Below are 43,564 nucleotides of genomic sequence, written 5' to 3'. Positions count from 1 at the left end.
TCACTTTAAAGAAAGCTACAAATAGTTACCCCCAAGAAATTGCGGGTGAGCCCCCATCAGCCTGTAACAGACTTTAAGCTGTATAAAAAAAACGAGCTAATTCTTTTTATAGAACCACTCGCCACTGCATCAGAAAAGCCAAAAGGCTTTTCCATAATACCTCAAATTTCCTGAAAACCAATCTTCTTTTTACCTAAAAACCTCTTACCTATTGTTATCCTTTTACCTTCTATTAAAAACTTATCCTATTGAACTAAACTAAAAAACTTTTAATACCTTAAATTATCTAATCTAATACCTTTTTAATATTTTCTTTATACCTTTTATAAACTAACAGCAATTTCTCAACTGCTTTGCAAAGGTACGAATATTTTTCGTGTGCGCAAACGGTTTTGTATTTTATAACACTTCCACAGGTTATAAATCTTTCACATCATTCAATGTAACTAACTTATTTACAATAGCATAAATAGTTAAACCAGCAGCACTATGTATTTGCAATTTTTTGCTAATATTCCTCCGGTGTGTGATAACAGTATGAATCGACAAGAACAGCTTTTCCGCTATCTCCTTATTCGTCATCCCCTTCACCACACAGATGACGATTTCTTTTTCCCGCTGACTAAGCGTATCCTGATTATCCACCTCTTCTTCTTCAGAAGCCACATTCAATAAACCGGCAATTTTCTTAGAAAGAATATCCAAATCATCGAATATTGAAATAGACTCATCATACTTACCCAATAGTGAAGCATCTACAAAAGAAGTGACCAGGGCTATTATACGTATCCTTTTACCAGATATTTCCTCCCGGAATTTAGCAACATCAAAATAATCGCCAAAAGCAGGATTGACAATCAGCATCTCGGGACATTGCGTTCGGACACAATCGTGTAATGCTTCAACAGACAACAATTCTATCGGTTGCACTTTTACGTTGGGAAGACGCTTCAACGCAGCAGTCAACCCACCACGAATAATTACAGAAGTTTCTGCAATAGCAATTCGAACGACCTCATTATTTTTCATTTTCCCTCATCCTCCTTTCCAAATTCAGAATAGCAGGAACAAAAATATAATCCTCCACTTTGCAATGAGATTCCAATCCGGCTTCGCAAGCATATATATCAAAAAGAGCCGCATTCAGAAGATTCTCATTTGCCTTGGCGGGACAATATTTTATAATGATATTTTTTAGTTCTGTCAACTTCTCCCCTACCTGATCGTGATGTTTGGAAAAGGTGCTGATCTGGTAGTTTTTGGGAGCATTTCCCTTTATCAATGAATCGACATACTTAAAGACGGTTTTCTCTTCATAATCCATGTGCTTACGCACTTCCCGTGTATATTCGTCAAAGAACTTGAGAATAAGAAAAGCCACGTCGTCCTGCGAACAGTCGATTGCCTCGATCAGTTTACGACGAATAGCCGGAAGAGAAAAATCAAGAAAATAAATATGCGCCTGCCGCAGATAATCAATCAATGCAGGTATGGAAATATCATCCTTATCCCCATTGAGCCGGGAAAAGCCTTCGGTCATAAAGTTGACTACAATCAGAAAGGTCCGGCAGTCCACTCCATTTAACTCACAAACTTCTTTGACTGTTTTGTCACCAAATCCCAACGAAAGTCCAAAACGGCTCATCACTTGCAACAAAGAATAATTATCGCTGATGAGATCGATCATCTTATCAGTTGACTTGTATTTCTGTAAATTATCCATCATACCTATGTATATTAGAGATTGCAAAGAAACGGAATATTTTGCTGAAATACAATCATCATTTATAGGTATTTTATGCCCTCATTCGTTAGCAAATACTAATTATATGCTACTATTTTGTGGCACAACTTTAGGCAAGCTAGTCTTTTTTTAGTAATTTTGTCGCTATCTATTTGTAATTAGTAACTCGTAATTTTATATTTAATAAAATGGCAAACGAACTCGAACTGAAATACGGCTGCAACCCTAATCAAAAGCCTGCCCGTATCTTCATGAAAGAAGGAGAACTCCCCATCGAAGTATTGAATGGACGTCCCGGTTATATCAATCTGCTGGATGCGTTCAACAGTTGGCAATTAGTGAAAGAACTAAAAGAAGCTACCGGACTGCCGGCTGCCGCGTCTTTTAAACATGTCAGCCCTGCGGGTGCTGCCGTTGCGGTAGAAATGAGCGACACGCTGAAAAAGATTTATTTCGTAGATGACATGAAGCTGTCCCCATTGGCCACAGCATACGCACGTGCACGTGGCGCAGACCGTATGTCATCTTACGGAGATTTCATCGCATTGTCCGACACTTGCGACGAAGAAACAGCACGTATTATCAACCGTGAAGTGTCCGACGGCGTAATTGCCCCCGACTACACAACCGAAGCGCTGGAAATTCTGAAGAATAAAAGAAAAGGGACTTACAATGTAATAAAGATAGATCCCGCATACCGTCCGGCCCCTATCGAACACAAAGATGTATTCGGAGTAACTTTCGAACAAGGAAGAAATGAATTAAAAATTGATGAGAGTCTTTTGAAAGAGATGCCTACGCAAAACAAAGAAATCCCTGCTGATGCAAAACGTGACTTAATCATTGCCTTAATCACTTTAAAATATACGCAATCCAATTCGGTATGTTATGCCAAAGACGGACAGGCGATCGGTATTGGTGCAGGTCAACAGTCACGTATCCACTGCACGCGTCTGGCAGGAAACAAAGCGGATATCTGGTATTTACGCCAACATCCGAAAGTGATGAACTTGCCATGGATTGAGAAAATCCGTCGTGCAGATCGTGACAACACAATTGACGTTTACATCTCGGAGGATTATGACGATGTATTGGCAGACGGTGTTTGGCAACAGTTCTTCACAGAAAAGCCGGAAGTGCTGACACGTGAAGAAAAACGGGCATGGCTGGATACAATGACAGGCGTAGCTTTAGGATCAGACGCATTCTTCCCATTCGGAGATAATATAGAACGCGCACATAAGAGTGGCGTCAGCTACATTGCACAACCGGGTGGCTCCGTACGTGATGACCATGTGATTGAAACTTGCGACAAATACAATATGGCAATGGCATTTACAGGCATCCGCTTGTTCCACCATTAAAAAATATCGACTTTTTTTATTCCATACATCCCCATTTATAATGAGAAGGAAACAAATCTTCCATTATAAATGGGGATTTCCTATTTCTTCAAGACCCTCTATCTTTGCAACGTTACATTAAAAACGAATCAAAGATGAATAAAATTGGTGTATTTTATGGTTCCACAACCGGAACAACAGAAGACCTTGCCCACCGAATTGCAGAAAAATTAGATGTACCCTCGGCACATGTATTTGATGTTTCCAAACTAACAGAGGCATTAGTCAATGAATATGACGTATTGGTGCTCGGCTCTTCTACCTGGGGAGCAGGCGAACTTCAGGACGACTGGTATGATGGAGTAAAAGTTTTAAAAAAATGCGATTTATCTCATAAGTCTGTAGCCCTGTTCGGTTGCGGCGACTCTGACTCGTATAGCGACACTTTCTGTGACGCAATAGGTATTCTTTATGAAGACTTGAAAGATACCCATTGTAAATTCTGTGGAGCAACAGACACTGCAGGCTACACATTCGACTCTTCTATCGCTGTTGTAGACGGCAAGTTTGTAGGGCTTCCGCTTGACGAAGTCAATGAAGACAATAAGACAGACGAACGTATCAGCGCATGGGTTGAACAAGTGAAACAAGAAATCAGCTAATTTTACCTTAACATAAAAAGAATACTTTGCATCATGGCAACTGAAAGAATCATCCCCGGCGAAATCCGGATTTTTCTTAATCACATTTATGAGTTTAAGAAAGGCGTACGCAACATGGTACTTTATACAATGAGTAAAGAGCACGAAGAATTTGCCATCCGCCGATTGAAAAATCAAAAGATCAGTTATATGATACAGGAAGTAGGCACCAATAAAATCAACCTGTTCTTTGGAAAGCCTGAATGTATGGAAGCCATGCGGCATATCATCATTCGCCCCTTAAATCAACTGACAGCCGAAGAAGACTTTATTTTGGGGGCCATGCTGGGATATGACCTCTGCCAGCAGTGCAAACGGTATTGCAGCAAAAAAGAAGGTATAAAGATGGCAGTTTAAGCAATAACCTTAGCATAAGTTTAGCTTTGTTTGTATGTAGTTTGTCTTGAGTCGGATCGTTTCTGAAAAGAGCAATTTCCTGATGGTAGATATATCCAAAAAGACTGGTTGTGAAGGAAACGATTCACTCAAATACAAACAAAAGCGATGATGAAATAAACAAGAAGGACAACTCTACACATTAACAACAGGCAAAGGTATATATCAGTAAAAATTACCACACTAATATATACCTTTGTCTTTTTTATTCTCTCAATACTTATCTTTCTTTTACTCTTTAGTCTCAAATTACCTACATATACTGAATTTAAGAAATAACTATGCCTAGTATTAGGTATTGCCACATTTTTTAACCTCATCTAACTTTGCAACCGATAAAATTATTAAAAAGATGAGAAAAATAACCGCAATCGTTATTCTATGTCTCCTGCCTTCTCTTTCAAATTCAGCACAGGAGACAAAAGAAATTTCCAAAAATAGTAATTCTTCTTCTACAGAAGATTATACTAAATTCCGTTTTGGTGGATATGGTGAAATGGTCGCTAATTTTAAAGATTATGGCATCAACCGTTTCTATGGAGGAAACGATGGTAATCCAAAGAAAAACAGGAATACCATTTCAATCCCCCGTTTCGTTTTAGCTTTTGATTATAAGTTTAATTCCAAATGGATACTCGGTGCAGAGATTGAGTTTGAATCCGGTGGAACAGGTACAGCTTTCGAATTAGAAAACACCGAAAACGGTGAATACGAAACCGAAGTTGAAAAAGGAGGAGAAGTGGCTATTGAGCAATTTCACATCACACGTTTGATTCATCGCTCCCTCAACGTGCGTACCGGACATATTATTGTTCCGGTAGGACTGACCAACGCACACCATGAACCGATCAATTTCTTCGGAACTTCACGTCCGGAGGGTGAAACCACCCTTCTGCCCTCTACCTGGCATGAAAATGGTTTGGAAATCTTTGGTTCCTTTGGAAAAGGTTATGCCAGTTTTGACTACCAAGCTATGGTTGTAGCAGGTCTGAACCCTAACGGATTCGATCGCAATACATGGGTAGGCAGTGGTAAACAGGGAATTTTTGAAGAAGATAATTTCACTTCTCCCGCATATGTATTCCGCTTGGACTATAAAGGAGTTCCCGGCTTACGTGTAGGTGCCTCATTCTATTATTGCGCAGATGCAGGAGCCAATTCCGACAAGGAACAGACTTATTCAAGCTATGGAAAAATTCCGGTAAGAATCTTCACCGCAGATGCACAATATCGCAATAAATATGTAACGGCACGTGGTAATATTTTATATGGAAATTTAGGAAACTCTTTGGGAGTGAGCCAAGCAAATGTCAAGTTATCCAATAAATCACCGTACAGTCGTCTGGCACCGGTAGCTAAGAATGCTGTAAGCTATGCAGCAGAAGCCGGTATCAATATCCGCTCAGTCTTCGGAGGCAATAAAAAGATTCCGGTTATCTATCCATTTGCCCGCTATGAATACTACAATCCACAAGAAAAAGGAGAAAAAGGGCAAACGATGGAAAAACGCTGCCAAGTAAGTATGTGGACAGCGGGATTAAATTGGTATGCGTTGCCAAACTTAGTGATAAAAGCTGACTATGCCACCCGTCAGATTGGTACCAACAAAGTTTTTGGCGTTTCAAAAGCATATAACAGTGAAAACGAATTTTCCATTGGAATAGCCTATATAGGATGGTTTATCAAGAAATAACAAATAATCAATTATTTAATTTTTATATGATGAAAACAAAATTCTTTTATGTTGCAGCCCTCATATGGGGATTAGCATTTACAACTACTTCTTGTAGCAGTGACGATGACAACCCGACAGTAGATCCTGCTAACATCGATTACACTTCTGAAAACGCATCAAGCTGGCATAACTACATGAGAAATGTAGCAGCACTTTTAAAAACAGATGCAACCAATCTTTATAACGCATGGAACTCAAGTTATAAAGGAGGCGACAGTTATGCTTCTCTCTTTAAGGCTCATAACGGTTCTCCTTATGCAAGTGCATTGAGCTGTGTAGAAGAAATCGTAGATAAATGCGCGGAAATTGCCAACGAAGTCGGTACCGCCAAGATTGGTGATCCGTACAACTTATACAAAGCGGGAAATACAGAAGAAGCATTGTACGCTGTGGAATCCTGGTACAGCTGGCATTCACGTGATGATTATACAAACAACATTTACTCCATCCGGAATGCGTATTACGGTTCTTTAGACGGCAGTATAAATGCTAACTCTTTATCAACTGTAGTCGCCGGTGTTAATCCATCCTTAGATACTAATGTAAAGAATGCCATTCAAAAAGCGGCAAAAGCCATTCAGGATATTCCGCAACCTTTCCGTAATCATATACCCAGTAATGAAACAGTAGCAGCAATGGATGCTTGTGCCGAACTGGAAAGTATATTGAAGAATGACTTAAAATCTTATATTGCCAATAATGCCAACAACATCAATACCGACGCCGTACTGAATCCTGTGGTAATGCAATATGTAGATGCAGTAGTAGTACCTACCTATAAAAGCTTGAAAGAAAAGAACGATGCTCTCTACAATGCAGTAATAGCTCTTGCAGACAACCCGTCAAATAGCGCTTTCGATAAAGCCTGTGAAGCTTGGATCACCGCACGTGAGCCATGGGAAAAGAGCGAAGCCTTCTTGTTCGGTCCGGTAGACGAGATGGGACTTGATCCTAACATGGACAGCTGGCCTTTAGACCAGAATGCCATCGTGCAAATTCTGAATTCTCAAAGCTGGAGTGATCTTGAATGGAATGAAAATGATGATGAAGCCGCTGTTGAGTCGGCACAGAATGTACGCGGTTTCCACACATTAGAATTCCTTCTCTACAAAAACGGTGAACCACGTAAAGTACAATAAAGACTTATCTTAGCTAAGATATTATTGAGAAGTAAAGGTTGGAAGTCAATCATCCACCTTTACTTCTTTGGTATGTTTAAAACATATTATTGAAATAAAGTCAATAAACAATGAATCACTTTCTAAAATATTCATTCTCTATTTTTTGCCTGTTGGCATGCTCAGCCTGTGATGACGACGGAATTGGCGTATTGGATATCGAAATCCCGGAAGGCTATGCCCTGTCAGCCGGAACATCAACCATTTTCTTGAGTTCATCCGTTGCTTATGATACGCCTGCAGATTGGATAACAGGAGCATATGACGTACGCTTCACCCGAGGCGACAGGCTATATGACGATGTACGTACAAGCAACAACGGGCATGGTGGCGGTCTCGGACCTGTTTATGCCGGTTACTCGTGCGGCAGCTGCCACCGGAATGCAGGGCGCACTAAACCCTCTTTATGGACAGAGGGCGGATCGGGCAGCTATGGTTTCTCCTCCATGCTGGTTTACATATCCCGTAAGAACGGAGCTTTCTTTCAGGATTATGGCCGTGTGCTTCATGACCAGGCAATCTACGGAGTACAACCGGAAGGCAAACTATCCGTAGAATACACTTACGAAACATTTTCTTTCCCTGATGGAGAAGCCTACACGCTTTGCAAACCGCAGTATAGCATATCCGAATGGTATGCCGAAGAGATCAAACCGGAAGATTTGTTTTGCACCGTACGTATTCCATTACGTCACGTAGGTATGGGACAGATGATGGCATTAGATCCCATTGAAATTGAAGCACTCGCAGCAAAAAGCAATTATCCCGAATATGGAATCAGCGGACGATGTAATTACATCACCGAACGGGGAGTAAGATGTCTGGGATTGTCCGGCAACAAAGCCCAACATGCCGATTTAACGGTAGAGTTAGGATTCTCCAGTGATATGGGTGTTACCAACAGCCGCTATCCGGAAGAAATCTGCGAAGGACAAACGCAAGTCAACCAAGGCAGCATGATGGGACTTTCTTATGACCAGTTGGATGTCAGCACAGAAGAGATGGAAAATGTAGATCTCTATATGCAGAGTCTCGGCGTACCCGCCCGGCGTAATATAAACGATCCGCAAGTAATCAAAGGGGAACAAAACTTTTATAAAGCCAAATGTCATCTTTGTCATGTGACGACCCTGCATACCAAACCACGCGGTACTGTGTTATTAAACAATACCCAACTCCCGTGGCTGGGCGGTCAGACCATTCACCCTTATTCCGATTATCTGTTACACGACATGGGTTCGGAAATTATGGGAGTCGGCCTGAATGACAACTACGTAAGCGGCCTGGCACGTGGAAACGAATGGCGCACTACCCCTCTTTGGGGAATTGGCCTGCAAGAAAAGGTCAACGGGCATACTTATTTCCTACATGACGGCCGTGCCCGCAATCTGACAGAAGCTATCATGTGGCATGGCGGAGAAGGAGAAGCATCGAAGAACTTATTTAAAAACATGAGTAAAGAAGACCGCGATGCGCTGATCGCATTTTTAAATTCACTTTAAACTAAAAGTAGTATATACAAAGCAATTATGAAGAAATTTATAATCATTGCCATGCTGACTGCCATCATGCCTTTGGCTGCAATGGCGCAACATGAAGAAGATACAGAAAATGGTGTAGTATCATTGGCTGGAAGAGAAGGATTCACGATCGAAACCAAGAAGGGAGATTTCGTATTCAAACCCTATCTGCTCGTACAAACCAGTGCAAACTTCAATTGGTACGACGATGAAGGACTAGATAAGGCATATAATCAGGATAACATAGCCAACTCCGGTTTTTCCGTTCCTTACGCTGTACTCGGGTTCACCGGAAAGGCTTTCGATAAAGTATCTTTCAACCTTTCCATCAATGCGGCAGCCAGCGGAGGCGCATTACTTCAACAGGCATGGTTTGATGTTCAGCTGAAAAAGCAATTTGCCATCCGGGTCGGTAAATTCAAGACTCCGTTCTCACATGCCTATCTGACAACACTGGGAGAAACATTGTTACCCAATTTACCAGTATCACTCACTGCTCCCGTTATCCTCCCCTACTCCTTGAATGCGGTAACACCTAACATTGGCACCGGATTCGATTTAGGGGTAGAGATTCACGGTTTAGTGGCTGACAAATTCGGGTATGAAATCGGTCTATTCAATGGTACGGGCGCTTCTGTCAACACCGCGACAAAGACATTCAGCGATGACTGGCACATTCCGTCTTTACTGTATGCCGGACGTTTCACTTATATGCCGAAGGGAGTGATGCCTGCCACACAGGGAAATCCGAACAGGCTGAATGAAGACAAAATTATGTTTGGTATTTCTACTTCTATTAATGTAGAAAGTGAAAATGAAAGTACCAATGATTATCGTGCGGGATTAGAGTTTGCAATGCTAAAAAACAAACTTTATCTGGGTGCTGAAGTTTATTATATGAATGTAGGTTTTACAAAAAGACAAAAGATTTCCGAGTCATATAATTACCTGGGCGGTTATGTACAAGGTGGTTATTTTATAGCTCCCCGCCTGCAGGCAGCCGCACGTTATGATTTCTTCAATCGTAACGGAATGGACACCAATGGTTTCCTGAATATGCCAGCCGTAGGCATGAACTATTTCTTCAAAAACTGCAACTTGAAGTTACAAGCTATGTACCAGTATATTGCCCGCAAAGGTCATGACACCCAACTCGATCGGGATAACGATGATTTAGGTTTGGCAGTACATTCGGCCAGTATTCTACTTCAATATACATTCTAAATAGCACAAGAAAGGATTTGTTTATGAAAAAATACATTCTTTTCGGTGGCTGTCTACTGTTATTGGCATATATCACGTCATGTGATGACGGACGTATTTATGAAAAAACAGAGACCCTGTCAGAAGAAGGACGCACATTGAGAATGAGCGGAAGAATCAGTGGTATCAATAAATGGCCCGATGGTTATAGTGTTGTAGTGGCAGGCTTCAGTGATGAGAGCGAGTATGCCGTTGTCACAAAAACAATTCCGGCGGTCGAAAATGATGAGATTCAGGTAACCATGACAGGAGTCAGTGACAAAGTAACCACTATTGAGTTATGCGTTATTAATAGATTAAGAAAACGAGTAATCAGCTTTCGGTCAATGGACGATCTTACGGCAGTTGACGACACTATTCTTATGGATGTGGGAACTGTGGATGCAGGTATGTATCATGGCATTCAGGAAAAAGTATTTAATACTACATGTGCCCACTGTCATGGTGGAGGTAGTTCGGCAGCAGGCAACCTGTATCTGACAGAGGGCAAAAGCTATGAGGCACTCGTCAACCATCCGTCAAAGAAAGTAGACGGTATGTTACTTGTCAAGCCAGGCAGTGCACAAGAAAGTGTATTGCATACATTATTGAATACCACTATTAGTTCAACTTGGGGATACGATCACTCTAAAGAAATACTGTCATCCCCTATTTTGACCCTTATTGACGATTGGATCAATAACGGCGCACAAGAATAAATAGTTATTATACAATTGATATGAACAACAAAAAACAACAGAATATTCAGTCTGAAAAGACACTAACAGAGATTTTTAAATACAATGCAGGAGGAGAAGCTTCAGAGTATCACATCATCATTCATTCTACTAAACCGGAAGATACATACGAAGAACAACTGAATGCAGTATTAAACACTTACGACTATTTACTTACCCAAGAACTGAAAGGAGCAGTCGCCATCCTCAAACGCTATTTCTTAAGTGACGCCGCCAATCAGGCAGATACACTATTGGCATTGACAACTGAAGGTTCGGGCTGCACACTTTCCATTGTGGAACAGCCCCCGCTGGACGGAACCAAGATTGCCTTATGGGTCTATCTGTTGACTGACGTACAGACGCAAGTCCTGCATAACGGGCTTTTCGAGGTGAAGCACAGTGCCTACCGCCACTTTTGGGGTGGTAGCGCATTCAATCGTGCCGCCAATTCGGAATACCAGACCCGCCTGTTATTGAACGACTATGTGATGCAACTCATGGAGCAAGGTTGCAGACTGGCGGACAATTGTATCCGCACATGGTTCTTTGTACAAAATGTAGACGTGAATTATGCCGGAGTAGTGAAAGCGCGTAATGAAGTTTTCGTTACCCAAAACCTGACAGAAAAAACACATTACATTTCCAGCACCGGTATCGGCGGTCGCCATGCCGATCCGAAAGTACTGGTACAAATGGATACTTATGCCGTAGCAGGATTACAACCGGAACAGATTCATTTTCTCTATGCACCTACCCACCTGAATCCGACTTATGAATATGGAGTAAGTTTTGAACGTGGCACGTATGTAGATTATGGCGACCGCCGCCAGATATTTATTTCGGGTACGGCAAGCATCAACAACAAAGGCGAAGTGGTATATCCCGGCAACATTCGCAAACAGACAGAACGGATGTGGGAAAATGTGGAAACCCTGCTAAAAGAAGCAGAATGCACTTTTGAAAATTTGGGACAAATGATTGTATATTTGCGTGATATAGCCGACTATGCAGTCGTTAAAGCAATGTATGACCAACGTTTCCCACACACTCCCAAAGTATTTGTTCATGCTCCGGTATGTCGCCCCGGATGGTTGATTGAGATGGAATGTATGGGAGTGAAAGAATGTAAGAACAAGGGGTACGCTCCATTTTAAATCATAAAAGATTATACCGTTGAAAAGGTTACTTATTATCTTATATATCTGTCTGGTGGGACTACTCGCTGCAGCTACTTTTGTAGAGCAAGCGTATGGGACAGATTTTGTAGAGAGAAATATATATCATACATGCTGGTTTTGTTGTTTGTGGGGAGTTATTGCCGCAATTGCACTTGTTGCTCTCATCCGACGTGCTTTATGGCGACGGTTCCCCATATTGTTGTTTCATGGCTCCCTCCTCGTTATCCTGGTGGGGGCCATGATTACGTTTACCGGCAGTAAAAAAGGATACGTACATTTACTGCCGGGAGTGACGGCAGGTAGTTTTCAGGAGTCGGAAAGCGGAAGAGAAGCAGACCTGCCATTCACAATACAGCTGGATAGTTTTCGTATAGCATACTATCCCGGAACTGAAGCTCCGGCAGACTACATCAGTTATATCACCTACTCTCTTCCCGGACAAAAAGATGTTCTGTCACACGAACAGATTTCAATGAACCGTATATTTACATTACAAGGTTTCCGTTTCTATCAGTCATCTTTCGATGATGATGGAAAAGGGAGTTGGCTGACTGTCAATTATGACCCGTGGGGTACGGGAGTTACGTATGCAGGATATGTTCTGCTCGGTATCTCCATGATCTGGTTATTATTTTCCCGCTATGGCGATTTCCGACGCCTGCTAAGTCACCCGCTACTGAAAAAAGGAGGTGTATTTCTATTGTTCCTCTTCTGTCTTGCAGGTAGTATGCAAGCACAAAAAAAACTTCTCCCGGCACTGAAACGGGTACAAGCAGACAGTTTGGCACAAGAACAGGTCATTTATCACGACCGAGTAGTACCATTCAATACATTGGCGCGCGATTTCATTCAGAAATTGACAGGCAAAGCTTCATATAAAGGTTTGACGCCTGAACAGGTAATTGGTGGCTGGCTACTCTATCCGGAAGTATGGAGAAATGAACCATTGATATACATCAAAAATACAGAGTTGCAGCATTTGCTAAACTTACAGACACCTTACGCCCGATTAACCGATTTATTTGACGGTCCGGTCTACCGTCTTCAGAAAACCTGGCAACAAGAACAGGGAAAAGGTAGCAAACTCGCCAAAGCCATCCAAGAAACGGACGAAAAAGTGGGATTGATCCTGATGCTGGAAAAAGGAACATTCATTCAGCCATTACCCACTGATGGCAGCGTGCAACCACTCTCCGAACTGGAAATAAAAGCCGAACTACTCTACAACCGGATTCCGTTCAGCAAGATTCTTTTTATGATTAATCTATCATTGGGAGTATTGTCTTTCCTGCTTCTGCTTCAGTACAGCCTGCGAAGAAGGGTACTCTCACCGAAAGCCAAAGCGATTACCCGCACAGCAGGAGCGTTCTTTTCTGTTGCGCTCTATCTTGCTTTCATATTCCATTTAGCAGGATATTGCCTACGTTGGTATATTGGCGGACGCATTCCACTTAGCAACGGTTACGAAACCATGCAGTTTATGGCACTCTGCATCCTCTTGGTAGCCTGCCTGCTCCATCGAAGATTCTCATTCGTACTTCCATTCGGATTCTTGCTCTCCGGCTTTGCGTTGTTAGTCTCTTATCTGGGACAAATGAATCCGCAGATAACGCCATTAATGCCGGTGCTCGTCTCTCCGTGGTTAAGCATTCATGTTTCATTGATTATGATGTCTTATGCCCTATTGGCATTTATCATGCTAAACGGAATACTGGCATTATGTCTCCGAAAAAAAGAGCCGGAAAACAATGTCTCTGAAAATGACGACAGACAAGATAACCGGATAGAACAGTTGACGCTAGTCAGCCGTTTGCTACTCTATCCTGCGACGTTCTTTTTAGGGGCAGGCATCTTTTTGGGAGCAGTCTGGGCAAACGTTTCCTGGGGAAGATACTGGGCGTGGGACCCGAAAGAAGTATGGGCGCTGATTACCTTCCTTGTATATGGAGCAGCCTTCCATTCACAAAGCCTGCGCATTTTCCGCAAGCCTTTATTTTTCCATATTTATATGATTCTTGCTTTCCTTACAGTCTTAATGACTTATTTCGGAGTGAATTATGTTCTTGGCGGGATGCATAGTTATGCAAACTCCTGAACCACCATACATAAGAATCGGCCGAAGTGATTCACCCGCATTTCTTTTATTTGGTTGTTAAGTTGAAAAAACATTAATGTATTCATTTTGGAATATGAATAGATGATGTATTCTAAAAGAGGTAAAGAGGGTGCACTTCACAAAAGGATACCCTCTTTTACCCATCCAGTTTCACACACGTGCGTGCACCTCATGTTTCAACCACGCACCCGGCAGCATTTCTTTTTCACCTTTTTCATTCACCAGTTCCATCTGCAATACACCTCCGTTACAATCGAAGTAACGAACCTCTATCGGATGCAATCCGGCTTTCAATGCCTTCTGCACAATAATCTCTACCGATGAGTGTGCACCGTCATTATCTCCCAGCAATTCACCGTCAAGCGTCAATGTACTACCGTCATCCGATAGAAGGGCAAATGTATAGATACCATCGGCAGGAACTTCCAGATAGCCGGTCAACACCAGACCGATATTTCCTTTCACCTCTTCGGGGATAGATACCGATTCCACCACATACTCCCCTTTGACAGGAGCTGCTTCAATATCCGCACAAAGATTACCACGAAAATCGTGCCATACTGCTTTCAAGCCGGACTGCAAAGCAGCCGGAGCAGTCACCGCCTCCGCATAAGGAGCCTTTACATACTTGGTACGCACCACATCCGATGGAGAACCATCCGGACGGAAAGTACGGAAAGCAAAATCGGTAGTCTCCTCCACTTCCAAAGCACCGTCATAAAGAGCTGATTCCTTGGTAGGCATACTTCCATCTGTCGTATAGCGTATTTCAGTGCCGGGCAACGGGCAAGTCAAGTCAACTGCTGTTTCATCAATAAATGCATTCACTTTATAGAATCCCTGCAAATCGGGCACACGATAATTTACCCTCATCACATCCATCCGTTTAAACTGCGGAACAAGCTGACGATAAAACTCTTCGAGACTTGGTTTAGCAGCCGGCTCTGCCCAAGCTATTTCGCTCAATGCAATCATGCGGGGAACAATCAGATATTCAATGCGTTTCATAGTCGGAATCCATTCAGCCCAGAGATTAGCCTGTACACCCCAGATGTATTTCTTCTCTTCCGGTGATAACCGTTCATCCGCACACGGATCATACGCCAGTATTTTCTTTACTGAATTCTGATCCTGCGCATAATCAAAATAGAAATGTTCATTCGGACAAGCAATCACTTTCTGCTTTTGTGCGGTCGCCGTAGGCAACGCGTCTTTCGCCCAACTTCTCCACCATGTAATAGCAGCATCGGAAGATAATCCGTCGGTTACCACTTCATCCCAACCAATAAGTTTCTTTCCGTTGGCAAGGAAGAATTTCTCCATGTCACGTACAAACCATGCCTGAAGCTCTTCTACTGAACCCAGTTTTTCCGTACGAATACGTTTCTGACAGAGAGGACATTTCTTCCAGTTGGCTTTCTCCACTTCATCACCACCCATGTGCACATATTCATAAGGGAAAAGCTCGAAAATTTCTTTGAACACATTCCTACAAAACTCCAGCGTTGTATCTTTACCCGGACAGATAGGAGAAGAGAATGTTTCCCCCCACCCGATTAATCCGTCGCACGCCAATTCCGGATATTGACCGATAGCCGCCAGGAAATGTCCCGGCATATCAATCTCGGGAATGACATCAATTCCTCTTTGTGCAGCATAGGCTACAATTTCTTTGATATCATCGTGAGTATAATAGCCTCCATACAGCGTATCTCCTTCCACAATGCGTATCTTATCTTCCGGAATCAGGAAATCGGTATTATCTTCCTCTTTCGCACGTGCCATACAGGTACGATCCTGCGTATTGAATTTACGCCAGGCCCCTTTTTCCGTAAGCAACGGGTACTTCTCGATCTCTATACGCCAACCTTGGTCGTCGGACAGGTGCCAGTGGAATTTATTGAGTTTATACAAAGACATCAGATCCAGTACATGCTTCACCTCATCTTTATTCCAGAAATGACGGGAAGCATCCAGCATAAATCCACGCCATTCAAAACGGGGGGCATCTTCTATTTGCACGGCAGGAATCGAATAAGTTTGTTTTTCTCCCTGTACTTCTATCGTTGCAGGAAGCAACTGGCGAATAGTAGTAATCGCAGAAATAAAGCCCGAATAGTCAGTTGCCTCTACCCGAACAGACTCCGGTGTAGACTCAAGTTTATAAGAGCCGGGCTTTCCACCGGTATCTTTCAACTGGAAATACATATCTACCTGATTCTGATCGGTAGTGACTTCAACAGAAGACGATATGACATTCCGAAGAATCTCCTGCAGATACCCGACAGCCGGAAACAAGGACTGATCGGAAACCCCAATCTTCATTCCATCTTTTAAAACAAACGAGCCAGACTGCTCGGTCAGACTAACGGGGGTAGGTAGGATTGCAATCTCTTGCTTGACGGTGGGCGTACAAGAAGAAAAAACACAAGCTGATACAATGAGTAAAGAACTACTTAGTTTTTTGAACATGCGGTTAACTATTTAATAAATGATTTGTCCTGTCTTTAATTGACCATCTATATATAATACAACTAAAACATAGAAACTACTAAAAGCCCGGAAAAAGTTTTTTTTGCGACTTGACGTCACAGACTCCTATAAATGTTTATCTTTGCTAGCCAATCTCAATCAAACAATTAATTATAAAGAGTCACTTCAATGTCAAGAGAGAACATCTTAATCAAAACCTCATGGATTAGCACCATTGGCAATGCAATCCTGTCCGCATCAAAAATCTTCATCGGTTTATGGGCCGGTAGTTTGGCGGTAGTAGGCGACGGTATCGACTCGGCAACCGACGTCGTTATCTCTATCGTTATGATTTTTACGGCACGCCTCATCAACCGTCCTCCTTCAAAGAAATATGTATTTGGTTATGAGAAAGCGGAAGGCATCGCGACAAAGATTCTGTCACTGGTGATATTTTATGCCGGTATGCAAATGCTGATATCTTCCATTCAAAGCATCTTTTCAGATGAAGTGAAAGAGATACCATCGGCTATCGCTATCTATGTGACTATATTCTCTATTGTCGGCAAACTGATGCTGGCTTCGTACCAGTACAAACAGGGAAAGAAAATAGACAGTTCCATGCTGACGGCGAATGCGATAAATATGCGTAATGATGTTGTCATCTCGGCCGGAGTTTTATTAGGGTTGATTTTTACTTTTATATTCAAATTGCCGATACTCGATTCGATAACGGGATTGATAATCAGCCTCTTTATCATCAAGTCGTCCATTGGTATTTTTCTCGACTCGAATGTGGAGCTTATGGATGGCGTGAAGGATGTCAATGTGTATAATAAGATATTCGAAGCTGTCGAGAAAGTGCCGGGAGCAAGTAATCCGCACCGGGTCAGGTCGAGAATGATAGGAAACCGGTATATCATTACGCTCGATATAGAGGTGAATCCGCAGATAACGATTACACAAGCGCATGAGATTGCCGGGGCGGTGGAGAAAAGTATTGAAAGTTCGATAGATAATGTCTATGATATTTTGGTGCATGTGGAACCTGCCGGGGAGTGTCAGACGGATGAGAAATTCGGGGTAGACAAGGATATGGTGTGACACGTGAAAATCTTCGGCAACAAAGAAAGCTATTCCGCTTCTTTTTCTTAACTTTGCGTTCATCGTTCACATTTTAATAAAAATTTGATATGGAAGAAGGAACATTCAGGCGCTATCCTATCGGGATACAGGATTTTGAAGATTTGCGCAATAATAATTACATATATGTTGATAAGACTGCACTGATTTATCAACTCGTCAATACAAATAAGATTTATTTCCTGAGTCGTCCCCGTCGTTTCGGAAAGAGCCTGCTCATCTCTACGCTCGAAGCCTATTTTCTGGGAAAGAAAGAACTTTTCAACGGACTGGACATGGAGCAGTTGGAGAAAGACTGGACAGTGTATCCGGTGCTACATATCGACTTTAGCGGCAGTAAATATATGGAAGCAGAGTCACTTCGCGCATCTATCAATGTTCAGCTGTTACTTTGGGAAAACATCTACGGACGTCAGGAAGGCGAAGACACATTTAGTTTACGTCTGGAAGGTATCATTCGCCGCGCTTATGAGCAAACCGGGCAGCAGGTTGTCGTATTAGTGGACGAATATGATGCCCCGATGCTGGACAGTAACAATAACCATGAGTTGCAGCATGAGATTCGTGGTATCATGCGCGACTTCTTCAGCCCCTTAAAAAAGTCAGGTAAATATCTTCGCTTCCTCTTCCTGACGGGCATCAGCAAATTCAGCCAGATGAGCATATTCAGCGAACTTAACAATCTTCAGAACGTCAGCATGAGCGACAATTACAGCACTATCTGCGGTATCACCGAACAGGAACTGCTGACGCAGATGAAAATTGATGTCGAACAGATGGCACAAGCCAACGATGAAACGTATGAAGAGGCGTGTGCCCACTTGAAGAAGCAATATGACGGATATCATTTCAGTAAATCCTGTGTGGATGTGTACAATCCTTTCAGCCTGATTAATGCTTTTGCTCAAAAGAGTTATGAGAACTACTGGTTTTCTACCGGTACCCCTACCTTTCTGATAGAACTCCTGCAACAAATGAACTTTGACATCCGGCTGCTCGACCGTATGGACGCCAAGCCGGAAGACTTCGACAAGGCTACGGATTGTCTCACCGACCCTATTCCGGTGCTCTACCAAAGCGGTTATCTCACAATCAAGTCGTACGATGCTTTCTTTCGTACCTATACATTAGGCTACCCGAACGAGGAAGTAAGAATCGGCTTTATCGAGTCGCTCATCCCTTCTTATCTTTACCAACCTACGCGCGAAAGCAACTTTTATGTAGTGTCCTTTGTGCGTGATTTAATGAAGGGAAACCTTGAATCTTGCCTTGAACGCACCCGGTCTTTCTTCGCCTCTATTCCGAACGACCTAAACAACAAAGAGGAAAAACATTATCAAACTATATTCTATCTTCTGTTCCGCTTGATGGGACAATATGTGGATACCGAAGTCAAAAGCGCTGTCGGACGGGCGGACGTGGTTATCAAAATGCAGGATGCTATTTATATACTTGAATTTAAAATGAACGGCACCGCAGAAGAGGCTTTAGCGCAGATTAACAGCAAAGGGTATGCGATTCCTTATGAGGCAGACCACCGGAAAGTGGTGAAGGTCGGCATCAACTTCGACAGTACCACGAGAACGATTGGAGACTGGAAAATCGAAACGGATTAACAGCGTACGCCACTTGCTTGAAGTAGACAAGGATATGATGTGACACATGAAAAAGGCAGCAGTTGCTCTCGTCTGTGAGTAACTGCTGCCTTTTTGCGTGTTCTGTGCTGTCGTAGCCGGGAAATTAGGGTGTATTGCCACAGCTTGCTGTGGTGCGTTTCCCTAACTTGTTGTGGCATGCTCCCCTTGCCTGCTGTGGCATGCTTCCCTAGCCTGCTGCGGCACGTCTCCCCAGCCTACTGCGGCACACATCCCTTTCCGCCGTTCCGGTTTTACGTATTCAATAGGCTGTTGCTTTGATACGCAGCTTGATGGCATTTTCGGCTGTATCCAGTACCAGTTCGCAGTTTTCAGAGGTTACAGAACTACCGGTGACGTCCATTTCCAATGAGGTGATTTTCTCAAGATCGAGTTGGGTTAAGGTGTATCCGTCTCCTTTCACCACCGTGAATCCACCTTCGGGAAAATGGGATGGCCGCATCTTCCATTGAGCCACAAACGTCAGTTTGTCCTTGTCAAGGGTGATTTTCTCTACCGGTGTAGAGTTGTCTTTGTCGTCGCCGCCGCAGGCGGTTACCAACGTTGCTGCCACAAGGCAGAGGAAAAAGATTCTTAGTTGTTTCATGCGTCTTTCTGTTTTCTTTAAAAGGGTAAATTATGAAAGGCTGCCGCCTTTTTTGTTTGCCATGAGGGCGGATGCGCTGTCTGCAGCCGGACTGTCCGCCCTCATTCGTGACCTGCTTCTTTATGCAGCCGGGTCGGGGGCTTCACCTCCTCCGGGGATTTCAGGGTCGGGCGCTTCGCCGCCGCCACCGCCGCCACCCGCGTTTTCGTCACCCAGCAGAATCGGGAAACGGTAAGAGCGTGGCGTTTTCAATGCCTTGTTGCTTCCGCTATATTGTGTCGTGATGCTTAGCGCATAGAGCTTTCCGGCTTCTATGGCAGGTAGCATGATGGTGAGTTGTGACGGTGCGTTGTGAACGATGACGGACACTTTCAACGGGACGGCTCCCTCTTCGTCTTTGGTGAGATAGATGCCTACCGAAGGGTCGTCACCGAGGATTTTAATGTTGCTTCCGCTGATAACGGCAGGACCGCCGGAAGTGATGACCTGGCTGATACTCTTCGTCACGGAGTCGGTGATGGAGTTGATGACCGGCCCCGTCTGTGCCAGCCCGTTGCAGATTACTTTTACGGCTTTGAGCTGGTCGCGCAGCAGTTGTCCCGGTGTGTAGGACACACCGAGCGAGTGCTTCGTGGCGTCAAACTGGGCGTTCTCCCCGAGGAACGAACCGCGTACGGTGACAATGTACTGTCCCACACCGTCTACCACGCTCTTCCCTTCGGCGATGGCTTCCACCTTCTTCTGGTCGGCAAGGTCGAGGATGTTCTCGATGGTCTCCTGCCGGTACTCGGTACGCTCCTTGATGATGCGTGCTGCGATTTCTTTGTTGTGCAGACTGCCTGTGATGCGTGCGCGTCCGGTGTAGTCGCCTTTTTGCTCGGTCATGATGTTGTCGTAAAGGTCAACATTGAGCGTGATTTTTTCGTTTGTTGCCATGATAATGATTGTTTTAAGGAAAGTGAATATCTATTTATTGGTTACGTTCTGTGCTGTTTGTCATTTCGCACGCATCTTGATAGCATTACCGTCCAGATAAAGTTCGAAAAGACTGTCATAATATGTCATGCCCCCAGTAGTATTAGTCATCAGATGGAACTTCATAAGATCACTGTCAGTCAAGGTGTAGCTGTCGGTTCCCTTAACAACGGTTTCGGCTCCTGGCCGGACAGTGGAACGACTCAACACGTAATCATATAGATCTAATTTAAAATCAGAATCCGCCGGAAGTTCGTTTTCAACCGTAACGGTGGGGATGGTCACTTGATTGCCATTAATCGCAGCTTGCAGACAGAGGCTCCGTTCACTCATATACGTTCCCTCCTCCCTTGCTTTTATTTTTCCGCCTTTCAGTTGCAGTATTCCTGTAGGGGCAACAAGCACTTCCTGCCCCTTTATGCTTTTGGAGATTTCAGCATCGCCTTCCATAATGAGCGTGGCATTATCACCGACAGAGATACCAATTAGCTGGTCATTATCATTCCCATCGCCGGAATATAGTTCGAAGCCGTTACCCAGCGTTAGTTTGCAAGACGCCCTAACAAATATGCAGGCGATATTAGTTGAATAGGTATCAGCATTTCCATAAATGTCGAGGTTGGTCAGCTTCAATGACGCGCCGTTTATAAGCTTAAAAAGGCTTTTGTCGCTAGCGGTACGGGAAATATAATAATTTCCGTCGATAGGATTATTTTCGCCGTCGATAGCAATGTGTTTGCCGTCTATTGAAAAGGCAAAATGCTCTGCATCCGCAGCAGCCTCAATATTTTCACCGAGGATGATTTGTGTTGGTGCATCCGCAGTGCCGTCTGCCGTTTCAATAGCGGTTTTCAGTTCGGCTGCGGTAGTGACAAGCGTCTTGTTGCTGCTGACCGTCACAAGGCAGGTGGCGGACTTTTCGCGTGCGGTGGCGGTGATGGTGGCTGTTCCTTCAGCTACGGCGGTCACCAGTCCGTCTTTACTTACGGTGGCTACGGAAGTTTTGTCACTGCTCCATACTACGGATTCGGCAGTCACCCGGTCGGGGACAATGGTGGGAACCAGCGTTTCGGTCGCTCCCGATTTCAGGGTCAGAGTCTCATGATTGAGGGTGATGCTCTCTACGGGCACAGAGTTGTCGTCATTGTTGTCGTCGCCACAGGCGGTTGCCAACGTTGCTGCCATAAGGCAGAGGAAAAAGATTCTTAGTTGTTTCATACGTCTTTTGTCTTTCTAAAAGGGTGAATAAATCGTGTTCTCTTTTCGGACAAAAGTAATATGCAACAACGAAAAGGTATAGCCAAAATCCTGCATTGTATAGCCAAAATCCTGCAAATCTTGCAGGATTGCCGGAAATTCCATTGTTCGGAGAAACTTCTACCTATGCATTGATGGAAACAACAGCATTTGATGATAAAAGAGTATCGCCTTCTCCTTTAAAGTACAGACTTTTGTCGGCGGAACTCGGTAGGAGTCATTTTTACCAATTCGCGGAAATTGCGGTTGAAGGTGCGCATTGCCTTGAAGCCCGACGCTCCGGCAATGTCTTCAATTGTGTGGTTCGCGTAGTCCGGAAGCAGGAGCAAGTCCATGGCATGACGGATGCGCAGGCGGAGAAGATAATTTTGCAAGGTCAGTCCTGTGGCACGCCCCACAGCGGCGGAGAGATTACGCTCGTTTGTGCCAAGAGCTTTAATCAGGTCGTCACGCTTGAAGTTGTAGTCGAGGTACGGTTGTTCTTTCTGCAGATAGGCTTCGAGCTCTTCAAACAAGTGGTTGCTATCGCCGGATTGCAGGTAACAGATGAGGTCGCCCATATCGGCTTCGAGCGGTGGTTGGGGCAGTTTCCCATCCTGTTCAACGATAAAACGGCGTAGCATCTCGTAAGTGTAATGATAGTTAGTGTACAGCCATGCAAAAGCAGGATAGAAAACCACGATAAGGAAACTGAAACTAAACTCGGGTATCGGTCCCGGACAGACAAGTAAAACCCATGCGCCAATGCCGATACTCAACGCATAAAGGAAAGCGCGCATCGTCCACCGGAGTTCCAGTTTGGAGATACACTCTCCGGTCAATTCTTTTAAATGCGTGATGTAGTGGCGTTTTTTACGGAAAAAGAGGCGGATGTAAACGAACAGTTGTACGGTATAGGTGACACCGAACAAGGTCCGCACTGCCAACGGGAGATTGTGAACGACACACGCACGCCATTCTGCCAAAGAATATACACAGACGTCCGCTTCAATGCAGCAACTCACCACATACAGCAGAATGAAAACGAGCGAAGGCACCGCATGCTTCATCACATTGGCAAAAGTGACGTACCTGCTGTCGAACAGCAATATCAACATAAACGTGAACATCAACGCCTGCGAAGAAGCAAGCACCAACACCAATATTGAGAATAAGTCCAACGACCGGTATACGCCGAACCCGTCAACCAGCAACTCCGCCAAATGACCGGCAGCGATAATGAAAGAAGCAGCGATGAAGAAATGGCATGCACGCCTGTATTTGGGATTAATGGCGTGCGCCATCTGCTTGAAGCAGACAAGACCGAAAGATACAGACAGACATATTCCGATAATAATGCCGTTTGTTAGTGTGTGTAAAGCCGGTATATCCATTGCTTAGCATTTATTTTCCCGACAAAGTTAATGAATCTTGACGAGAAACCGACTAGTTACACCCTGTAAAATTCGACAAGTCTGCAAAATCTGTTTAAACCGGTTAATAGCTAATCTTCACTCCGGCAAAGAAACTTCTCGGCAGAGAAGGCCCGTAAATATAGCCCGAATCCCGGTTAGCTCCTCTGTCAAAGTCCTTCTGATAAGACTCAAAGAGGTTCTGAACGCCTCCGTTTAGTTGCAAATCGACTGTTTTGTATAGCTTGAAGTCGTAAGCCAGTTTCACTCCCAAATCGAAGAAACGGGGTGTACGGATGGCTTCCGCCTTTCGTTCGGGCATTGCGCCCAGTTCGGCATTCTCGGCGGTGATGTCCATGCGTTGTACTGACATTCTTCCGGTATAAGTTCCTGACAGGGCGATGGATAGAGGTTTTACAGGAGTGTAAGTGGCTGTGAAGTAACCGTATGTATCGGGAGTACGGAAAATCTTCTTTTCTGCCGGTGCGTCGTCATGCCATTTATGAGGTTCATCGTATCGGCTGCGTTGCAAAGTGAGTCCCGCTTGTATTTGCAGGATGGAAAGATAAGCCACTTTGCCCTCCAGCGTTAGCCCCATCACTTTCGCGCCGGGACCGTTACTGCGTGGTTTTACCAATATCCCATCGCCACGGTCATAAGGTTCGCCCAACACGAAGACATCTGTCAGTCTTGTATAAAAGCCCTCGATCAAGAAATTCGTCTGGAATACTCCGAAACGGTGATACATATCTGCGGACGCACTGAAACTTTGGGATTTCTCTTCTTTCAAGTTCTTCGCACGCTCAATCATTGCCACTGTTCCGCCCACATTTTCAATATGCATATCTTCATCAAAAGCCTGCGGAGCACGGAATCCGGATGAATAGCTCAAACGCAGGTTTATATTCTGTGTCGGGTTGAAACGCAAGTTGGCACGGGGGCTAAAGATGACATTATCTACCATGTTATGCTTATCCAGACGACCACCGATCAGAATGCCCCAACGGTCGTTCTTCCACTCGTTCTGCAGAAAAGCACTGTAAATATTTACCGTCTGATCCGTGTGGCGGTCATATCCCCACATATTATCTTTCAGACGATCACGGTTATATTCAAGTCCTGCCGTGAGGTCAGAAGGCATAAAAAAACACTTATCAAACGTATGTACATACTGCGCGCCGCCCATAGCGGTTAAATCCGTTGTTTTTCCATAGGCTTTCAGAGGATCGTTACCCGGTCCGTAATAACTGTCCCGATCTGTATTGGCGGCTGACGCAAAGATACTTAGACGGTTCTTTTCATCTGGCGAGAAATAATCGAACTTCAAACTTCCACCATCAATCGAATGTTGCAACTGCTCTGCAATATGGGCTTCGTGAGGAGGACGGTCCAACATATCCCCTCCCCGACGGAATTCCTGCATGTGGTGATATTCGAAGGTTAGTTTGGAGTAAGTGCTTGTTTTCAGATAAGAGCGGAAGCCCACTGTCTGATTCTTCAATTTAGGTAGTTCGGTGAATCCGTCTCCGTCATAATCATATCCGGACCGGTGACGGTTCTGACCAAAGATATACAGTCCGGCACGATGATCGTCCGTCACTAATGAAGCATTCAGGGAGGTATTGTTATCGAATGAGGAGCCGCCCCCTAAAGCAGTAAGGGTGTGCGACAGCTGGCCGGAATTGCGCAAAGGCTCTTTGGTGATTATATTGATGGTTCCTGCAATGGCCGAAGAGCCGAACAAGGCGGAACCTCCCCCACGCATCACTTCTACGCGTTCAATCATGCTGGCGGGAATCTGTTCCAGGCCATACACTCCGGAAAGGGCACTGAATACGGGACGGGAATCTATCAAAATCTGCGTATACGGTCCGTCCAGTCCATTGATGCGGACTTGCTGGAAGCCACAATTCTGGCAGTTTGTCTCTACACGTACACCGGGCTGAAAGTTCAACCCTTGCGATAAAGTGGAAGAGTTAGTCGTTTCAAATAGTTTCAGATCGACGACATTTACCAAAGTAGGAGCCAAACGGCGCGTCGTTTCACTGCGGTTGGCGGAAACCACTACCCCATCCAAAGCAATCGCGTCCTCTTCTATTTCAAAATCCTCTTCCAGTGTCTTTCCTTTTTTCAGAGTCACGTTGCGGGTCACGGTCTTGTAGCCGACCGAGCTAACCTCCAGTATAAAGTTACCTTCCGGCAAATTCTTCAAAAAATAATGTCCGGTAGCGTCGGTCACGGTTCCTATCGTTGTTCCTTTCAGTGCAATGGTGATGTAAGGAAGGTGCTCTTTCGTTTTCTTATCCAGTACATGGCCAACGATATTGGCATCTGACTTACGTAATTCGGGATGATTAGGATATTCATGAGCTTGTCCTTCGAGGGCAGGCAACAATGTGCAGCACAAGCAGACAAGCGAAAAGATGTAATTCTTCATTTTTCGTTTGTTATTCGTTTTCGATAAGTATTTACATGGATAGACAGATAATGCCCGTACCTCATGCAAGGTACGGTATCATCATTTAAAGAATAGAGAAACGAATAACCGGGGGTGCCCTAAGTCCCACTACCCCATGATACGGACAGTGATAGTGAGTGTGTTGCGAACGTCCGGGCAACAAGCATAATAAGAAAGGAATAAAAAGGGAAAGAGCAAAAACAACAGCCGCACCGTCTGCCGTTAAGTGAGACAGACAATGAATCAGCTGTAGTTCGACTGTAGAATGTTCATGTGCCGCCCCTTTCTTAAACGGGTGTGAATGGACGATTGTCACGCCATTGACCACATGCACGTGGGCAAAGAATGTAAAGCTTACCAGATACGATACAAACAGTATCGGCAAGAAGTAGCGTGTAATATTCAATAACAATCGTTTCACCTCATTTTTTCTTTGAGGCGGCAAAGATACGAACTATTTATTTAACAATCAATTATTATATAAAATTCTGTTAATATACAGCCGAGGCTATTACTTGAATAAACAGAATCAAGAATACCATGGCAATCGGATAAACAGTTGCGTAAGCTACGCTCGGAATATTGCTATCCACCATCGAGTCGGCGGCAGCGAGTCCCGGAGTACTTGTCATTCCTCCTGTAATAGTTCCCAGCAAATCGAGCAGACTGATTTTAAATACGAAATGTCCGACAATGGCTGCAACAAGCATCGGCACCAATGTGATGGCGGCTCCTACTCCGAACATCAATAATCCGCTTTCCTGGAAGGTAGCTACCAGATTCTTACCGGCAGAAGTTCCCACTTCGGCAAGGAAAAGAAGCAGACCTAACTGGCGCAACAACTGGTTGGCAGGTCCGGACATAGACCAGATAATGGGTCCAGTCTTACCTATCGCACTCAACACAAGAGCTACCATCAAAACTCCCCCGGTCAGTCCTGGTGAGAATGACAGGGTATCAGAGAAAGAGATATTTATTTTGCCGAACAACACGCCCAACACAACCCCCATTGCAATGGGGAAAAAGTCCGTATCGGATAGTTTCTTCGCATTGTTTCCCAACAGGCGGGCTACTCCTTTAAGTCCCTCTTTCTCACCGACTACCATCAGTTTATCACCAAACTTCAAGGCTAAATCGGGAGACGGAGATAAATCAATACCGCTTCGACGAACACGAGTCACTGTACAACCAAAGTTTTTCTGTAAGTTCAAATCACCCAGTTGTTTGTTTATCATGTCTTTTTTAGTCAACAACAAAGATTCTATTTCCTGCGTTTTATCCAAAGGCAGTTCACCTTCTTCTCTCTTGCCTACCAACACAGCCAGTTGATCCAGTGATTCTTCGCTACCTACGGCTTGTATGTAGTCTCCTTCATGCAACACCGTATGGGCTGTGGGAATCGAGATTTCATCATCATGCTTCAGACGTGAAATGACAGCACCCGTCATACCGCGCGCATTAATTTGCATCAGGCTGCGATCGAATACATTCGCATTAGTGACGCGATAAATGCAAGTTGTCAATTCAGGGAATTGTCCGCGACGTTCTATCTCCAGACGACGGGCTTCTTTATCTAAATCTACCCGCATAATTTTAGGCAACAGCTTGACAAACAGAATCACGCCGATCACTCCAAACGGATATGCGATACCGTAAGCAATGGATGCCAGAGGAGAATTGGTACTGTCGATGGCAACGGCCAAACCCGGCGTACTGGTTAGCGCTCCGGCGATCAGACCGACAACACTCGGTGTATCGATATCAAATGCATATTTCAGCCCGACTGCGGTAAGGCAGGCGGAACAAATAATAAGCATAGTGATGAGAATAAGCGTCTTTCCTTTGCTACGGAAAGAGTCGAAGAATCCGGGCCCTGCCTGAATACCGATGGTAAAAATGAAGAGCACCAAGCCGAAGTTTCCTAATTCTTTAGGAATGATAACACCAAAATGCCCGAAAAGAAGGGCAATGAAAATAACTGCCGACACATCGAGAGATAACCCCTTAATTTTAATTCTTCCCAGCATAAATCCCAATGCGACAATCAGGAAAAGGGAAAAATAAGAGGAATGCAATAAGTCAGTAAACATAAAAAATAAAGGTTAGTTAGTTTAAGGGCGCGAAGGTACGGATTTTATTTAATCCTCACAACATTCCTTGCAGCAAGTAGTCCTTTCGTCTTCAAACTCCAAAGTGGCATGATGAATACCTGCCTCTTCAAGTGCTTCCTTTATATGCTGTTTCACTTCTTCCAACTGTGTGATATTGTCAATAACAATATGGGCAGTCAAAGCGGTTTCCGTTGTGCTTAACGCCCAGATATGCAGGTGATGGCAATTCTCCACGCCGGGTTGTTCCATGATAAGTTGCTGTATCTTTTGAGCGTCTATCCCCACCGGTACTCCATCCAACGACAACCGAAGGCTATCGTGAAGCAATCCCCAAGTAGAGACAATAATGACAACAGCAATGCCAAGCCCGATAATCGGGTCAATAATGCTCCATCCTGTATAGGTGATAATAATGCCGGAAACAACTACACCGACAGACACCAATGCATCTGCTGCCATGTGCAGGTAAGCTCCTTTCACATTCAGATCCTTATCTTTATCTTTCATAAAGAGCCAGGCAGTAAGCGCATTGATGACCACTCCCACCCCGGCTGTCCATGCGATGGCAGAACCATCTACGGAAACCGGGTGGAACAATTTATCTACACTCTCGGCAATAATAATGCCCACGGCAACCAATAATATAACTGCATTTAATAAAGAGACAAGAATCGTACTCTTCTTATATCCATACGTGTAGCGGCTATTGGGATGAACTTTCTGCAACCGGAAAGCCAACATGGCAAGCACCAGACTGGCTACATCACCCAAGTTATGCCCGGCATCAGAAAGCAATCCCAGAGAATTATAATAAAACCCTACTCCGAATTCTACGATAACAAAAGCAATATTCAGAGTAATGCCTATGATAAAAGCCTTATTGAGCGATGTCAACTGATGATTATGTTCGTGGTGATGATGAGGTTCCATATTATATATTATTATATCTACTACCTTAAAAACATCTTATCGGGAGATTAGTTCATCCCCATTCCACTTTCAGCAATAGTAACGGCTCCCCTCCCCCAAAAAACAAGCCACCGAAATGAATGAATCATCCCGATGGCTTATCCCCTTTAAACACCTTTAAACAAAATGAAAATATGCCTCATATACTAACTAAACTAACTAACCCTCGAGGCATATTTTAAAGAGGCTGTCGCATCAACCTCTTTTTATTATAGACAGCTTTCGCTCTCTAATCTTATTTACGAGCCTCGGCAATATAACCGAGCGCTTCTTCACATTTTGCAGTTACATAAGCCCAGTCTTCTGCTGCCACTTTATCTTTCGGGAACAACTTAGAGCCCATACCTACGCAGAATACACCAGCTTTGATCCATGCAGTCAGGTTTTCTTTAGTAGGTTCTACCCCACCTGTTACCATCAGCTTAGACCATGGCATCGGAGCCATCAAGCCTTTCACGAAGTTAGTTCCGTAAACATCACCCGGGAATACTTTGCAAAGATCGCAACCTACTTCCTGCGCAAAACCTACTTCTGATACAGAACCGCATCCCGGAGTATAAGCTACCGAACGACGGTTACATACCTTAGCAATTTCAGGATTAAACAACGGACCTACTACGAAGTTAGCACCCAGCTGCAAGTACATAGCAGCAGTAGCCGGATCAACGATAGAACCGATACCGATTGCCATTTCAGGACATTCTTTTGCTGCGAACTTAACGATTTCAGCAAATACTTCCTGTGCAAAGTCACCACGGTTTGTGAATTCAAAAGCACGAACACCACCGTCATAACAAGCCTTTACTACTTTCTTTGCAACTTCTGCATCTTTGTGATAGAATACAGGAACCATTCCTGTAGAGCCGATCTTATTCAATACGGCTATTTTATCGAATTTTGCCATCTTAATTTCTTATTTTAAATGAATTGATTTTTCAAACTCTCAACTCTCCATTCTCAACTCTCAACTTATTTACCTCTGTACGCGACCGCTTGCGTCACCACCAGCCAATGCTTCTACTTCTTCTATAGAAACAAGGTTGAAGTCACCATTGATAGTATGTTTCAATGCAGATGCAGCAACAGCGAATTCAAGAGCAGCACCCTGATTAGGTTTAGTCATCAAACCATGGATGATACCGCCGGAGAAAGAGTCACCACCACCTACACGGTCGATAATCGGATCGATATCATAACGTTTTGAAGTATAGAATTCTTCTCCGTTGTAGATCATAGCTTTCCAACCGTTGTGAGTAGCAGAGAAAGATTCGCGCAAAGTAGAAACTACATATTTGAATCCGAATTCTTTCATCATTTGCTGGAAGATACCCTTGTAGCCTTCAGCATCTGTGTGGCCAGCCTCAACGTCAGCATCCGGTTTGAAGCCCAAGCAAAGTTCTGCATCTTCTTCGTTACCGATACATACGTCTACAAACTGCATCAACGGTTTCATGATAGACTGTGCTTTTTCTTTCGTCCACAGTTTCTTACGGAAGTTCAAGTCAACAGAAACAGTTACGCCGTGACGTTTTGCAGCTTCACAAGCCAGACGAGTCAACTCGGCAGCCTTGTCAGAAATAGCCGGAGTGATACCAGACCAGTGGAACCAGTCAGCACCTTCCATGATAGCATCAAAGTCGAAATCAGCAGCGTCAGCTTCAGCAATAGCAGAGTGAGCACGGTCATAAATAACTTTGCTAGGACGCATAGAAGCACCTGTTTCCAAGTAGTAGATACCTACACGGTCGCCACCACGGGCAATAAAGTCTGTCTTTACGCCATATTTACGCAATGCGTTAACAGCAGACTGTCCAATTTCGTGTTTCGGTAATTTAGTTACGAAATAGGCGTCATGTCCGTAGTTGGCACAGCTCACTGCAACGTTAGCTTCTCCACCACCATATACTACATCAAAAGAGTCAGATTGAACAAAACGAGTATTACCCGGAGTTGATAATCTAAGCATGATTTCGCCTAATGTAACGACTTTCTTTCCCATAATCTTATGTTTTAAATTCTAAGTTATTAATATTATGAACTTTCAATTTATCATTCCAGCCCTATTTTAGGGGTTAACACACTGATAACATGACTATTAATCTATAAAAAGACTAACACCACATACCTTTCGTGTGCGGGCACAAAGATACAACAATTTTCGTAATTACAAAAATTGTTATATATTTGTATCGAAAATATTAAGATTATTATTGTGTGCGAGCACAAAAACCTATATAAATAAAGGTTATCGTATGAATAAATTGCCCGAAAGGATCAGAATCAAAGACATCGCCCGTCTGGCAGATGTATCAGTGGGAACAGTAGACCGCGTTATTCATGGACGTAGCGGAGTGTCGGAAGCCAGCAAGAAACGCGTAGAAGAAATTCTGAAGCAGCTTGACTACCAGCCCAACATGTACGCCAGCGCTTTGGCTTCTAATAAGAAGTATACGTTTATCTGTCTGCTGCCGGAGCATCTGGAAGGCGAATACTGGACAGCGGTAGAAACCGGTATCCACGAAGCTATTGCCACCTATTCGGATTTCAATACTTCGGTGAAAATCAACTATTACGATCCGTACGACTACCATTCATTCGAGAATGCCAGCGAAGCCATTCTGGCTTTACAGCCGGACGGAGTGATGGTAGCTCCTACCGCTCCGCAGTATACGAAAGGTTTCACCGATCAGTTGCAGGCATTGGATATACCTTATATATATATAGACTCCAATATCAAAGACGTTCCTCCCCTCGCCTTCTTTGGTCAGAACTCACGCCAAAGCGGATACTTCGCTGCCAGAATGATGATGTTACTGGCACGGGATGAAAAGGAAATCGTTATTTTCCGCAAGATACATGAAGGAATTGTAGGTTCTAACCAGCAAGAGAACAGAGAAATCGGTTTCAGGCAGTACATGAAAGAGCATCATCCGTCTTGTACTATACTGGAGCTCGACTTGCATGCCGAACGCAACGACGAAGACAATGAGATGCTGGATGAATTCTTCCGTACCTACCCGACAGTGAAGAACGGAATCACATTCAACTCTAAAGCCTATATCGTCGGCGAATACCTGCAAAGTCGCGGAAAGAAAGATTTCAATCTGATAGGTTATGACCTTCTGGAACGGAATGTCACCTGCCTGAAAGAAGGAAGCATCTCTTTCCTCATTGCCCAGCAACCGGAACTGCAAGGCGCCAATGGCATCAAAGCTCTTTGCGATCACCTTATTTTCAAGAAAGAAGTGACCTGCATCAACTATATGCCCATCGACTTGTTAACGGTAGAAACAATAGACTATTACCATAGCAAATAACAACAAAGTACAACTTTACAAGTACATTACATGGAAACAAAGTATTTAAGAATTAATCCTGCCGACAACGTTGCCGTTGCCATTGTTAACCTCCCGGCAGGAGAGCATCTTTCTGTAGATGGCATTGAAATTACATTGAACGAAGACATTCCTGCCGGACATAAATTCGCATTGAAGAATTTTGCTGAAGGCGAAAATGTAATCAAGTACGGTTATCCTATCGGACATGCACGAATGGCAAAGAAACAGGGTGACTGGATGAACGAAACGAACATCAAAACCAACCTCGCCGGATTGTTGGATTACACTTACAACCCGATTCAGGTTTCTTTGGATATTCCTCATAAAGATCTTACATTCAAAGGTTATCGTCGCAAAAACGGTGATGTAGGGGTAAGAAACGAAATATGGATTATCCCGACAGTAGGTTGCGTAAACGGTATCATCGGTCAACTGGCTGAAGGACTGCGTCGCGAAACCGAAGGTAAGGGAGTGGATGCCATTGTCGCTTTCCCACACAACTACGGTTGCTCACAACTTGGTGACGACCACGAAAATACGAAAAAGATTCTTCGTGACATGGTGCTTCACCCCAATGCAGGTGCTGTATTGGTAGTAGGCTTGGGATGCGAAAATAACCAGCCGGACGTGTTCCGTGAGTTTCTGGGCGAGTTTGATGAAGACCGCGTGAAGTTCATGGTTACTCAAAAGGTAGGTGACGAGTATGAAGAAGGAATGGAAATCCTGCGTGATTTATATGCAAAGGCTTCTAAAGACGAACGCACCGATGTTCCTCTGTCCGAATTGCGTGTGGGATTGAAATGCGGTGGCTCCGATGGTTTCTCCGGCATTACGGCAAACCCGCTATTGGGTATGTTCTCCGATTTCCTGATTGCACAGGGAGGTACAAGCGTATTGACCGAAGTACCGGAAATGTTCGGTGCAGAAACCATCCTGATGAACCGTTGCAAAAACGAGGAACTGTTTGAACAGACCGTCCATCTGATTAATGACTTCAAAGAATACTTCCTGTCACACGGAGAGCCTGTCGGCGAAAATCCTTCTCCGGGAAACAAAGCCGGCGGTATCTCTACTCTGGAAGAAAAAGCATTGGGATGTACCCAAAAGTGCGGAAAGAGCTATGTATCCGGCGTGATGCCTTACGGTGAACGTTTACAGAAAAAAGGTCTTAATCTGCTTTCTGCTCCGGGCAATGACCTGGTTGCAGCCACCACCCTTGCTGCAAGCGGATGTCACATGGTACTTTTCACCACCGGACGTGGTACTCCTTTCGGTACTTTTGTTCCAACCATGAAGATTTCCACCAACTCGACGCTGGCTAAAAACAAACCGGGATGGATTGACTTCAATGCTGGTGTGATTGTAGAAAACGAACCGATGGAAAAGACTTGTGAACGCTTCATTGATTATATTATCAAAGTGGCAAGCGGTGAATTTGTAAACAACGAAAAGAAAGGTTATCGCGAAATTGCTATTTTTAAAACAGGCGTAACCTTGTAAATTGTTTTTTTGATACAAGAACTTATACGAAGTTAAAAGACACATCGTTAACACCATAGAATTGCTATCCCCTACTCAACAAGAAGTTGAACGGGACAGCAATTCTTTTTTTGTATAATACCATATCAAAGCCTGATCATACCATTGAACTCTTTATTATCAAAATATTCAAGCAAAAAGTTTGTTCATCTGAAATCTTTTATCTTACTTTGCACTACAAAGTACTTTTTTATATGAATAAAGATAAAGCATTAGAATCGGTAAATGAGATAAAAGAGTTGATGGAAAAGTCCTCAAAGTTTATCTCTCTAAGTGGTCTCGCTGCAATCATGGCGGGCATTTACGCATTAGTTGGCGCATATATCGCCACACAAGTTATTACACCGGGCACTCATTTAATTGTTGCCCTTGAATTGATGGCTATAATAGCCTCGCTCGTATTGGTAGCTGCTGCGGTCACTGCTTGCATCCTGTCCTATTACAAATCCAAGAAGACAGGGCAAAAATTTTTCAGCCGCCTCACTTACCGGGCATTGTGGAATTTCTCTCTTCCGATGCTGACCGGAGGTGTTTTATGTATTTCCATCCTTATGCACGAGTATTATGACATCCTGGCTTCTGTCATGCTTCTATTTTATGGGCTGGCACTGGTCAACGTTTCCAAGTTTACTTATTCCAGCATCGTATGGTTAGGTTATGCTTTCATCTGTTTGGGCGTCGTAGACTGTTTTTGGGAAGGTCATTCATTATTGTTTTGGACCATCGGTTTCGGCGGTTTCCATATCCTCTATGGTATATTGTTCTATTTACACTACGAAAGAAAGAGATCATAAATGATAGAAGCATTCCAATATATTAATAAAGCATTCGAAAGCAAGGTCCGACTGGGCATCATGGCTATTCTGATGGTAAATGAGGAAGCTGATTTCAATTTTCTGAAAGAGCAGCTCTCTCTGACCGACGGCAATCTTGCCAGCCATACCCGTGCCCTGGAAGAACTGGGATATATCGTATGCAACAAAAGTTTTGTCGGACGAAAGCCACGGACTGTTTTTCAGGCAACCCCGCAAGGCAGAGAAGCTTTCAAATCGCATATTGAAGCCTTAGAGAAATTTCTAAAATCAAAATAAATAATTCATCAAAACACTACTGGCTTATGGACGCTTTCAATGAAAATTTAAATGAGCAACAGGCGCAGCAACCTATGGGATGCCTCCACCGTTTCTCCAAAACAATCAAGGTTGTCATCATCGGATTATTAATCCTTCTCCTGATGATCCCCATGTTTATGATTGAGAATCTTATTTCCGAACGGGGACGAACCCAGGAAGAAGCTATCGACGAGGTAAGCGAAAAATGGAGTCTTGCACAGACCATCACTGGCCCTTACCTGAATCTCCAGTATCCGGTTGTCACTGAAAACAACGGTGAGAAGAAGGTTTCCATCAAAGACCTGATACTTTTTCCTGACGAGCTTATGGTCAATGGACAACTGAAGACTGAAATCCTGAAAAGAAGTATCTATGAGGTCAATGTATATCAATCGGAACTGACATTGAAAGGTTCATTCAGTTCGGAAGAATTGAAAAAGAGCAGAATAGACATGGACCAGTTGCAGTTTGACAGGGCAGCTATTTGCTTGAACCTGACCGATATGCGGGGTATCAGCGAACAAATCAGCATCACCTTGGGAGATTCTGTTTATATATTCGAACCGGGTATGGACAACAGAGGAATAGCTAACACCGGAGTTCATGCGATCGCTAATTTGTCGGAGTTGAAGCAGAACAAAAAACTGCCATACGAAATAAAAATCAAACTGAAAGGTTCACAGTCACTCAACTTTATTCCATTGGGTAAAACAACCCGTGTAGATCTGAAAGCCAACTGGAATACACCGAGCTTTACCGGAAACTATCTGCCTAACAACCGGAATATTACGGAGAAGGAATTTTCCGCACAATGGCAAGTTTTAAACTTGAACCGGAATTACTCACAAGTGATGGTTGACTTCAACACCTCAAATATCAAGGATATTGAGAGTTCCAGTTTCGGTGTGAACTTCAAAATTCCGGTGGAACAGTACCAACAGTCTATGCGTTCCGCAAAGTATGCCATTCTGATTATCCTACTGACTTTCGGAGTTATCTTCTTCACTGAAATCATGAACAAGACCCGCATTCATGCCTTGCAGTATTTATTGGTAGGACTGGCACTCTGCCTATTCTACAGCCTGCTCCTCTCCTTCTCTGAACACATCGGTTTCAACCCTGCCTATTTGTTATCTTCTGCACTGACTATTATACTGGTAGGCGGATACATGTTCGGAATCACCAAGAAAAAGAAACCGTCATTAATCATGTCCGGACTATTAGGTATACTTTATCTTTATATATTTGTTCTTATTCAGCTAGAAACTTTTGCGTTACTGGCAGGCAGCTTGGGATTATTTATTATCCTTGCAATGGTAATGTATTTTTCAAAGAAGATAGATTGGTTTAATGAATAAACCATTGGGGGAAATTCACATCCTGATCCAAAAGGAGAATCAGACGATGATGATCGCTTCCTTTCTATCCATATTACTACAAGGGGAAACGAAAGCTAAGATTAATTACGGTGCCTGATAATAACCATAATGGAACTGAAATACTTAACAAATGGCTTTTTTCTTGTATTTTTTAATAAGCAATTCACCCTTCACCTTGCTCCGATACTTTTTATTCATCGGAGATACAGGGTGAAGGGCTAACTCTTCACCTACCCTTCCACCAGGATCAATATTTCATTAGCTATAAGCATAATTCTTTTTGCTATAATGATATTTGATTTTGCTATAAGCTAATGAAAAGATGCTAATAGATTATTCTTTTCTTCTCAATGTTTATTTCAAATCATTACAGTGATTATTTCAATTTCATCATCTTTTTATAATGCTCTGAATAACCCATTTCTAGAAAAACCATTTTTAGCCCATCCATAAATATATTGTAATCAAAATCTTTAAAGTCATTAATATTTTGACCAAGAGAATGAGACTCTCTATTAATATAACGTTGGAAAGCTTGATATTTGGGTTGCTTGAATTTATCTTGAATAAAGACATTATTCAAATCCCTCTTTTCTACAAAATTGAAGAAATATTCTATAATATTCCTCATGCAATTGGCAATCAAGGCAGGATGCGTATCAGGATCTTTGATAGTCATCCAATATGTATGATAATCACTTTGAATATGTTCATAATGCATAGTCTCAATTTTACTACCTGCCACAGATTTAGAAACCCTGAATAAAGATTGGTACGCGTGACGTTGTGGTTCACGCATATCCGTCATCTCATAGAAAAAATAAAGATTATGAGTTAGAATAAAAACCTGTTCAAACTTACGCTTCATTAAGAAGCCAGTTTCCTGCGTGCTATCTTTAATAAGTTCAGGATAAAAAACGTTTTTCAACAATCTACCGATGTTGAACACATACATAGTGGACAAGCTTGAAACAGGATCATCAATAACAATAATACGCTTCTTCTGCGTCTTACTCCTATCCAGTATTCCCTGACATGTTTCCACAAAATACAAAACACTGATAATAGTTCTTTCCCCTTCACTTAACGTCTTGAATACAGAACTTCTATCTTCTCCTCTCACAATACGATACAAGCCCTCTTCTCTGCATTTTATGATTTTAAAGTCTATTATTCCCATGTCAACCAACATAGTATTTATATGGTTAATGGACTCCTCTATATTTACAATGCTTTGCTGTTCTGCTTCTATAATCGCCTTTTGTTCATCTATCAGACTTTGAACATGTTGTTTTGCAGTTTCGCATGCTCGTATTTTATTTTCAGTAGAAGCCTTTTGATTATTATAGTCAGTAACAGATTGATCATAATCATAACGCAGTCTATTCCAGAATTTTTTCTTTATAATAGCAAGTTCACCATCAATACCTACCACTTTTTTATTGAATTCTACAATAATAGCATTAGCTTGCTGTATAATACTATTAACAACACCTAATTTGGTTGAAGTATTTTCTAATTCAACTATTTGACTTGGGTTTTGATACTTCTTACGTATTTCAATCAGATTAGAGTTTACCGCTTCTTTATATGCTCTAAAGGCCAATGCAAAGGTCTGCTCTAACTCATGGATAATTGGAATATTAGTAAAAGCATCAATATCTGGAATTAAATCAATAGAGTCTTTGTATGTCTTTCCCTTACTCTCTATATCTGCTACTGCTTTTTCATAATCTTCATTAAAATATGACCTTAGTTCCGCTATTATATCATCATCAAGATATGGCCTCTGACAAAATGGACAAATATCTTTTGTATCAAAACTTAAGCCAACCTTTACCCAATCCGAATTATGAAGACTATCTATTAATTTAGCAACACGACTATTAGCATTTCCAGTTATAACCTCTTTAAATAAAGAATCTATTTCAATGTCTCCTGCAGAAAATGTGATTTCCTGAATAAGTGGGATTTGAGTCCCTTTAGCTTCATTCAGTCGTTGTATTTCTTCTTTCAATTGATCAATAGAATCAACAAGCTTATTAGATGGTTTTGCCAACCCAACAATATGATTCAGCAATAATTCTTTACTGCTTTTCAAACCTGTAAAACAATACTCCAGAACTCTATCGCCACCAGTGTATTGTGTTTTAATTTGCCAGAAACGATTAGCAAATATTGATTTTGTTGAAGTCCAAGCTTCTAATTCTTTTTCTTGTAGTAATTCTTGTTTTTGAAAATCTCTGTTTGCAACTTGCAATGCAGCATTAGCAGCATCAATTCTTTTTCTAGCTCCTGCATTCTCCTTTGATAAAGAGAAAATACCTTTTTGAGTATCGGAACTATAGAATACATCATTCACGTAGTTCTCATTATAAACGAGAATTTCTTCTGTATCTTCATCTAACAATGGCGAAATAGAACATTCTGCATATTCATTATCAGTTCTCTTTCTAAGGAATTCTGACAATGTACTTTTGCCGGAGCCATTAAGTCCATAGATCAAGTTTATATTCTTGTCAGTTTCAAAAACAGCCATATTCTTATAACTGGCGGGACCTTTTATCGAAATTTTATTAATCATACCTTTGAAATTTTGTCGTTATCAGTACTACATCCATTAATTACCTTCATAAATTCATAACCATCCATCATGTCAAGTTCTTTATCAACTATTCTCATTCCACCAATACCTATTGCAATCCTCAATGCGTCATTTGGGTGTTTCATTACACATTCAATAACTAATCTGCCCCAAGAACCATCACAATCAGCAGCTGTCTTTTCTAAAAAAACATTTTACTCCTATAGACAACTCGACAAGAGCCTCTTTCGATAATGAAGTCGAAACAACTATATAAGCCGAAATTGCAGCATATATACTCATATCTCAAACTATTTACTTTTAAAAGTAAGCTTATATACTTACTTCTACCAATAGTAAGTTTAAAAATACGAATAGTATTTCGTCCACACAAATTTCACATAAAGAAACTTACTATTTTAATATAACTCGCCATTGTCAAAACAAAACTGAAGTACAAGAAATCCGAATAAAAGGCGGGTGAAATACAAACCCTTCACCCGCTATCACCGATGAATAAGAGTTTTTAAAGAAAAAGTGAAGCCTTGGAAAATAAATCAAACTTCCTATGTATAATGCACTTTAAAGCTATGCTTTAGCATCCTTAAAGCATAGCTTTGGCAGTCATAAAGCATAGCTTTTTAGCTCATAAAGATTAGATAATATAACCGAATATTTATCCCTCCATCCAAACGATTGGATACCCCAACTCTCTTTTGATTGCTTCCATTTCTGCACTGTGCCACATTTCATGTTTAAAGCTCCACGACAATGCTTCATATTTAGTTTCTGCAACAGGATGTTTAAACGGGAAAGGCTGCAAGCACTCTGCCAAAACATCATCATTCAGAGTTTCCAGATTCTCAATACAGATTTGATGAATTATTTCCGTTTGTTCTCTCAATTCAGCAACTGGAATCAAGCCCTCTTCTATGGAACGATGCAATGTTCCCATACCATTGAATATTCTATTATATTTTTGGATAGGCACTAACCGCCCCACCTTTTCGTTTACCCCGGTAACAGTTGTCAGTGTATGAAAATTCTGTGAAACAAGCAAATGTCCCACTTGCCAAATAAAGTTAGAATCTGTTCCTTCAGGAATAACATACCACAAATCTTCCGGCAATTCAGACATCAAACGATTCACAAATGTGCGAGCTTCTATAATCTGCTCCTTTAAAAAGTCAATTTTACTCATAACTATATGTTTTTTAATTATACATATAGTTAGTGGAAAAGCAAATAAGCTTTGTGACAACTTACTGCAAGAATTTCTCCCAATAATTTTTCCTCGGTAGTTCTTTTTCAAACTTCCTATATAAATCGGCAAGCCTCATCATTCGTTGCACCATTGTATATTCTTTATCCATATCAATAGAATATACCGGTTTGCAAATGCGACATTTACAAGCACCATCGGGATTATATAACGGGCAAGTATCATTCATAAAAGCTGTGATTTTCTGAATGGAACGATTATAGATTTGCCGCACATTACTTTCTTTCAGTTCCATGATTTCGCCAATCTGTCGATAAGGCAACCCGATATTTTCTCTAAAGATAAAAATCAGACGAGCATCATTATTCAGACAATGATTTAAAGCGGTGATACACCAATCGCACCTTTCTTTTATCCATTCCCGCTTCGCTTCTTCCCCACCGGAATATTCAATTTCCGGCAACGAACGGAAATATTCGATTTCCGACATTTTCACATGCTTTTCACATGCTGCATATCTACCAATAGTGCGACGAGCGATAGTGTATATCCATGTAGAAATCTCCGAATCGCCTTTAAAGCTACTGATACTTTTGCAAAGTTCATACCAGACTTCCTGTGCTGCTTCGCGGGCGATTTCTTTATTCTGAATCATCCGGTGAGCAATCATGGAAATCATATTTCCATATTCTTTCACCAAACGATTGATATCTATTTCCATCGTTACACACTAAAATGTTTTCTTCAAATATATCATATCCACCAACTGCACACCATCCTCATACATCGGATGATCGTAGTTGTCAGTAAAGAAATTCTTTATCCGGTGAGAAATCGCAAAACCACAATGTTCATAGAATGATCTGGAAGAAGGTACATCTCCTGTGCCCACCAACATTTCAGAGCACTTCCCCTGATAATATTCAAATAAAAACTCTATTAAACGTTTTCCGTACCCCTGTCGTTGAAAGAAAGGAACAGTAGCAATATTCTTGATTTCATAAACTCCTTCCCCCTCACGTGTCACCACACAAAGAGCTTTCAGCCCGTCATCATAAAGAACAAACATATCACCGCGTTCCAGATATCGGTCAATCATACTTTCTTGTTCATCAGCCAAGAGTAATAAATCAAGGAATTCTTTTTTATCTGAAGTTACTAGTTTTATCTCCATATTTTTAGATATTGAACGGTGTGGAAGTCATTGACCTGTACCGTTATATTTGTTTATCAACAACCTATAAAATAGTTTATTGCAAAGATATAAACTTTCGCCGAATAAACAGCTTTCCGGAAATATTACCGACACAACGGTAAAATGGATTCCGCCTGGACACTACAACTGTTTCACAAACTCGTTCGACAACCCCGTACATTCGGCTATCACATCAAGAGCAACACCTTTCAGTTTGAGTTTGCGAGCTATCTCCACTGTTTGTTTTTGTTGTTCAAGAGTATTGAAGACCAAGGTAATCACCTGACCGATGGCTTCGATAAACCGTTTTCGTTCCGGACGTTTTGAGAAGTCTACGCCCCAAAAAGTGGAACGTTTACGGTGAAGAATCAGGTAATAGATACCTGCATTTATCAATGCCGAAATGATATCGATGTGAAGCCCTGTATCCTTAAACAGATCATTGTAGCGGGTAAATACATCAGCATAGAATAATTCCCGGTTGGCTGCCAGCCGACGAGTAGTAGGATTATCTTCGGACAATTCCCAAAAAAGCAGTTTTTGCATCTCACTATCGTTATAGAGGGCATTGGCAAGATTGGTAAAGACTTCGGTCATTACCTTTTCATTAATTGTCGCCATCGGATGTTTGGGGGTGAACAGATCAGAAATCCAATAGTCTACCGAAGCGGCATAAAGCGAAAGTATCTTCTCCACAGAAGTGTAGTTACGTTTCAACACGTCTACACGAATGCCTGCTTTCTCCCCAATATCCACCATCGTGATACGGGACAATCCTTTTTCTTTTGACAGTTCCGACACAGCTCGGAGGGTAGCCTCCTTTAATTCGTTGCGAGTACGGCGTATTCTTTGCGTCTTATCCTCTTTCACTTCAAACGGTTATCTTCGATTGGTAGCAAAGGTAATAATTTACCCGAAATTATTAGTAAGCAAGTTCGAATAAAATAAAAATAAATAAATATTTAGAGAAATAATTTTCTTATAAATATTATCATTACATTTGCGTATTACTCGTTACAAAAACAGTATAATTAGTATACTGCTAAATATAAAATGATTATATGTGATCTATATGAAAATATAATCTTTAAATAAATGATAACTATTTTATAAGATACAAACATGAAAGCATATCAGGCAAAAGAAAGAATAAATATACCCCATCTGCTGATACACGCCTGTCAGAATAAAGGCAAACAAAGCCAGTATACATTACTGCCCAAATCAATTGTTGGAAAGCTGCTAAATACCAAAAAGAAAAGATCGTTTGACGATATTTTAGAAGAAAGTTTTAATGGTATAATTAAGAAAAATAATAGCAAACAAAATAACATCGATCACAAACGGGTAAATTATTCTAAAAGGAATTACCCGCCAAACATTTGTTACAATCAAAAATAAAAATATAATGAAAATAATACTAGAAAAAGAATATTCGTTCGCAAATGCATTCTTTTGGGATGTAATATTACATCATCATATACAAGCAGTAGATGAAGAAAAGGAAGCAAACTTTGATGAGATATGGAATGAAGAACTAGCCCCAGCATCTTTAGATAGAAAAGAATGTGTAGAATATTGGAAAAAATTATCTCAATCCGAATTAGAGACATCTGATAATGAAGGGGAGATAGAAAATCCGAATACTCTATTACTTCCTGTGAATAAGGATATAACACTAAAAATAGAATTTCATCCATGCTACACATACTATTTTCTAAATAATATCCTAATTGGAGAAATTTGTGGACATTTTCACCTAAAATACATCACATATCCAGAGTTGCTACAGATTGCCAAACAAAAATATGGAGATATACTATTCCATTTATTGTTACCTTTGTCCGCCATCAGAGAACAAGAAAAAGAAGCAGCCTTCGACGAAATAACTCAAAGATTGAAACAGATCCCGATATTTCAGGAACAGCCAGATTATATTAGCAAATGTCTCTTAAGCGGATTATTAATACTTAACTCCGATATACAAGAGATTCCTGAAATAGGGACTATCTGTACAAGCAACCATTCCTATAGAAATGCATTGGTGTATGATGATGATGTAAAGTTGGAAATAAAAGATTTGAATGCCCTTTTATCAAAACTATAGATGCAAACAAAATAATTCATGTTATGTCATTCCTTTTAAAGTCATTCGCAACAAACTAAAAAATAGAAGCAATGGGATCTTTCAAAAAGCTGGTAAATATTTTATTAGGAACAAAAAAAGAATATGGGCTCACCCGCAATTTCTTGGGGGTAACTATTTGTAGCTTTCTTTAAAGTGA

The 43,564-nt window shown here is 42.2% G+C and carries 39 protein-coding genes; 20 read left to right on the top strand and 19 right to left on the bottom strand.

Going from position 1 to position 43,564, the window contains the following annotated elements; all coding sequences use genetic code 11:
• Nucleotides 1-417 precede the first annotated feature (417 nt).
• Nucleotides 418-1,029, bottom strand: a complete 612-nt coding sequence (locus tag DW862_RS22875; protein ID WP_120070647.1) for a LuxR C-terminal-related transcriptional regulator — start codon at nt 1,027-1,029, stop codon at nt 418-420.
• The gene (locus tag DW862_RS22870) at nt 1,019-1,723 is read right to left on the bottom strand and encodes a hemerythrin domain-containing protein (RefSeq protein WP_120070650.1); all 705 of its coding nucleotides are present in this window, start codon (nt 1,721-1,723) and stop codon (nt 1,019-1,021) included. Before DW862_RS22870 ends, DW862_RS22875 begins: the two co-directional genes overlap by 11 nt.
• 209 nt (nt 1,724-1,932) lie before the next feature.
• Between DW862_RS22870 and DW862_RS22865 the strand changes: the two genes are divergently transcribed.
• From DW862_RS22865 to ccsA, 10 genes are all read left to right on the top strand, one after another.
• Nucleotides 1,933-3,108, top strand: a complete 1,176-nt coding sequence (locus DW862_RS22865; protein ID WP_008640643.1) for a phosphoribosylaminoimidazolecarboxamide formyltransferase — start codon at nt 1,933-1,935, stop codon at nt 3,106-3,108.
• 134 nt (nt 3,109-3,242) lie between these two features.
• Nucleotides 3,243-3,749 (top strand): flavodoxin FldA, encoded by a 507-nt coding sequence (gene fldA / locus DW862_RS22860; RefSeq protein ID WP_008640644.1) that lies wholly within the window; start codon nt 3,243-3,245, stop codon nt 3,747-3,749.
• A 33-nt stretch (nt 3,750-3,782) separates the two neighbouring features.
• Nucleotides 3,783-4,145, top strand: coding sequence for a DUF2023 family protein (locus DW862_RS22855; RefSeq protein WP_008640645.1), 363 nt, complete (start codon nt 3,783-3,785; stop codon nt 4,143-4,145).
• 391 nt (nt 4,146-4,536) lie between these two features.
• Nucleotides 4,537-5,877 (top strand): hypothetical protein, encoded by a 1,341-nt coding sequence (locus DW862_RS22850; protein WP_118407765.1) that lies wholly within the window; start codon nt 4,537-4,539, stop codon nt 5,875-5,877.
• A gap of 26 nt (nt 5,878-5,903) precedes the next feature.
• Nucleotides 5,904-7,058 (top strand): imelysin family protein, encoded by a 1,155-nt coding sequence (locus tag DW862_RS22845; RefSeq protein WP_008640647.1) that lies wholly within the window; start codon nt 5,904-5,906, stop codon nt 7,056-7,058.
• A 110-nt stretch (nt 7,059-7,168) separates the two neighbouring features.
• Entirely contained in the window at nt 7,169-8,599 is a 1,431-nt protein-coding gene (locus tag DW862_RS22840; protein WP_008640649.1) for a di-heme oxidoredictase family protein, read from the top strand.
• A gap of 27 nt (nt 8,600-8,626) precedes the next feature.
• Complete coding sequence (locus tag DW862_RS22835) at nt 8,627-9,841, top strand: porin (protein WP_117684299.1); 1,215 nt, start codon at nt 8,627-8,629, stop codon at nt 9,839-9,841.
• A 23-nt stretch (nt 9,842-9,864) separates the two neighbouring features.
• Nucleotides 9,865-10,578, top strand: coding sequence for a cytochrome c (locus DW862_RS22830; protein ID WP_008640651.1), 714 nt, complete (start codon nt 9,865-9,867; stop codon nt 10,576-10,578).
• A gap of 20 nt (nt 10,579-10,598) precedes the next feature.
• Entirely contained in the window at nt 10,599-11,753 is a 1,155-nt protein-coding gene (locus DW862_RS22825; protein WP_008640652.1) for a Rid family hydrolase, read from the top strand.
• 19 nt (nt 11,754-11,772) lie between these two features.
• Complete coding sequence (gene ccsA / locus DW862_RS22820; RefSeq protein WP_008640653.1) at nt 11,773-13,872, top strand: cytochrome c biogenesis protein CcsA; 2,100 nt, start codon at nt 11,773-11,775, stop codon at nt 13,870-13,872.
• A 171-nt stretch (nt 13,873-14,043) separates the two neighbouring features.
• Here the strand turns inward: ccsA and DW862_RS22815 are convergent, their stop codons facing one another.
• Nucleotides 14,044-16,365 carry a family 20 glycosylhydrolase gene (locus DW862_RS22815; protein WP_120070642.1) on the bottom strand — a complete coding sequence of 774 codons (2,322 nt, stop codon included), beginning with the start codon at nt 16,363-16,365 and terminating at the stop codon, nt 14,044-14,046.
• Between the two features lie 189 nt (nt 16,366-16,554).
• On the opposite strand from DW862_RS22815, the gene DW862_RS22810 reads away from it, so the two are divergent.
• A complete protein-coding gene (locus DW862_RS22810) occupies nt 16,555-17,469 on the top strand; it encodes a cation diffusion facilitator family transporter (protein ID WP_004312538.1) in 915 nt (304 codons plus the stop codon).
• Nucleotides 17,470-17,558: 89 nt separating this feature from the next.
• Nucleotides 17,559-19,124: an ATP-binding protein gene (locus DW862_RS22805; RefSeq protein ID WP_120070636.1), complete on the top strand. Its 1,566-nt coding sequence runs from the start codon at nt 17,559-17,561 to the stop codon at nt 19,122-19,124.
• 280 nt (nt 19,125-19,404) lie between these two features.
• Here DW862_RS22805 and DW862_RS22800 read toward each other — a convergent pair whose 3' ends face one another.
• The 10 genes from DW862_RS22800 to DW862_RS22755 all read right to left on the bottom strand — a co-directional run bounded on the left by DW862_RS22800 (nt 19,405) and on the right by DW862_RS22755 (nt 30,909).
• Nucleotides 19,405-19,749 (bottom strand): hypothetical protein, encoded by a 345-nt coding sequence (locus DW862_RS22800; RefSeq protein WP_004312540.1) that lies wholly within the window; start codon nt 19,747-19,749, stop codon nt 19,405-19,407.
• Between the two features lie 120 nt (nt 19,750-19,869).
• Nucleotides 19,870-20,685, bottom strand: coding sequence for a DNA-binding domain-containing protein (locus DW862_RS22795; protein ID WP_004312541.1), 816 nt, complete (start codon nt 20,683-20,685; stop codon nt 19,870-19,872).
• Between the two features lie 60 nt (nt 20,686-20,745).
• Nucleotides 20,746-21,942, bottom strand: coding sequence for an Ig-like domain-containing protein (locus DW862_RS22790; protein WP_120070631.1), 1,197 nt, complete (start codon nt 21,940-21,942; stop codon nt 20,746-20,748).
• Between the two features lie 218 nt (nt 21,943-22,160).
• Complete coding sequence (locus tag DW862_RS22785) at nt 22,161-23,354, bottom strand: helix-turn-helix domain-containing protein (RefSeq protein ID WP_120070626.1); 1,194 nt, start codon at nt 23,352-23,354, stop codon at nt 22,161-22,163.
• Between the two features lie 103 nt (nt 23,355-23,457).
• Nucleotides 23,458-25,809 (bottom strand): TonB-dependent receptor, encoded by a 2,352-nt coding sequence (locus DW862_RS22780; RefSeq protein ID WP_120070623.1) that lies wholly within the window; start codon nt 25,807-25,809, stop codon nt 23,458-23,460.
• Nucleotides 25,810-25,894: 85 nt separating this feature from the next.
• Nucleotides 25,895-26,275, bottom strand: coding sequence for a hypothetical protein (locus DW862_RS22775; protein WP_120070620.1), 381 nt, complete (start codon nt 26,273-26,275; stop codon nt 25,895-25,897).
• 46 nt (nt 26,276-26,321) lie between these two features.
• Complete coding sequence (locus DW862_RS22770; RefSeq protein ID WP_120070617.1) at nt 26,322-27,920, bottom strand: aspartate:alanine exchanger family transporter; 1,599 nt, start codon at nt 27,918-27,920, stop codon at nt 26,322-26,324.
• Between the two features lie 48 nt (nt 27,921-27,968).
• Nucleotides 27,969-28,871: a cation diffusion facilitator family transporter gene (locus DW862_RS22765; protein ID WP_120070613.1), complete on the bottom strand. Its 903-nt coding sequence runs from the start codon at nt 28,869-28,871 to the stop codon at nt 27,969-27,971.
• A 274-nt stretch (nt 28,872-29,145) separates the two neighbouring features.
• A complete protein-coding gene (locus DW862_RS22760) occupies nt 29,146-29,814 on the bottom strand; it encodes a bifunctional 4-hydroxy-2-oxoglutarate aldolase/2-dehydro-3-deoxy-phosphogluconate aldolase (RefSeq protein WP_004300153.1) in 669 nt (222 codons plus the stop codon).
• A 69-nt stretch (nt 29,815-29,883) separates the two neighbouring features.
• Nucleotides 29,884-30,909: a sugar kinase gene (locus tag DW862_RS22755; protein ID WP_004313177.1), complete on the bottom strand. Its 1,026-nt coding sequence runs from the start codon at nt 30,907-30,909 to the stop codon at nt 29,884-29,886.
• A gap of 253 nt (nt 30,910-31,162) precedes the next feature.
• Here DW862_RS22755 and DW862_RS22750 point away from each other — a divergent pair, with 253 nt between their 5' ends.
• From DW862_RS22750 to DW862_RS26650, 6 genes are all read left to right on the top strand, one after another.
• On the top strand, nt 31,163-32,227 hold the full coding sequence (locus tag DW862_RS22750; protein WP_004303832.1) for a LacI family DNA-binding transcriptional regulator: 1,065 nt from the start codon (nt 31,163-31,165) through the stop codon (nt 32,225-32,227).
• A 30-nt stretch (nt 32,228-32,257) separates the two neighbouring features.
• Nucleotides 32,258-33,748: a UxaA family hydrolase gene (locus DW862_RS22745; protein ID WP_004303833.1), complete on the top strand. Its 1,491-nt coding sequence runs from the start codon at nt 32,258-32,260 to the stop codon at nt 33,746-33,748.
• A gap of 233 nt (nt 33,749-33,981) precedes the next feature.
• Complete coding sequence (locus tag DW862_RS22740) at nt 33,982-34,581, top strand: hypothetical protein (protein ID WP_008022928.1); 600 nt, start codon at nt 33,982-33,984, stop codon at nt 34,579-34,581.
• The gene (locus DW862_RS22735) at nt 34,582-34,878 is read left to right on the top strand and encodes a transcriptional regulator (RefSeq protein WP_004313179.1); all 297 of its coding nucleotides are present in this window, start codon (nt 34,582-34,584) and stop codon (nt 34,876-34,878) included.
• Nucleotides 34,879-34,904: 26 nt separating this feature from the next.
• Entirely contained in the window at nt 34,905-36,257 is a 1,353-nt protein-coding gene (gene creD / locus DW862_RS22730) for a cell envelope integrity protein CreD (RefSeq protein WP_120070609.1), read from the top strand.
• A complete protein-coding gene (locus tag DW862_RS26650; protein ID WP_008019746.1) occupies nt 36,250-36,375 on the top strand; it encodes a hypothetical protein in 126 nt (41 codons plus the stop codon). Before creD ends, DW862_RS26650 begins: the two co-directional genes overlap by 8 nt.
• Before the next feature lie 279 nt (nt 36,376-36,654).
• Here DW862_RS26650 and DW862_RS22725 read toward each other — a convergent pair whose 3' ends face one another.
• From DW862_RS22725 to DW862_RS22705, 6 genes are all read right to left on the bottom strand, one after another.
• Nucleotides 36,655-38,862: an AAA family ATPase gene (locus tag DW862_RS22725; RefSeq protein WP_120070604.1), complete on the bottom strand. Its 2,208-nt coding sequence runs from the start codon at nt 38,860-38,862 to the stop codon at nt 36,655-36,657.
• Entirely contained in the window at nt 38,859-39,008 is a 150-nt protein-coding gene (locus tag DW862_RS26080) for a hypothetical protein (protein WP_008770608.1), read from the bottom strand. Before DW862_RS26080 ends, DW862_RS22725 begins: the two co-directional genes overlap by 4 nt.
• A gap of 530 nt (nt 39,009-39,538) precedes the next feature.
• A complete protein-coding gene (locus DW862_RS22720) occupies nt 39,539-40,063 on the bottom strand; it encodes a DinB family protein (RefSeq protein ID WP_004313183.1) in 525 nt (174 codons plus the stop codon).
• A 61-nt stretch (nt 40,064-40,124) separates the two neighbouring features.
• A complete protein-coding gene (locus DW862_RS22715) occupies nt 40,125-40,805 on the bottom strand; it encodes an RNA polymerase sigma factor (protein ID WP_022275226.1) in 681 nt (226 codons plus the stop codon).
• 9 nt (nt 40,806-40,814) lie between these two features.
• Complete coding sequence (locus DW862_RS22710; RefSeq protein WP_008022934.1) at nt 40,815-41,258, bottom strand: GNAT family N-acetyltransferase; 444 nt, start codon at nt 41,256-41,258, stop codon at nt 40,815-40,817.
• A 162-nt stretch (nt 41,259-41,420) separates the two neighbouring features.
• On the bottom strand, nt 41,421-42,149 hold the full coding sequence (locus tag DW862_RS22705) for a TetR/AcrR family transcriptional regulator (RefSeq protein WP_120070601.1): 729 nt from the start codon (nt 42,147-42,149) through the stop codon (nt 41,421-41,423).
• 252 nt (nt 42,150-42,401) lie between these two features.
• Here DW862_RS22705 and DW862_RS22700 point away from each other — a divergent pair, with 252 nt between their 5' ends.
• Both DW862_RS22700 and DW862_RS22695 read left to right on the top strand, forming a co-directional pair.
• Nucleotides 42,402-42,680, top strand: coding sequence for a hypothetical protein (locus DW862_RS22700; RefSeq protein WP_233471866.1), 279 nt, complete (start codon nt 42,402-42,404; stop codon nt 42,678-42,680).
• Nucleotides 42,681-42,687: 7 nt separating this feature from the next.
• Complete coding sequence (locus DW862_RS22695) at nt 42,688-43,386, top strand: Imm19 family immunity protein (protein WP_120070597.1); 699 nt, start codon at nt 42,688-42,690, stop codon at nt 43,384-43,386.
• The last annotated feature ends 178 nt before the right edge of the window (nt 43,387-43,564 follow it).

The sequence above is a fragment of the Bacteroides sp. AM37-9 genome, from assembly GCF_003603455.1.
Lineage (GTDB): Bacteria > Bacteroidota > Bacteroidia > Bacteroidales > Bacteroidaceae > Bacteroides > Bacteroides xylanisolvens.
This window is presented reverse-complemented; position numbering and strand designations above follow the sequence as displayed.

Bases quoted from the DNA above. Each gene is read 5' to 3' on its own strand.
- DW862_RS22875 (WP_120070647.1), bottom strand. From the start codon at position 1,029: ATGAAAAATAATGAGGTCGTTCGAATTGCTATTGCAGAAACTTCTGTA.
- DW862_RS22870 (WP_120070650.1), bottom strand. From the start codon at position 1,723: ATGGATAATTTACAGAAATACAAGTCAACTGATAAGATGATCGATCTC.
- DW862_RS22865 (WP_008640643.1), top strand. From the start codon at position 1,933: ATGGCAAACGAACTCGAACTGAAATACGGCTGCAACCCTAATCAAAAG.
- fldA (WP_008640644.1), top strand. From the start codon at position 3,243: ATGAATAAAATTGGTGTATTTTATGGTTCCACAACCGGAACAACAGAA.
- DW862_RS22855 (WP_008640645.1), top strand. From the start codon at position 3,783: ATGGCAACTGAAAGAATCATCCCCGGCGAAATCCGGATTTTTCTTAAT.
- DW862_RS22850 (WP_118407765.1), top strand. From the start codon at position 4,537: ATGAGAAAAATAACCGCAATCGTTATTCTATGTCTCCTGCCTTCTCTT.
- DW862_RS22845 (WP_008640647.1), top strand. From the start codon at position 5,904: ATGATGAAAACAAAATTCTTTTATGTTGCAGCCCTCATATGGGGATTA.
- DW862_RS22840 (WP_008640649.1), top strand. From the start codon at position 7,169: ATGAATCACTTTCTAAAATATTCATTCTCTATTTTTTGCCTGTTGGCA.
- DW862_RS22835 (WP_117684299.1), top strand. From the start codon at position 8,627: ATGAAGAAATTTATAATCATTGCCATGCTGACTGCCATCATGCCTTTG.
- DW862_RS22830 (WP_008640651.1), top strand. From the start codon at position 9,865: ATGAAAAAATACATTCTTTTCGGTGGCTGTCTACTGTTATTGGCATAT.
- DW862_RS22825 (WP_008640652.1), top strand. From the start codon at position 10,599: ATGAACAACAAAAAACAACAGAATATTCAGTCTGAAAAGACACTAACA.
- DW862_RS22815 (WP_120070642.1), bottom strand. From the start codon at position 16,365: ATGTTCAAAAAACTAAGTAGTTCTTTACTCATTGTATCAGCTTGTGTT.
- DW862_RS22810 (WP_004312538.1), top strand. From the start codon at position 16,555: ATGTCAAGAGAGAACATCTTAATCAAAACCTCATGGATTAGCACCATT.
- DW862_RS22805 (WP_120070636.1), top strand. From the start codon at position 17,559: ATGGAAGAAGGAACATTCAGGCGCTATCCTATCGGGATACAGGATTTT.
- DW862_RS22800 (WP_004312540.1), bottom strand. From the start codon at position 19,749: ATGAAACAACTAAGAATCTTTTTCCTCTGCCTTGTGGCAGCAACGTTG.
- DW862_RS22795 (WP_004312541.1), bottom strand. From the start codon at position 20,685: ATGGCAACAAACGAAAAAATCACGCTCAATGTTGACCTTTACGACAAC.
- DW862_RS22790 (WP_120070631.1), bottom strand. From the start codon at position 21,942: ATGAAACAACTAAGAATCTTTTTCCTCTGCCTTATGGCAGCAACGTTG.
- DW862_RS22785 (WP_120070626.1), bottom strand. From the start codon at position 23,354: ATGGATATACCGGCTTTACACACACTAACAAACGGCATTATTATCGGA.
- DW862_RS22780 (WP_120070623.1), bottom strand. From the start codon at position 25,809: ATGAAGAATTACATCTTTTCGCTTGTCTGCTTGTGCTGCACATTGTTG.
- DW862_RS22770 (WP_120070617.1), bottom strand. From the start codon at position 27,920: ATGTTTACTGACTTATTGCATTCCTCTTATTTTTCCCTTTTCCTGATT.
- DW862_RS22765 (WP_120070613.1), bottom strand. From the start codon at position 28,871: ATGGAACCTCATCATCACCACGAACATAATCATCAGTTGACATCGCTC.
- DW862_RS22760 (WP_004300153.1), bottom strand. From the start codon at position 29,814: ATGGCAAAATTCGATAAAATAGCCGTATTGAATAAGATCGGCTCTACA.
- DW862_RS22755 (WP_004313177.1), bottom strand. From the start codon at position 30,909: ATGGGAAAGAAAGTCGTTACATTAGGCGAAATCATGCTTAGATTATCA.
- DW862_RS22750 (WP_004303832.1), top strand. From the start codon at position 31,163: ATGAATAAATTGCCCGAAAGGATCAGAATCAAAGACATCGCCCGTCTG.
- DW862_RS22745 (WP_004303833.1), top strand. From the start codon at position 32,258: ATGGAAACAAAGTATTTAAGAATTAATCCTGCCGACAACGTTGCCGTT.
- DW862_RS22740 (WP_008022928.1), top strand. From the start codon at position 33,982: ATGAATAAAGATAAAGCATTAGAATCGGTAAATGAGATAAAAGAGTTG.
- DW862_RS22735 (WP_004313179.1), top strand. From the start codon at position 34,582: ATGATAGAAGCATTCCAATATATTAATAAAGCATTCGAAAGCAAGGTC.
- creD (WP_120070609.1), top strand. From the start codon at position 34,905: ATGGACGCTTTCAATGAAAATTTAAATGAGCAACAGGCGCAGCAACCT.
- DW862_RS26650 (WP_008019746.1), top strand. From the start codon at position 36,250: ATGAATAAACCATTGGGGGAAATTCACATCCTGATCCAAAAGGAGAAT.
- DW862_RS22725 (WP_120070604.1), bottom strand. From the start codon at position 38,862: ATGATTAATAAAATTTCGATAAAAGGTCCCGCCAGTTATAAGAATATG.
- DW862_RS26080 (WP_008770608.1), bottom strand. From the start codon at position 39,008: ATGAAACACCCAAATGACGCATTGAGGATTGCAATAGGTATTGGTGGA.
- DW862_RS22720 (WP_004313183.1), bottom strand. From the start codon at position 40,063: ATGAGTAAAATTGACTTTTTAAAGGAGCAGATTATAGAAGCTCGCACA.
- DW862_RS22715 (WP_022275226.1), bottom strand. From the start codon at position 40,805: ATGGAAATAGATATCAATCGTTTGGTGAAAGAATATGGAAATATGATT.
- DW862_RS22710 (WP_008022934.1), bottom strand. From the start codon at position 41,258: ATGGAGATAAAACTAGTAACTTCAGATAAAAAAGAATTCCTTGATTTA.
- DW862_RS22700 (WP_233471866.1), top strand. From the start codon at position 42,402: ATGAAAGCATATCAGGCAAAAGAAAGAATAAATATACCCCATCTGCTG.
- DW862_RS22695 (WP_120070597.1), top strand. From the start codon at position 42,688: ATGAAAATAATACTAGAAAAAGAATATTCGTTCGCAAATGCATTCTTT.